Origin of the sequence: Rouxiella chamberiensis (assembly GCF_026967475.1) — a bacterium.
Classification (GTDB): domain Bacteria; phylum Pseudomonadota; class Gammaproteobacteria; order Enterobacterales; family Enterobacteriaceae; genus Rouxiella; species Rouxiella chamberiensis.
The window spans coordinates 2,476,441-2,534,111 of record NZ_CP114058.1 but is presented as its reverse complement, the minus strand read 5'-3'; the positions used below and the strand labels follow the sequence as shown (position 1 = coordinate 2,534,111).

General features: G+C 54.5%; 47 protein-coding genes and 8 pseudogenes (2 of these 55 only partly in view). 26 read left to right on the top strand and 29 right to left on the bottom strand.

Annotated elements, in window-relative coordinates:
* Nucleotides 1–707 carry the 3' portion of a D-alanine--D-alanine ligase gene (gene ddlA / locus O1V66_RS11755; RefSeq protein ID WP_269127514.1) on the top strand. The gene continues 244 nt to the left of window position 1, outside the view, so 707 of the gene's 951 nt are visible here — the last part of the coding sequence; its start codon lies off the left edge, out of view; the stop codon is at nt 705–707.
* 68 nt (nt 708–775) lie between these two features.
* Here ddlA and bhsA (O1V66_RS11750) read toward each other — a convergent pair whose 3' ends face one another.
* From bhsA (O1V66_RS11750) to O1V66_RS11725, 6 genes are all read right to left on the bottom strand, one after another.
* Entirely contained in the window at nt 776–1,036 is a 261-nt protein-coding gene (gene bhsA, locus O1V66_RS11750) for a multiple stress resistance protein BhsA (RefSeq protein ID WP_045046265.1), read from the bottom strand.
* 190 nt (nt 1,037–1,226) lie between these two features.
* On the bottom strand, nt 1,227–1,487 hold the full coding sequence (gene bhsA / locus O1V66_RS11745; protein WP_045046266.1) for a multiple stress resistance protein BhsA: 261 nt from the start codon (nt 1,485–1,487) through the stop codon (nt 1,227–1,229).
* A gap of 164 nt (nt 1,488–1,651) precedes the next feature.
* Nucleotides 1,652–1,912: a multiple stress resistance protein BhsA gene (bhsA, locus tag O1V66_RS11740; protein ID WP_045046267.1), complete on the bottom strand. Its 261-nt coding sequence runs from the start codon at nt 1,910–1,912 to the stop codon at nt 1,652–1,654.
* Nucleotides 1,913–2,186: 274 nt separating this feature from the next.
* Nucleotides 2,187–2,447: a multiple stress resistance protein BhsA gene (gene bhsA / locus O1V66_RS11735; protein ID WP_045046268.1), complete on the bottom strand. Its 261-nt coding sequence runs from the start codon at nt 2,445–2,447 to the stop codon at nt 2,187–2,189.
* A gap of 193 nt (nt 2,448–2,640) precedes the next feature.
* Entirely contained in the window at nt 2,641–2,898 is a 258-nt protein-coding gene (gene bhsA / locus O1V66_RS11730; RefSeq protein ID WP_045046269.1) for a multiple stress resistance protein BhsA, read from the bottom strand.
* Between the two features lie 462 nt (nt 2,899–3,360).
* Nucleotides 3,361–3,621 (bottom strand): hypothetical protein, encoded by a 261-nt coding sequence (locus tag O1V66_RS11725; RefSeq protein WP_045046270.1) that lies wholly within the window; start codon nt 3,619–3,621, stop codon nt 3,361–3,363.
* A gap of 186 nt (nt 3,622–3,807) precedes the next feature.
* Here O1V66_RS11725 and O1V66_RS11720 point away from each other — a divergent pair, with 186 nt between their 5' ends.
* Nucleotides 3,808–4,467 (top strand): TetR/AcrR family transcriptional regulator, encoded by a 660-nt coding sequence (locus tag O1V66_RS11720; protein ID WP_045046271.1) that lies wholly within the window; start codon nt 3,808–3,810, stop codon nt 4,465–4,467.
* A gap of 7 nt (nt 4,468–4,474) precedes the next feature.
* Nucleotides 4,475–5,356 (top strand): oxygenase MpaB family protein, encoded by an 882-nt coding sequence (locus O1V66_RS11715; protein WP_045046272.1) that lies wholly within the window; start codon nt 4,475–4,477, stop codon nt 5,354–5,356.
* Between the two features lie 53 nt (nt 5,357–5,409).
* Here O1V66_RS11715 and abgT read toward each other — a convergent pair whose 3' ends face one another.
* The 3 genes from abgT to O1V66_RS11700 all read right to left on the bottom strand — a co-directional run bounded on the left by abgT (nt 5,410) and on the right by O1V66_RS11700 (nt 9,912).
* Nucleotides 5,410–6,939, bottom strand: coding sequence for a p-aminobenzoyl-glutamate transporter (gene abgT / locus O1V66_RS11710; RefSeq protein ID WP_045046273.1), 1,530 nt, complete (start codon nt 6,937–6,939; stop codon nt 5,410–5,412).
* Nucleotides 6,940–7,109: 170 nt separating this feature from the next.
* A complete protein-coding gene (locus O1V66_RS11705; protein ID WP_045046274.1) occupies nt 7,110–8,573 on the bottom strand; it encodes a M20 family metallopeptidase in 1,464 nt (487 codons plus the stop codon).
* 4 nt (nt 8,574–8,577) lie between these two features.
* Nucleotides 8,578–9,912, bottom strand: a complete 1,335-nt coding sequence (locus tag O1V66_RS11700) for a M20 family metallo-hydrolase (protein WP_045046275.1) — start codon at nt 9,910–9,912, stop codon at nt 8,578–8,580.
* A gap of 143 nt (nt 9,913–10,055) precedes the next feature.
* Between O1V66_RS11700 and O1V66_RS11695 the strand changes: the two are divergent.
* Nucleotides 10,056–10,951: pseudogene (locus O1V66_RS11695) on the top strand (LysR family transcriptional regulator).
* A 133-nt stretch (nt 10,952–11,084) separates the two neighbouring features.
* The gene (locus O1V66_RS11690) at nt 11,085–12,191 is read left to right on the top strand and encodes a suppressor of fused domain protein (RefSeq protein ID WP_045046277.1); all 1,107 of its coding nucleotides are present in this window, start codon (nt 11,085–11,087) and stop codon (nt 12,189–12,191) included.
* A gap of 34 nt (nt 12,192–12,225) precedes the next feature.
* On the opposite strand, the gene O1V66_RS11685 is transcribed toward O1V66_RS11690, so the two are convergent.
* Complete coding sequence (locus O1V66_RS11685) at nt 12,226–13,722, bottom strand: MFS transporter (protein WP_045046278.1); 1,497 nt, start codon at nt 13,720–13,722, stop codon at nt 12,226–12,228.
* A gap of 78 nt (nt 13,723–13,800) precedes the next feature.
* A complete protein-coding gene (locus tag O1V66_RS11680; RefSeq protein WP_045046279.1) occupies nt 13,801–14,853 on the bottom strand; it encodes an NAD(P)-dependent alcohol dehydrogenase in 1,053 nt (350 codons plus the stop codon).
* Nucleotides 14,854–15,163: 310 nt separating this feature from the next.
* Between O1V66_RS11680 and osmF the strand changes: the two genes are divergently transcribed.
* From osmF to O1V66_RS11660, 4 genes are read left to right on the top strand one after another with little or no spacing between them, the layout of a single operon-like run.
* Nucleotides 15,164–16,054 carry a glycine betaine ABC transporter substrate-binding protein OsmF gene (gene osmF / locus O1V66_RS11675; protein ID WP_241481361.1) on the top strand — a complete coding sequence of 297 codons (891 nt, stop codon included), beginning with the start codon at nt 15,164–15,166 and terminating at the stop codon, nt 16,052–16,054.
* A gap of 37 nt (nt 16,055–16,091) precedes the next feature.
* Nucleotides 16,092–17,249 carry an ABC transporter permease gene (locus O1V66_RS11670; RefSeq protein WP_277619519.1) on the top strand — a complete coding sequence of 386 codons (1,158 nt, stop codon included), beginning with the start codon at nt 16,092–16,094 and terminating at the stop codon, nt 17,247–17,249.
* Complete coding sequence (locus tag O1V66_RS11665) at nt 17,246–18,223, top strand: ABC transporter ATP-binding protein (RefSeq protein ID WP_269127502.1); 978 nt, start codon at nt 17,246–17,248, stop codon at nt 18,221–18,223. Before O1V66_RS11670 ends, O1V66_RS11665 begins: the two co-directional genes overlap by 4 nt.
* A complete protein-coding gene (locus O1V66_RS11660) occupies nt 18,183–18,950 on the top strand; it encodes an ABC transporter permease (RefSeq protein WP_152623561.1) in 768 nt (255 codons plus the stop codon). Before O1V66_RS11665 ends, O1V66_RS11660 begins: the two co-directional genes overlap by 41 nt.
* Here the strand turns inward: O1V66_RS11660 and O1V66_RS11655 are convergent, their stop codons facing one another.
* Nucleotides 18,951–19,508: a hypothetical protein gene (locus O1V66_RS11655; RefSeq protein WP_152623562.1), complete on the bottom strand. Its 558-nt coding sequence runs from the start codon at nt 19,506–19,508 to the stop codon at nt 18,951–18,953.
* Nucleotides 19,509–19,759: 251 nt separating this feature from the next.
* Nucleotides 19,760–19,858, bottom strand: a pseudogene (locus O1V66_RS21775) (hypothetical protein); the annotation flags it as partial.
* Nucleotides 19,859–20,067: 209 nt separating this feature from the next.
* Between O1V66_RS21775 and yedA the strand changes: the two are divergent.
* Entirely contained in the window at nt 20,068–20,982 is a 915-nt protein-coding gene (gene yedA, locus O1V66_RS11645) for a drug/metabolite exporter YedA (RefSeq protein ID WP_045046283.1), read from the top strand.
* 52 nt (nt 20,983–21,034) lie between these two features.
* Here the strand turns inward: yedA and O1V66_RS11640 are convergent, their stop codons facing one another.
* Nucleotides 21,035–21,829 carry a MerR family transcriptional regulator gene (locus tag O1V66_RS11640; protein ID WP_045046284.1) on the bottom strand — a complete coding sequence of 265 codons (795 nt, stop codon included), beginning with the start codon at nt 21,827–21,829 and terminating at the stop codon, nt 21,035–21,037.
* 159 nt (nt 21,830–21,988) lie between these two features.
* Between O1V66_RS11640 and O1V66_RS11635 the strand changes: the two genes are divergently transcribed.
* Entirely contained in the window at nt 21,989–22,510 is a 522-nt protein-coding gene (locus O1V66_RS11635) for a GNAT family N-acetyltransferase (RefSeq protein ID WP_241481362.1), read from the top strand.
* Nucleotides 22,511–22,643: 133 nt separating this feature from the next.
* On the opposite strand, the gene O1V66_RS11630 is transcribed toward O1V66_RS11635, so the two are convergent.
* A complete protein-coding gene (locus O1V66_RS11630) occupies nt 22,644–23,456 on the bottom strand; it encodes a 5'-nucleotidase, lipoprotein e(P4) family (protein ID WP_045046856.1) in 813 nt (270 codons plus the stop codon).
* Between the two features lie 211 nt (nt 23,457–23,667).
* Nucleotides 23,668–24,771, bottom strand: a complete 1,104-nt coding sequence (locus O1V66_RS11625) for a porin (protein ID WP_045046286.1) — start codon at nt 24,769–24,771, stop codon at nt 23,668–23,670.
* Nucleotides 24,772–25,053: 282 nt separating this feature from the next.
* Here O1V66_RS11625 and dinG point away from each other — a divergent pair, with 282 nt between their 5' ends.
* From dinG to O1V66_RS11610, 3 genes are all read left to right on the top strand, one after another.
* Nucleotides 25,054–27,216: an ATP-dependent DNA helicase DinG gene (dinG, locus tag O1V66_RS11620; protein ID WP_045046857.1), complete on the top strand. Its 2,163-nt coding sequence runs from the start codon at nt 25,054–25,056 to the stop codon at nt 27,214–27,216.
* 79 nt (nt 27,217–27,295) lie between these two features.
* Complete coding sequence (ybiB, locus tag O1V66_RS11615) at nt 27,296–28,300, top strand: DNA-binding protein YbiB (RefSeq protein ID WP_269127495.1); 1,005 nt, start codon at nt 27,296–27,298, stop codon at nt 28,298–28,300.
* Between the two features lie 37 nt (nt 28,301–28,337).
* Nucleotides 28,338–30,200: a M3 family metallopeptidase gene (locus O1V66_RS11610; RefSeq protein ID WP_045046288.1), complete on the top strand. Its 1,863-nt coding sequence runs from the start codon at nt 28,338–28,340 to the stop codon at nt 30,198–30,200.
* Nucleotides 30,201–30,241: 41 nt separating this feature from the next.
* Here the strand turns inward: O1V66_RS11610 and O1V66_RS11605 are convergent, their stop codons facing one another.
* Nucleotides 30,242–30,874 carry a flavin reductase family protein gene (locus tag O1V66_RS11605; RefSeq protein ID WP_045046289.1) on the bottom strand — a complete coding sequence of 211 codons (633 nt, stop codon included), beginning with the start codon at nt 30,872–30,874 and terminating at the stop codon, nt 30,242–30,244.
* A 271-nt stretch (nt 30,875–31,145) separates the two neighbouring features.
* Between O1V66_RS11605 and rlmF the strand changes: the two are divergent.
* A pseudogene (gene rlmF / locus O1V66_RS11600) lies at nt 31,146–32,102 on the top strand (23S rRNA (adenine(1618)-N(6))-methyltransferase RlmF); the annotation flags it as partial.
* A gap of 57 nt (nt 32,103–32,159) precedes the next feature.
* Here rlmF and glnQ read toward each other — a convergent pair.
* The 8 genes and pseudogenes from glnQ to rhtA all read right to left on the bottom strand — a co-directional run bounded on the left by glnQ (nt 32,160) and on the right by rhtA (nt 38,888).
* Nucleotides 32,160–32,882: a glutamine ABC transporter ATP-binding protein GlnQ gene (gene glnQ / locus O1V66_RS11595; protein ID WP_045046291.1), complete on the bottom strand. Its 723-nt coding sequence runs from the start codon at nt 32,880–32,882 to the stop codon at nt 32,160–32,162.
* A complete protein-coding gene (gene glnP / locus O1V66_RS11590) occupies nt 32,879–33,538 on the bottom strand; it encodes a glutamine ABC transporter permease GlnP (RefSeq protein WP_045046292.1) in 660 nt (219 codons plus the stop codon). The genes glnQ and glnP overlap by 4 nt, the downstream gene beginning before the upstream one ends.
* 111 nt (nt 33,539–33,649) lie before the next feature.
* The gene (gene glnH, locus O1V66_RS11585) at nt 33,650–34,393 is read right to left on the bottom strand and encodes a glutamine ABC transporter substrate-binding protein GlnH (protein WP_045046293.1); all 744 of its coding nucleotides are present in this window, start codon (nt 34,391–34,393) and stop codon (nt 33,650–33,652) included.
* A gap of 495 nt (nt 34,394–34,888) precedes the next feature.
* Nucleotides 34,889–35,393, bottom strand: a pseudogene (gene dps, locus O1V66_RS11580) (DNA starvation/stationary phase protection protein Dps).
* 498 nt (nt 35,394–35,891) lie between these two features.
* Nucleotides 35,892–36,610, bottom strand: a pseudogene (locus O1V66_RS11575) (anti-sigma factor).
* Nucleotides 36,607–37,185 carry a sigma-70 family RNA polymerase sigma factor gene (locus O1V66_RS11570; RefSeq protein ID WP_045046295.1) on the bottom strand — a complete coding sequence of 193 codons (579 nt, stop codon included), beginning with the start codon at nt 37,183–37,185 and terminating at the stop codon, nt 36,607–36,609. The pseudogene O1V66_RS11575 and the gene O1V66_RS11570 overlap by 4 nt, the downstream one beginning before the upstream one ends.
* Before the next feature lie 97 nt (nt 37,186–37,282).
* Entirely contained in the window at nt 37,283–37,843 is a 561-nt protein-coding gene (locus O1V66_RS11565; protein WP_045046296.1) for a fasciclin domain-containing protein, read from the bottom strand.
* A gap of 148 nt (nt 37,844–37,991) precedes the next feature.
* Complete coding sequence (gene rhtA, locus O1V66_RS11560) at nt 37,992–38,888, bottom strand: threonine/homoserine exporter RhtA (protein ID WP_045046859.1); 897 nt, start codon at nt 38,886–38,888, stop codon at nt 37,992–37,994.
* A 428-nt stretch (nt 38,889–39,316) separates the two neighbouring features.
* Here rhtA and ompX point away from each other — a divergent pair, with 428 nt between their 5' ends.
* A complete protein-coding gene (gene ompX / locus O1V66_RS11555) occupies nt 39,317–39,844 on the top strand; it encodes an outer membrane protein OmpX (protein ID WP_045046860.1) in 528 nt (175 codons plus the stop codon).
* Between the two features lie 107 nt (nt 39,845–39,951).
* Here ompX and O1V66_RS11550 read toward each other — a convergent pair whose 3' ends face one another.
* The 3 genes from O1V66_RS11550 to O1V66_RS11540 all read right to left on the bottom strand — a co-directional run bounded on the left by O1V66_RS11550 (nt 39,952) and on the right by O1V66_RS11540 (nt 42,042).
* On the bottom strand, nt 39,952–40,689 hold the full coding sequence (locus O1V66_RS11550) for a molybdopterin-dependent oxidoreductase (protein WP_269128354.1): 738 nt from the start codon (nt 40,687–40,689) through the stop codon (nt 39,952–39,954).
* An 18-nt stretch (nt 40,690–40,707) separates the two neighbouring features.
* Nucleotides 40,708–41,334: a cytochrome b/b6 domain-containing protein gene (locus O1V66_RS11545; RefSeq protein ID WP_045046298.1), complete on the bottom strand. Its 627-nt coding sequence runs from the start codon at nt 41,332–41,334 to the stop codon at nt 40,708–40,710.
* 87 nt (nt 41,335–41,421) lie between these two features.
* On the bottom strand, nt 41,422–42,042 hold the full coding sequence (locus O1V66_RS11540; protein WP_045046299.1) for a hypothetical protein: 621 nt from the start codon (nt 42,040–42,042) through the stop codon (nt 41,422–41,424).
* Between the two features lie 243 nt (nt 42,043–42,285).
* On the opposite strand from O1V66_RS11540, the gene O1V66_RS11535 reads away from it, so the two are divergent.
* The 4 genes and pseudogenes from O1V66_RS11535 (at nt 42,286) to O1V66_RS11520 (ending at nt 47,429) form a co-directional block, all read left to right on the top strand.
* Nucleotides 42,286–42,963, top strand: a complete 678-nt coding sequence (locus O1V66_RS11535; protein ID WP_045046300.1) for a heavy metal response regulator transcription factor — start codon at nt 42,286–42,288, stop codon at nt 42,961–42,963.
* Entirely contained in the window at nt 42,935–44,371 is a 1,437-nt protein-coding gene (locus O1V66_RS11530) for a heavy metal sensor histidine kinase (protein ID WP_241481353.1), read from the top strand. Before O1V66_RS11535 ends, O1V66_RS11530 begins: the two co-directional genes overlap by 29 nt.
* Nucleotides 44,372–44,641: 270 nt before the next feature.
* Nucleotides 44,642–46,311, top strand: a pseudogene (eptB, locus tag O1V66_RS11525) (kdo(2)-lipid A phosphoethanolamine 7''-transferase).
* 9 nt (nt 46,312–46,320) lie between these two features.
* Nucleotides 46,321–47,429 (top strand): annotated as a pseudogene (locus O1V66_RS11520) (endonuclease/exonuclease/phosphatase family protein).
* A gap of 791 nt (nt 47,430–48,220) precedes the next feature.
* Here O1V66_RS11520 and O1V66_RS11515 read toward each other — a convergent pair.
* A pseudogene (locus O1V66_RS11515) lies at nt 48,221–50,258 on the bottom strand (choline transporter).
* Nucleotides 50,259–50,663: 405 nt separating this feature from the next.
* On the opposite strand from O1V66_RS11515, the gene betI reads away from it, so the two are divergent.
* The 6 genes from betI to O1V66_RS11485 all read left to right on the top strand — a co-directional run.
* Nucleotides 50,664–51,257 (top strand): transcriptional regulator BetI, encoded by a 594-nt coding sequence (gene betI, locus O1V66_RS11510; protein WP_045046305.1) that lies wholly within the window; start codon nt 50,664–50,666, stop codon nt 51,255–51,257.
* Nucleotides 51,258–51,303: 46 nt separating this feature from the next.
* Nucleotides 51,304–52,776, top strand: coding sequence for a betaine-aldehyde dehydrogenase (betB, locus tag O1V66_RS11505; RefSeq protein WP_045046306.1), 1,473 nt, complete (start codon nt 51,304–51,306; stop codon nt 52,774–52,776).
* 26 nt (nt 52,777–52,802) lie between these two features.
* Nucleotides 52,803–54,488, top strand: coding sequence for a choline dehydrogenase (gene betA, locus O1V66_RS11500; protein WP_045046307.1), 1,686 nt, complete (start codon nt 52,803–52,805; stop codon nt 54,486–54,488).
* A 355-nt stretch (nt 54,489–54,843) separates the two neighbouring features.
* Nucleotides 54,844–55,716 carry a nucleoside-specific channel-forming protein Tsx gene (locus O1V66_RS11495; protein WP_045046308.1) on the top strand — a complete coding sequence of 291 codons (873 nt, stop codon included), beginning with the start codon at nt 54,844–54,846 and terminating at the stop codon, nt 55,714–55,716.
* 203 nt (nt 55,717–55,919) lie between these two features.
* Nucleotides 55,920–56,780, top strand: a complete 861-nt coding sequence (locus O1V66_RS11490; RefSeq protein WP_045046309.1) for a glycosyltransferase family protein — start codon at nt 55,920–55,922, stop codon at nt 56,778–56,780.
* 266 nt (nt 56,781–57,046) lie between these two features.
* On the top strand, nt 57,047–57,671 hold the start of the coding sequence (locus tag O1V66_RS11485) for an ABC-F family ATPase (protein ID WP_072045037.1). The gene runs 971 nt beyond the window's last position; the window shows 625 of its 1,596 coding nt (coding positions 1–625); the start codon lies at nt 57,047–57,049; its stop codon lies off the right edge, out of view.

Genomic DNA, 57,671 nt, shown 5'->3' with positions numbered 1-57,671 from the left:
CCGGTGTGCTTGGCTCGGCGGTGTGCATGGACAAAGACGTCACCAAACGTCTGCTGCGCGATGCCGGACTCAGCGTCGCGCCGTTTGTCAGCCTGACTCGCCGCACGCGCGCCAGGATATCCTTTGACGAGGTAGTGGAGCAACTCGGCCTGCCGCTGTTTGTTAAACCGGCCAATCAGGGCTCGTCCGTAGGCGTCAGCAAGGTCAAAGATCGCGCCGCCTTTGAGCGGGCGCTGGACGACGCTTTCAGCTACGACCACAAAGTCTTGGTGGAGTCGGCCATTAAAGGTCGGGAAATCGAGTGTGCCGTTCTTGGCAACGATAATCCCGAGGCTAGCACGTGCGGAGAAGTGATTCTTCAGGACGAGTTCTACTCATACGATACCAAGTACATCAACGAGCAGGGCGCTTCCGTTGCCATACCTGCCGATCTCCCGTTTGAGGTAAACGCGCGGATTCAGGCGATCGCGATTCAGGCCTTCAAGGCACTGGAATGTCGCGGACTGGCACGGGTTGATGTCTTTCTGACGCCAGAAGGGGAGGTAGTGATTAACGAGGTAAATACGTTGCCCGGTTTTACCAATATCAGCATGTATCCAAAACTGTGGGCGGCAAGTGGGCTGGATTACACTTCGCTCATCACGCGCCTTGTGGAGTTGGCGCTTGAACAGCACGAACAGGACAGCCAGCTAAAAAGCGTGCACTGATTGATTCTGCAAAAGGCAGACACGAAAAAGGCGGCCAATGCCGCCTCTTCTGCCTGATGCTGTCTACCTTATTTGTAGATTTCAGCGGTACCGTAAAGATGGTTGTCACCACCGGCAGCCACGATGCGGTAAGAGCTTGCCCCTTCCTGCGCGGCTTTGGCAGCCAGTTTGCCTTGCAGCGTACCCAGGTCGTTACCGTTGGTTGATGCGCTTACGGTACCGATGCTCTGTGCGCCAGTTGGGGCCATACCCACTTCGGTCGCCGCAAAAGTGGCAAATGAAGCGGAAGTCAGTGCGATAACGGCGAATGCTTTAGTCAGGTTTTTCATAATATTTTCCTCGATTTTACGTTGCCAAATTTCGGTGACGACATTTTTTGTCGTTCGCTTGTGAAATTTGAGCCTCAATAAACTTCTGTCCGATTCACAATGTCCGCCTTATCGGGTCGGTTCATTGCGTTTACCCTTACAACATGTTTTACAACAAATGATGCCAACGCTCTAAAAGGACGGCGAAATCTTATTTATAGATTTCAGCGGTACCGTAAAGATGGTTGTCACCACCGGCTGAAACGATGCGGTAAGAACTTGCACCTTGCTCGGCAGCTTTAGCGGCCAGTTTGCCCTGCAGGGTGCTCAGGTCGTTACCGTTGGTTGCTGCGCTCACGGTACCGATGCTCTGTGCGCCAGTTGGGGCCATACCTACTTCGGATGCAGCAAAAGTGGCGAAAGAAGCGGAAGTCAGGGCGATAACGGCAAATGCTTTAGTTAATGTTTTCATGATTTTATTTCCTGTTCTCTTGAGCCGGGAGTATGTACCGGACTGATATTTAATTGGCGGCGATAAAGTTATCGTTCGTTAACTAAATACTAGGCTTTACTGAAGTCCGATGCAACGTGTTTATTTAATAATCGTTAACTTATTGTGCTAAACGTCTTTGATGCTTATTTGTAGATTTCAGCCGTACCGTACAGATGGTTATCACCACCCGCAGCGACGATGCGATAAGAACTTGCACCCTGCTCGGCGGCTTTGGCAGCCAGTTTGCCCTGCAATGTGCTCAGGTCATTACCGTTGGTGGCTGCGCTCACGGTACCGATGCTTTGTGCGCCGGTAGGTGCCATACCCACTTCGGTAGCTGCGAAGGAAGCGAATGAAGCGGTTGTCAGGGCGATGACGGCAAATGCTTTAGTGATGTTTTTCATGATGCGTTCCTCATTAATTTGTTAACTGAACCTGCGTTCTATCGAGTTCAGTGGTTGATTTCTGTTCGTCGTTATTAATTAACGTTCGATAAGTAAATGATAGGCGTTGATCAGAATCTGTGCAATACATTTCTTTATTAATCGTTAACTAATTGTGCGATCTTTTTAATCCTGTCTTTTCAACATCCGGGAATCAATAACGTGAAGTACAGCGGATTTGCAGACATGAAAAAGGCGGCCAGTGCCGCCTCTTCTTCAACTCGAACTGCCGGGCTTATTTATAGATTTCTGCGGTACCGTAAAGATGATTTTCACCACCCGCCGAGATGATACGGTAAGAACTGGCTCCTTCCTGTGCGGCTTTGGCCGCCAGTTTGCCTTGCAGCGTAGACAGGTCATCGGTATTGGTAGAAGCGCTGACAACCCCTGCACTATGCTGTCCGCCTGGTGCCATTGAAACTTCGGTGGCTGCCAGAGTGGCAAATGAAGCGGAGGTCAGGGCGATAACGGCAAAAGCTTTAGTCAGGGTTTTCATAATAGCTTCCTCAATTAATGGAATGAGCCGGGCACACGGTCTGCTGGGGCTCACGAGATGTATCTGGTCGTTGTGATGATTACTTAACAGTTGATAACTTAATGTTAGAGCCTGATCACATTCCGTGCAAGTCATTTAAATATTAATCGTTAACTTATTGTGCGGATCGTTGCAGAGCTTGTTGCCCACCCGCTTATTTATACAGCTCGGCAGTACCATGCAGATGATTGTCGCCCGACGCTGAAATGATACGGAATGAACTTGCTCCGGCTTCGTCGGCTTTGGCATTCAAATTACGTTCAAGGCTTGAGAGATCATTGCTGGACGTGGCCGAGATCACGCCAATTTTTTGCGCATGATCTGGCGCCTGGGTCACTTCGGTTGCAGCCAGTGAAGAGAAAGACGCCGTTGCCAAGGTCAACGCCGCAAAAATCAGGGTCAGGTTTTTCATGATGTGTCGCCTCTATAAAGTTTAAAGCTTGAATTCAGATGCGTAACGTTATTAGTTAACGTTCGATAAACAAATAATATGCCTGCACTTCACCCTTGGCAATTTATTTTATTATCAATCGTTAACTTAATGTGCTGCGGGAAGGTAACCTGATGAACCGTAAGGGAAATTTAAACCCTCATGATAAGAAGTTGGCTGGCAGGAAACGAGACAGGCAGGAAAGGCCTTAACAGTTGCGAGGTCAAAACATCATCAATGCGTTGTTGTTAACTTGTTAAAAGTGAGTGCTTTTTTCATTAAAGTGCAATGGTTATTCAATATAATCATTCGGATTTTGCGTTAATAAAGTTTATTTTAATAGCCGCTAATAAATTCTTGAGGTCGTGGAGGAGGGGTGTTAAAAAGAAGACGGCATCAATGTGCCGCCCTCGTTTTTTTCTGCTTCCAGCGTGTCATGCGCAATCAATAGTAGATAGCGGATGGCGCATTGTTACTGGCAGAAGGTGCCGGTGGAATGGTCGGTGAACGGGTGTTGCCCGGACGAACGGGTTTCCTGTTCAGGGTACCGCGCGGCGGTTGTACGACATTGCTGTCGCCCGTCACGTTAACCATCGCAACTTCCTGAGTCTGAATCGGCATCAAGAAGGTCTGCTGTGCGGCGACTTGGGTAACCGGTACAGCGGTAAGTGCCATGACTGCAAGAATCAATTTGATGTTTCTCATGATGTTACGTCCTGATTAACTCGTTTAAAACTGCTGCATATTCCGTTGGGAAAACCTGGGGAGAGATTTACTTATCGCTCGATAATTAAATATTAATCTCTACTGGACATCTGTGCAACTATTTTTAATAATGATCGTTAAGATATTTTGATAACCATAATCACAAGAGTGATGAAAGGAGGGTGTATGAGCACTGAACAGACGGCACTGGTCCGGAAAAGTCGCGGTCGCCCAAAACAGTTCGACCGTGGAACCGCGCTTAGCAAGGCGTTGAATCTGTTCTGGCGTCACGGCTATGAAGCCACGTCGCTGGCCGACCTCGTCGAGGCCACAGGGGCCAAGGCGCCGACGTTATATGCCGAGTTTGGTAATAAAGAAGGGATGTTTCGCGCCGCAGTAGAGCACTATCTGGCCACTTTTTACGAAAGAAGCCTGTGCCTGCTGAGCCGTTCCGATTTGTCGGTTGAACAGGCCGTAGAACAGTATCTGCGCACCACGGCAGAGATGTTTACCGACTGTGACACGCCGAGCGGTTGTTTCATTATCAATGCCGCGTCAGGTATGTCTGCCGCGTCTCAGGATATCTCCGAGATGCTGCGTTCGCGCCACCTGTCGCAGGAACGCACGCTGTTCGAGTTTTTCGAGAAGAAAAAGCTCACCGGCGAGTTCCCGAACGACACCGACAGTTCGCGTCTGGCGAAGTATGTCGCCACCACGGTACAGGGTATGTCCGTGCAGGCGCGTGATGGCGCAAGTACCGAACAGCTCGGCGCTATCATTGACATGCTGATGTATGTCTGGCCGCAGTTGCGCAGTATTCCCATGCCGAAAACGGTCGCACACTGAGAAACGTATGCCCGTTAGTGAAGTGTTGAGAAAGAAGATAGAGCGTCAGGTGTTGAGTATTTCCGGCCTGGCGCTGGGAGGAATCGATTTTGAACAGCCTCGTGGTGATGTCGGGTTATTTGGCCCCGACAGCGTAGTGTGGCGTGTTCACGGAGACTTCTCCAGCATGCTTTGTGGCGGCGTGAGCGCCTTGTTGCTGCAAATGCTGCATCCCCTGGCTCTGGCGGGTGTGTGGGACCATTCGAACTTCCGTCAGGACATGCTGGGCCGTTTACGACGTACCAGTCAGTTTATTTCAGGGACCACGTTCGGCCCGCTTGCCGATGCGCAACGGCTGATTGAACGTGTTAAAACCATTCATCTCAAGGTAACCGGCGTCGATGCGCAGGGCCAACCTTATGCCGCAAGCGACCCTGAACTCCTGGTTTGGGTACACGTCGCCGAATCCTACAGCTTTTTGCAATCCTATCTTCGTTATCGCAATCCCGATTTGAGCCTCGCCGAACAGGATCAGTACTATCGCGAAGTCGCGCGTGTGGTGGAAGCCCTTGGCGGAAAGAATGTTCCTGTCAGCGTGCAGCAAATCGATGACTATCTCGAACGCATGCGCCCCCAACTTCGCTGCGACGCGCGCACGCAGGAGGTCGTCAAACTTATCCTTAATGCGCCTGCGCCCAGCCGGGTCGCCGTGCCAATTGGAAAGTTGATGGTGTGGTCGGGAATCGAACTGTTGCCTGAATGGGCATTGAAAGAACTCGGGATTACGCTGTCGCCGCTTAAAAGAAAGGGCCTCGACTTTACCATGCGCCGCGTCGCCAGCGTTCTGCGCTGGGCGGTGCGAAACGGTTCGTGGAGTCGTGCGATGCGGCGCGTAGGACGGTTGCCCTAGCGCCGCGCGATTGAGTTATTTCTGCTCGATAGACAATTGCGGCAAGTTGCCGTTTATGAAGGCAGGTGCGGATAAACTCCCGGCCCAATCGGCAGGCCGAGCAGATACCACACCACCAGCATAATCAGCCAGACCACAAAGAACACCACCGGATACGGCAATACCAGCGAGTAATAGGTGCCCAGTTTGGCGTCTTTGCTATAACGCTGGAGGAAGCCTAAAAACAGCGGCAGAAACGGTGACATGGGAGCAAGCGGCAGTACGGACGAGTCGGCAATACGAAATACAATCTGCGCAAACGCCGGATGAAAGCCCAGCAGCATAAACATCGGCACAAAAATGGGCGCGAGAATAGACCAGATAGCCGAACCGCTGGCGATAAACATGCACAGAAACGCCGACAGAAAAATCAGCCCTACAAAGGCCGGGATCCCGGTCATTCCGAGCGTTTCCAGAATATCGGTCAGGCCAAGCGCCATAAACTTGCCCATATTGCTCCAGTTAAAGAACGCCACAAACTGGGACAACGGGAACACCATCACGATAAAACCGGCCATGCCTTTCATGGGATCGATAAGCAGATTGGGAATATCACTCTGCGAACGAATCTGTTTGGTCACCAGTCCGTAGGGAAGCGAAACCACGAAAAAGAACAGGATGATCAGTGGAACAATGCCCTGAATAAACGGTGAAGGCACAATGCCGTGCGTCTGCGGATTGCGCAGCGGCGCAGACTCGGGCACCACCAGCAGCGCCACCAGCGCGATAAAGACCACGGCGGCGATGCCGCTGGCAATCAGACCACGATTCTGGAGCGGCGTCAGGGTTTTCATCTGTTCATCGCGCGCGCCTTCATAGGCGGGCAGGCGCGGCTCGACAAATTTATCGGTCAGCAGACCGCCGACAAAAGTCAGCAACATGACCGAGGCGGCCATAAAGTACCAGTTATCGACCACGCTGACCTGTACCGACGGAGAGATAACTTTCGCGGCTTCGGAACTGAGGCCGGAAAGCAGCACGTCGGTGGTGACAATCAGCAGATTCGCGGTGAAGCCGCAGCCTACGCCCGCAATCGCCGCCAGCAACCCGGCAACGGGATGACGGCCGACGGCAAGAAAAATCAGCGCGCCAAGCGGAGGCATCACGACCAGTGCGGCATCGGAAGAGATGTGGCTAAAGAAGGCGATAAAAATCACCAGATAGCTGGCGTAGCGGGCATTTACGCCTGCCGCCATTTTGTACATCAGACTTTGCAGCAGGCCGACGCGCTCGGCCAGTCCTGCGCCCAGCACCAGCGCCAGAATGGACCCCAGCGGAGCAAAACCACTGAAGTTTTTTACCACATTCGGCAAAATCCACTGGATCCCTTCGGCGCTCAGCAGGTTCTTGACGTGAATAATTTCACCGTTGGCGGGGTTCACCGCCGTAATGCCAAGCCACGAAATCGCCGCGCTGCTCAGCATCAATACCACGATGAGATAGACAAACAGTAAAAACGGGTTCGGGATCTTGTTGCCGATGCGTTCAACCCAGCTGAAAAAGCCGCCGGGGCCGTGATGGTGTTCCTGTGCCTGTATGCTCATAAAATCCCTCGTCGAAAAATGATCAGTGTGATTTCCGCCGGTTTACCGTGCGGTTTGTTGTTATAGGGCGCTGTTTTGGCGCTATTTTTATCTGCGCCGCGCCGAAGGTGAACGATTATCGGCGCGGCGCAGTCAGTCTTTGTATCGTGACTTGACTGGAAAGTGAAGGTTTACACCTTTGCGTTCAACGGCGAAGGCTTGATACCCTCGGGAATGGGGCAGACATAGGGCCTGCGCGCGCGAACGGCCTCGTGTTCCGCCTTGCAGGCCGCGAGCCGGTCCGGGTCCTTGAACAGCGCAGCAGCGGTGGAAGCCATCACTTTGGCGGCCAGACACATCCCTTTGTGCGCCAGCGAGGTTCTGCCCTGCGACACGATTTGCCAGGTGTGCAGCGGAGATCCGACCACAAAGCACGGGCTGAAACACTGCGCGGTCGGCACCAGCCAGCTGACATCGCCCACGTCGGTCGAGCCATAGAGGATATTGTCGTTGGCACAGTAGGGCGCGACGGCATCGGTCAGTGGCGAATGGCGCAGCGTCTCGGCAAATTCGCGGCCTTCGGCACCGCCGGTTTTCGCCATGCTGTTCAGGCTGTTGTCGATATCCTGTTCCGACAGGGTGGCGTAAATCGCGTCTGCAAACTGTTTCTCTTCATCACTGTAGACCGGCGTGCCCAGAGCGCTGACGTACGTATACATCAACGATTCGAGCTGACGATTTGGCGCATAGTTGGAACAGGCCTTGTCGAAACGAACGGTCATCGTGGTGTCGGTCATCAGCGCCGCACCTTTGGCGATATTCACTACGCGGTCGAAAATGGCCTGCGCCTGATCCCTTTGCGGCGCGCGCACCAGATAGAGCACTTCGGCATCGGCCTGAACGACATTCGGCGAGATCCCGCCCGCATTGGTCACTGCATAATGCAGGCGCGCTTCCTGAATGATGTGCTCGCGCAGGAAATTGGCTCCGGTGTTCATCAGGGTCAGGGCGTCGAGCGCGCTACGGCCAAGGTGGGGCGCGGCCGCGGCGTGTGCGGCGGCCCCTTTGAAATGAAATGCCGCCTGAATATTGGCAAGCGTCGGATTGCTGAACATGCCGCTGAAGGTTTCAGGATGCCAGGTCAGGGCGGCATCGACGTCATCGAACAACCCTTCGCGCGCCATAAAGGTTTTGCCCGACCCGCCTTCTTCTCCCGGACAGCCATAGAATCGCACCGTGCCTTGAAGCCCTTCGTTTTCCAGCCAGGCCTTGAGCGCCAGTGCGCCGCCGAGCGCCGCCGTGCCAAGCAGATTATGCCCGCAGCCATGCCCATTGCCATTTTCAATGAGCGGTTGCGGCGATGCGCTGCCCGCCTGCTGGCTGAGTCCGGCCAGCGCATCGAACTCGCCAAGCAGGGCGATGACCGGTTTGCCTTCGCCGATACTGGCGATGAACGCGGTGTCCATGCCGCCCACGCCGCGCTCGACGTGAAAACCCGAATCCTCAAGCTTGTCGGCCAGCAGAGCCGAAGAGAACGACTCTTCAAAACGCGTTTCGGGGTGATCCCAGATTTTATCGCTGATGGCCGACAGCACGTCGCGCCGAGTGTCGATAAAATCGCTGACGAATTCGAGAATGTGCGGATTGGCGGTCATGCGGTTACTCCTTGAAGGTCGAGATATTGAGGGCCAGAGCGGCCAGCGTCTTGATGCCCTGCGTCATGACGTGCTCGTCGAAATCGAATTTTTCGTTGTGATGGCCCGCGCTGAGGTCAGTGCCGAAAATGACGTAGGAGGCCTGACCGCCCAGCGATTTCACGCGCTCCATCATGTAGGTCGCGTCTTCCGAGCCGGCAGCGCCTTCCTGACGGTCGATGATCTTCTCAAACACTCCCAGGTTTTCGGCCTGTCGATGAATGTAATGCACCCACGGTGCGGTCGGTTTGCTGCTCTGTGCCGCGCCCATCAAACGAGTTTCAACCTGCACCTGATACATTTCCGCCGCGCCGGAAATCACCTTCAGCGCCTGCTGATAGATAAACTCGTTGACCTCGTTGGTCGCGCCGCGTGTTTCGACTTTCATCATCGCGCTGGAAGGCACCACGTTACGGCCGGTGCCAGCCTGTAGCACCCCGACGTTGATGCGCGAACTGCCGCCGCTGTGGCGAGGCAGGGCATGGAGGCCCAGAGTGGCCTGCGCCGCCGCCAGCAGGGCATTGCGCCCCTGTTCGGGATTGCCGCCCGCGTGCGCCGCCACGCCGGTAAAGATGACATCCAGCTTGGTGGTTGCCATGAAGGTGTCGTTGCCGCAAACGATATGATGAGCCGGCACGCCCGTGCCGATGTGCACCGCCGTAAAGAAATCCACATCATCGACTACCCCCGCCGCGACCATTGATTTCGCGCCACGCGTGCCTTCCTCTGCTGGCTGAAAAATCAGCTTGAGAGTGCCGCACAGTTGCTCGCGCATCTCCATCAGCAGTTGCGCGAGGCCAAGTCCGATAGTGGTGTGGCCGTCATGACCGCAGGCATGCATCATTCCGCTGTTGAGCGACGCAAAACCTTCACGATAGGGACGATGCTCGTCGTTCAATACTTCATTGAGATCCAGCGCATCCATATCGACCCGATAGGCGATAACCGGCCCCGGATTGCCGGTTTCGAGCGTGGCCACAATGCCGGTGAAACCGCCGGAGAAATGCGGCATCCAGCGGGCAATGGCGCCTTGCTCGAGGGCGCGCTGCTCCTGCTGCTGCAACACGTCGGCGGTGGGCAGCCCCATACGCGACTCGGCATCGATGACTTCGCGGCCTAATTGCAGTCGATAGCCGAGTTCGTCGAGCCGCTCGGCCACCAGTGTCGAGGTGCGAAACTCCAGCCAGCCCGATTCTGCATATTTATGCAAATCACGACGCTGCTGCCGAAGCGCGGGGAAAAGCCGATCAACGCGCTCGTTTAGCGCCTGGAGTGAGGATTTATCGTTTGCTTCAATCATGTTGAACTCTCTTGGGGATCGCCAAAAATGTGATAGTTATTCTAAAATCGCTGTGGCTGCGTTAATTCAATGTACACAAAGCGACCACGGCGTATAAGATGCCAAAATCTTTTAGGTGATAATCAGGGGTTATCGGTAAAGTCATGGCATCTTCCATCAAAATGCATCAGCTCCGGGCGTTTGTCGCCGTCAGTCGGCAGGGAAGTATTCGGGCCGCCAGCCGCTTGCTGAACCTCTCGCAACCCGCCTTGACCAAGTCGGTGAAAGAGCTGGAAGACAGCCTTGGCGCGCAGCTGTTTATTCGCCGCCGACAGGGCGTGACCCTGACCGAATGCGGCGAGATTTTTTCAAGCGTGCCAGCCTGATTCTCGAGGAATTACGGGTCGCGCAGGAGGATATTGCCCAGCGTCTGGGCGCGACGAGCGGGCAGGTCAATATTGGTATCGGCGCGAGCATTGCGCGTACGATCATGCCCGAGGTCATCGACCGCTTTCACCGCGAGTTTCCGCAGGTCAGGGTGCGCATCGCCGAGGGGCAGTTGGTGTCGATGATCCCCGAGCTTCGGCAGGGGCAATTGGACTTCACCATCAACACTTATTATCCCAGTGCCTATGATAACGAACTGTTATACGAAAAACTTATGGATAAAGAGTATCGGGTGGTGTGCCGTCGCGGACATCCGCTGGAAAAGGCGCGATCGATTAACGAATTGCTGGACTGCGACTGGACGCTGCCGACGCCGCGAGGCAGCTATTACAAGCTGCTGCACGAAATGTTCAGTGAAATGGACGTGGAGCCGAAGGTCAGTGTAGTCTGTGAAACCTTTATGTCCTGCACCAGTCTGCTTGCCAAGACCGACTTTCTCTCCGTGTTGTCGTCCGACATCATCAATGATCCTGTTATCGGCCCCAGTCTGGCGGCGCTGGACCTTGATCTGCCACTGCCCAGGGCGACTTTTCATTTAATTCAGCGAAAGGACTCGACGCTGTCGCCGATGGCGGCCCATCTGGCCCACCTTTTTCGTCTTTATTGCCGCTAATCATCACTTTGTGCCGTTTGTCGCGCGTTTTGAGAGTTATGCCAGTTATGCCCTGGGCAGAGAGGTTCTACACTCTATCTAAATGACATCTCTTGAATGAGAACAAGAAGCGGCTTAATCCTGTTGAGGTGATATGCGCCAGTCTGAAATACTCGCTGAAGTCAGTAACGATAAAAAGACCCTGACCGCCATCGTCGAGCAGGACGAGAGGGTGGTGTACCTCTATATCTATGCCCGTGAAGACCTGCGCGACCGCTTTCCGCGTATGCGCGGTTGCTGGGTACGCAATCTTTCACCCGCTCCGGCGCAGGATGACGAGCTGGCGCTGGAACACGGTCTGCCGCCGATGCTGGCGGCCCCGTTCTGCCGCAGCCTTGAAGCCGAAGCGCCGCTGGATCCCGCCGGGATTCAAATTCTGTGGAATGAAAGCGACGACGGGGCGGCTCTCTGGTATCAGGGGTTATTGCTGGCGGTTATTCCCGGCTGGAGTCTGTATATCGAGCATTCCGTAAGTTATTCTGCGGGCTGTATTCAGCAGAATCCGCTGACCTTCCCGCTCGGTTCCGCTTCCACCAATACCCAGTACGCGCTGGCGGAAAAAACACGGCAGTTCTGGCGAGATTGGCAAAACGAAGACCATAATCCCTGGCCGAAACTGCAACGCAATTTCATCGGGGCCTACGAGCAGCGGTTTGGTCCGGCGGTAAAATACTACTCCATTGATCAGGGCACCTGGCCGCCGATGGCGATTTCGCAGCATGAAGATGACGAGAACTACTACTTCTTTACGCTGGGAATGAGCATTCGGCCGATGCCGCAGATTGAGCTTATCTATAACGATGAGGCCGAAGCGCATCGGCGGATTGAACTGGCGTTTGCCGTGGGCAAAGAGTATGTCGATGAAGCCAATGCGGTGCAGATGGCCAGTGCGATGTCGGCTTACGCCCAGTTGCCGTGGGACACGCTGAGCTGGCTGGGGGAGGCGCACACCTTGCTGTCGCCGGTTGCGCCTTTGGGTTATGAGGGGCATATCGTTTCCGCCACGCTCGGCGCGCCGCTCGGCAAAATCGAGATGCCGCGCTGTTATGGCGATCCGGTCAATCTGTTCTGGATAAGCCCGATTTTTGCCAGTGAAATCGAGTTTGCGCAGAGTCAGCCCAATGGCGGTCACGAATTGGTGGCGCTGCTTGTCGAATCTGGTTTACATCCCGTCTTCGCACCGCGATCGCCGGTGGTATAAATCCCGCCCCCACAATATTGTGGGGGCGTTGTGCTTAGCCTTTCACCGTTTTCACGTCAAAATCTTCGGCATCCACGTCATATCCCGACGGTTCCCAGCGAATCGCCATCAGCACAATCAGACCTATCAGCGGCGCGAAGGCAATCACCCAGAACACGCCGGTGCCGAGGGCGGCCGACAGCACCGGGAACAGAAACAGCGAGGCGGTCGAGCTTGCACGCACCAGAATCTGGTTGAAACCGACGCCCACACCGCGCAGCGAAGTCGGGTAGCTCAGCGAGGCGAAAGTCATGGTATGCGAACCCGGACCAATCCCCTGACCAAACAGGAACAGCGCCAGCATCGAGATGGAAATCGCCGCCTGCGTACCGTTGTCCGGATGGCCGACTACCGCCAGACCAATCATCGCAATCAGTTGCAGTGCATATCCTGCCACCGTCATATTCCAGGCCCCCAGCACCGGCACAAAACGCACCGCCAGCAAGCCGCCAACAAACGCAAAGCACAGATTGAGGCCGAGCGAGAACAGAATGGTGCTCATCATCGACTGCGCAAGGAAGGTCGAGAGGATAACCGGCAAGCCAAAGGCCACGGCATTGTAGGCAAACGGTGACACCAGCGAGGTCACGGTCGCCAGAATGGTGCGCTTCAGATAGACACCCTTCAGCAGCTCGCCATAGTTGCTCCATGCGGCTTTACGGACTTCCGGCTGTGGTTGCAGAGTGGCCTCTTTCGCCACTTCGACATTGATATTGTAGGAGCGACGCAAAATGGCCGCCGCGCCTTCAAGATCGCCCTGATTGGCGGTCCAGACCGGCGATTCATTCATGTAGCGGTGGCGAATCGCGATGATGAGCAGTGCAGGCACCGCCCCGAATCCGAGGATGATGCGCCACAGAATACCGGTCTGATCGGCAGGCAGCACCGCATAAAGCAGCAACACCAGCAGATAGGAAATACTGATAGCCGCGTACCAGGTCGGGCACCACATCGCCACCCGGGACGCCTTGTTGCCCCGCCCCGAAAGCTTGGAGAACTCGGCCAGAAACGCCATCGCGACCGGCAGATCGATACCGACACCGACGCCCATCACGAAGCGCGACCCGCCCAGCACCCACTCGTTGGGCGCAAAGGCGCAGGCCAATGCCGCCACCACGAAGAAGAACATGTCGGCCATGAAGACACGATAACGGCCAATCTTGTCGGTAAGATAGCCGCCGAACAGCGCGCCAACGATTGCGCCAAGGGTAATGGCCGAGGCAACCATACCTGCGCCCGACGGCGTCAGCCCGAACTGGCGGGTGATATCTTTCATGCCGAAGGCCAGACCGCCGAGGTCATAGGCGTCGAGGAAAACGCCTCCGAGCGCAATGGCAATCACGACGCGGGCATCGCTAAGCTTGGTGGCGCCCTGATTAACCAGACGGGTGATGTCGGCCGCAGAACGGATAAGCGTCGGCTCGGAGCCGACGCCTGAGGTGTGGGAATACCCTGTCGAGGCGGCGGAAGAGGCCGCAATAGTGTCAGACATTTTTTTAACTACGCTTTTATTAAAAAAGGCAGTATAGACGTCCAGACACCCGCATCACAAGCGTAAATTAAATCTTATTCACTCCCAGACCAAAACCGCCTTGATGACATTACCCCGATGGGCGTCTTTCACCGCGCGATTGATATCGTCAAAATCATAATAAGTAATCAGTTGTTCCAGCGGGAATTGTCCCTGTTTCCAGTATTCGATGAGTTTGGGCAGAAACTCCTGCGCGACGGAATTCCCCTGAATCACACTGATAGCCTTACGACCTTGCGTGAGCGGCTCGCCCGCCGATCCGGTAAGACGAACCAGCGTGCCACCCTGTTTCAGCACGTCTTGCCCCAGTTCGTCGAGATGCGCGATACCGGTGGTGTCGATGACATAATCAAGATGCGGACACAGCGTCGCCAGATAGTTTTCCTGATCCGAGTTGATGGTTTCGGTCGCGCCCAGTTTACTCGCCAGCGCCAGACGGGCGGGGGAGCGATCGACGGCAATAATGGTCTTCGCACCGGCGATTTTCGCCGCCATTACGGCAGACAGACCAACCGCCCCGGTGCCCATCACCATCAGACTCTCGCCGGGCTGTACGTTTAAGGTATTGAATACCGTACCTGCGCCCGTTTGCACGCCACAGCCCAGCGGAGCCAATACCTCGAGCGGCAGATCGTCTGGAATTTTCACCAGATTCTGTTCGGTCACCAGCGTGTAATCGGCGAAGGCCGACTGGCCGAAGAAGTGTCCCTGTACGTTTTCAGGATATGCACTGCTGCCGTCAAGGCGTTGAAAGCCGAAATTCAGTTTGTTGAAATGTTGGCATTCATAAGGCTGGCGGTCTTTACAAGGCGGGCATTGGCCGCAGGACTGATAGGAGAGCAGCACGTGGTCGCCGGGTTTAACGGACTTAACCGCGCTGCCCACGCGCTCGACGATGCCGGCACCTTCATGGCCCAGAATCGCGCCTTCAGTCATGAAACCGAGATCGGTGTGGCAAATTCCGCAGGCCACTATCTTTATGCCAACTTCGTTTTCCTGCGGTTCGGCGAGTTCCAGTTCGCGGAAAACCAGGTGTTGATGGTTGTCGACAACGGCGGCGTGAATGGTTCTAAAGGGGGTCTCATTGCTCATAATTGCCTCATTATTCGATTAAATGCCGCGTGGTCGCGGGCTGTATTCATTCGGATGTTTTCAGCGAAATTTTGATAAAGCTAAGCACGTAAAGTCAGTTTACTCCTCTTCCCGCACCTGTTTTTATGACTGGCCGTTTTGTGCTCTCGTCATAATTTGAACTATCCTTTTAACACTTCATTTTATGTACGGATTTTCAACTTTTTACTTTGATCCCGGCCGCTCTTTTACCCGTCAAGAGGAAAATAACATGGCGCGCGCAACAGGAAATATTCGTTTGAGAAGTATAGCTGCCGCAGCGGCACTGGCGATGCTCGGTAGCCTGAGTCTTTCTGCGCAGGCAGCGGAAAACGTCAAGGTTGGCTCGAAAATCGATACCGAAGGCTCGCTGCTGGGGAATCTGATTATTCAGGTACTCGATGCCAACGGCATCAAAACCACCAATAAACTGCAACTGGGCAACACTAAAGTGCTGCGCGGCGCGATCACGGCCGGCGAAATCGATATCTATCCGGAATACACCGGAAACGGCGCATTTTTCTTCTCCGATGAAAAAGATGCGGCCTGGAAAAACGCCCGTCAGGGCTATGACAAGGTGAAAAAGCTCGATTACGATCAGAACAAGATTGTCTGGCTCGACCCGTCTCCGGCCAATAATACCTGGACGATTGCAGTACGTCAGGACATCGCCACGGCGAATCATCTGCAAACGCTGTCAGACCTTGGTAAATGGATTAACGGCGGCGGCGACTTCAAGCTGGCGGCCTCGGCGGAATTCATCGAGCGTCCCGATGCGCTGCCCGCCTTTGAAAATGCCTATGATTTCAAACTGAAACAGAACCAGCTGCTGTCGCTGGCCGGTGGCGATACCGCCGTGACCCTCAAGGCAGCGGCCGAGAAAACGTCTGGCGTGAATGCCGCAATGGCTTATGGCACGGACGGTCCGGTTGCTGCGCTGGGTCTGCAAACCTTGCAGGATCCTAAAGGCGTACAGCCTATCTATGCGCCTACGCCGATTATTCGTGAAGCCGTTTTGAAAGAATATCCGCAAATTCCCGAGTTGCTGAAACCGGTCTTCGCCTCGCTGGATGGCCCAACGCTGCAAAAACTCAACGCGCAGATTGCTGTAGGTGGCGCAGACGCCAGGAAAGTGGCGGCAAAATATCTGCAGCAGAAAGGATTCGTCAAGGCGAAGTCGTAATCTGAAACCGGCGTAGGCAGGGAGACAGAGTTTGAATATTGGGGTTAAAAATCGCGTACTGCTTACGCTTTTGCTGCTGCTGATGGCTGCCGGAACCGGTTTGGCCTTTGTCACACATGCGCCGAATCGATTGATGTCGGGGCAGGGGATCCCGCTGCCCGGCCTGCTCTCGGGAATCAACGCGCTGCTTCTGCTGCCCGTGATTCTGCTGCTGGTTCTGGTGTTCATCACGCCGTCGAAGGGGAGTTATCTCGCCAGTCTGATGCTGGCCGAGGTGTTGTTCACGGCGCTGGTGGCGCTGGCAGGGCATCAGGCCGAAGTGCTGACGGGCGGTGATGAAGACAGCCTGGCGCGAATCTCGTTTGGCGGCGGTTTCTGGGCGACCACTGCGCTGTGTCTGCTTATCGCGTCCGATGCCATCAGCCGTTTCACCGCCAATCACAGTTGGCGGGTGGTGTTGAACGTTCAGCTCGCGCTGCCCGTCATTTTTCTGCTGGCCAGCGGCGCGCTGTCCCAGCTTTCGCTTCTCAAAGAGTATGACAATCGGGCCGACGTCTTTGATGCCGCTCTCTGGCAGCATCTGGGAATTCTTGTCGGCACGCTGGTACCGTCGCTGGCTATCGGCTTGCCGCTCGGTATTTTCTGTAGCCGTTCGCCACGCTGGCGGCCACCGATTCTCTCCGTGTTAAATATTATTCAAACCTTGCCGTCGATTGCGCTTTTTGGCCTGCTGCTGGCACCGCTTGCCGGACTGGCACGCGCAATCCCGTGGCTGGGCGCACATGGCATCAGCGGCATTGGCGCAGCCCCGGCCATAATCGCGCTGGTGCTGTATTCGTTGCTGCCGCTGGTGCGCAGCGTGATTGCGGGGATGCATTCCGTCGCGCCTGCGGTTATCGAATCCGCGACCGGCATGGGGCTGAACCGTGCCCAGGTTTTTCTCAAGGTCCAGTTTCCGATTGCGCTGCCGGTCATTCTTTCCGGCGTGCGGATTGTGGCCGTGCAGACCGTTGGCATGGCGATGGTGGCCGCGCTGATTGGCGCAGGCGGATTGGGCGCCATCATGTTTCAGGGCCTGTTGAGCAGCGCGCTGGATCTGGTGCTGCTCGGCGTGATCCCGTTGGTGCTGATGGCCGCGATCGTCGACGGTATCTTTAAATTTCTTGTCTCAATGCTGGAGACCGCACGCAGATGATCACTTTTTCCGGCGTCAGTAAACACTTTGCGGGCAAGGCGGTGGTGCAGGATATCGACCTGCACATTGCCAGGGGCGAATTTACGGTGCTGATTGGCACCTCGGGGTCGGGCAAATCGACCACTCTGAAAATGATCAATCGACTGATTGAACACGACAGAGGGCAAATCACCTTCGCCGACGAGCCCATCGAAAAATTTCGCGCGCAGGATCTGCGCCGCCGCATGGGATACGCCATTCAATCGATTGGCCTGTTTCCGCACTGGACGGTGGAGGAGAACATCGCCACGGTACCGCAGTTGCTGAAATGGCCGAAAGCCAGAATCCGCGATCGCGTGACGGAGTTGATGACGTTGCTGCATCTGGACCCGCAGCAGTTTCGCCAGCGCTATCCGCATCAGCTTTCCGGCGGTCAGCAGCAACGGGTGGGCGTGGCGCGCGCGTTGGCGTCCGATCCGGAAGTGTTGCTGATGGATGAACCTTTTGGCGCGCTGGACCCCGTCACCCGCGCCACGCTGCAACACGAGATTGCCCGTATTCATCAGATGTCGGGCCGCACCATTGTGCTGGTGACGCATGATATCGACGAGGCGCTGGCGCTGGCCGACCGCATCGTGCTGCTCGGAGAAGGCAAAATCGTGCAGCAGGGCACGCCGCTCGACATGCTGACGCGCCCGGCTACGCCGTTTGTGCGCGACTTCTTTGGCCGCAGTGACATGGGCATCAAGCTTTTGTCGCTGGCGCAGGTTGGCGACAGAACGCGGCGGGGTGAACAGGCGGCAGGCGAGCCGATAGCCGCCTCCATGACCTTGCGTGAAGCGCTGTCGGTATTTGTCGCCCGTCATACCGAGCGATTGCCGGTGGTGGATGAAAGCGGACAGTCTCTGGGCGTGCTGCATTTCTCCGACCTGATTGCCGAGACCAGGAGGGTGCATGAAGGCCGGTGCGTCGCGGGTGAGGCGCGTGGTGTGTGATCCGCTTGGCTGGGTCATCGTAGCTTTTCTCGCGCTGGTGTTTGGCATGAGTTCGCTCGGCTGGCTGTTCCATGCGCTGTTTCCGGCGCTGGATCGTCCGGTGTATCTTCAGGACAGCTTTGCCAGTCTGGTTATCGCGCATCTGCTGCTGGTCGGCATCTCCAGTCTTATTGCCGTTGTTATCGGCATGCTGGCGGGTATTGGCGTAACGCGGCGGGCTGGCAGGGAGTTTCGCGCGCTGGTCGAGACGCTGGTCGCGATGGGGCAGACCTTTCCGCCGGTGGCCGTGCTGGCCGTTGCGGTGCCGGTGATGGGTTTCAGTGAAAAACCGGCGATTATTGCGTTGGTGCTCTACGGTTTGCTGCCGATTTTGCAAGGCACGATCGCGGGCATCGAGTCGGTGCCGTCTTCTGCCCGCGAGATTGCCGAAGGGGTTGGCATGAGCCGTTGGCAAATTCTGAGCCGCGTCGAATTGCCCCTTGCCTCGCCCGTGATTTTAGCGGGTGTTCGCACCTCGGTGATTATCAATATCGGGACGGCGGCCATTGCCGCAACCGTCGGCACGCAGAGTCTAGGCTCGCCGATTATTATCGGCCTCAGCGGCTTCAATACGGCCTACGTTTTGCAGGGAGCATTGGTCATTGCGCTGCTGGCGATTATTGTCGACATGGCCTTTGAACGCTGGAGCCGACGTTTACAATATGGGCAATCCCGCGCGCAGCGATAATTACGATGACACCACGGATTTCAAATAATGCGCCGTGCCGTTGTCTTCGGAAAACTGGGACAAGATATTCACCGCTTTCAACAAGCTTTGATGAATTTTCTCCGCAGAGGCGATAAATTCATCGTAAGGCGTGGCAATGTCTTCGGGCGTTATCGTGACGAATGACGGCGCGGCGGGCGTTGGCGTTGAACAGGAAGGCGGTTTGGGCCTGGCGGTTGATAGGGAGATAACATTCGGGTTACCGCGAGAGGGAGTGGGCGTTTCATCATGACGACGCAGCACGCGGCGCGAGGTTTCACGCGATGTTCCACGCAACATGTCGGAGAGCGCATCGGAGTAGGCCAGCGCATTTTTACCCGTCTGCTGCTGGCGAAACTCGGCGGTGAAAAATATTTTCCCGCGTGCGGGTCTGGGCGGAGTCGGCGTGAAATCGATATTGCGATTATTTATGGTTTTTAATCTTTCAACCATTTCTCGGGGCGTCGGGACTTTGTTCCACACGGCAATATGTTGATTTAGGGGCGAACTTCTAAGGATATTTCTTGAGATAGCCAGCATGATTCATTCCTTTTTAATATTATTCAGGAAACATCAGCCGCCATTATAAATAAATGCCTGCAAGGAAAATAATGCTCATATTCAATGAGAATTCTGTTAACTATTCAGCAGGTGAATACGTTGCAGCGCGATGCGGGATCGCGCCGGCAAATGAGCAGACCTGGCCGCGGCAGGTCTCAGGAGGCTGTCGAAGAGGAGGCTGGCGCAGCAGAGGGCGTCGGTACACTGGCGGGCATCTTAACAGGCTCTTCGATAACAATGGCATAGCCTGCGACCATCACGCCGCCGATAGCGCCGATGGCCATAAGACCAAACAGGGCGATAAACAGTTTTTTACCTAGATTATTCATTTTTGCCGAGCTTCGTTAAAAACAGAGGCTGTGATTATAAGACGTTTAGGCGGGGTGACACAGTCATAATTTGTGCGAATGCTTTTCTACATCCCCCTTTTGCGTGCGCCGCTCGTGAAATTTTGGGTCAATAGCACGCGTTAACTTGCTCATCAGTGCCTTGATGGCGTTAACTATCCGCCTCTCTTTTTCATTGATAAGTTCATACCATGTCACTTCCGGCCCTGCGTTCGCTCCTGCCGCTGATTGCTGCGCTCTTTGCTCTCTATTTCATTTGGGGGTCGACCTATCTGGTCATTCGCGTCGGGGTCGAAAGCTGGCCGCCGCTCATGATGGCCGGTCTGCGTTTCCTGACGGCAGGCATCGTGATGTTTATTTTTCTGCTGCTGCGCGGCCACAGCGTGCCTGCGCTGCGCGAGTGGCTGGCGGCCGGTATGATTGGCATTCTCCTGCTCGCCGTGGGCAACGGGCTGGTGACCGTCGCCGAACACCTTGATGTGCCCTCGGGCATTGCGGCCGTCATGGTTGCCACGGTCCCGCTGTTTACCCTGTGTTTTAGCCGCATGTGGGGCATGCCAAACAGTCGTCTCGAGTGGGCGGGTGTCGCAATCGGCCTGTTCGGCATTGTGTTGCTGAACACCGGCAGTAATCTCAACGGCAATCCCTGGGGAGCTTTGCTGATTCTGATGGCGTCGTTGAGCTGGGCGTTTGGCTCCGTTTTGAGCGCACGGGTGACACTGCCGAAAGGGCTGATGGCCGGGGCGGCAGAGATGCTGATTGCCGGTGTCGCGCTGCTGATTGCAAGCTCTCTTGCCGGAGAACGTCTGCACGAGGTGCCGTCACCCGCCGGTTTTGCGGCGCTGGCGTATCTGGTGGTCTTTGGCTCGATGATTGCCGTCAGCGCCTACATGTTTCTGCTAAAGACGGTCAGACCTGCGATAGCGACAAGCTATGCCTATGTGAATCCTGTCGTTGCCGTGTTGCTCGGGATTGGCTTTGCCGGAGAGTCATTGTCGCCGGTGGAATGGCTGGCGCTGGGCGTGATTCTGGGAGCGGTATTGCTGGTGACGCTCGGGCGTTTTGTATTCAAACCCGCGCTGAAAGACCCTGACGCCGCCGAATAATCCCGGGAAGTCGGTTTTTTCGGGATAAGGTCGTCAAACAGAGGGCCGCCGCCTAAACGCCGTGCGGCTCGCCTTCGTTTTCGGCGGCTTCTTCATCTGTGGATTGCATCAATACGGCCGCGCTGCCCAGCAGCGTAATCGGTACGCCGGACTCCAGCCAATGCTGATATTTTGCCCGCTGGATGCGGTTAAGGCGGCCTTCGGCCCACAGCAAAATCTGCTCGGCCTTGACACTCTCCACCTGCGGGTCGACGAACGGGTCGGGCAGCAGATCGATTTGGTATCCGGCACTGCTGCGCACGATGGCCTCGAGCCACAGCTCGATGCGGTCGATATCTCCCCATCCCATCAATAGCGCTTTATTGCCCGTTTTCTTATGTTGCGTGCTCATGCAGCCCACGGCGTGTTCAATCAGAATACCGTCCAGCAGACCGCGCAGATAATGGGTTGAGGGATTTGAAGAAAGACGTGAGCGCAGAGGGCGGAGCACATTGTTGACCAGATTTTCAGCCGGATATTCGCGACTTAATTCGGTAATCAACTGACGAATTCTGGGGGTTTTTTCTTCCTGCACCACGCTCATCAACTGCTGTTCAAGCTGACTCCAGCCACTGGTCTGCGGTGCCGGTGTCTCTTCCAGCAGGCCTTTTACCTGACTAACGGGGACGCCGCGGTTGATCCAGCCGACAATGGTGCGGATGGTTTCGAGATCGTTTTCATCAAATAAACGGTGTCCACCTTCAGTGCGTTGAGGTTTGAGAAGACCGTAACGTCGCTGCCAGGCGCGCAGTGTGACAGGATTGATGCCGCAAATGCGTGCGACCTCGCCGATGCTGTACAAAGACATATAGATATTCCGTTAAATGACTCAGCTTGTTCTTACTCTAATCCTACGCTGGCAACTTGTACACGTTTAATGTGCTTGTACAAGTTGCCAACCGCGAGGGATTGTTGTTTATTATGAATTTATCACCCTCGATCTCAAGGATTAAAACACGTGTTAGTCATCAGTGAATTAAAAAAAGAGCCGTATTCGCAGGATTTTTCGCGCGCCGATCTGCTGAGTTTGAGCGAAACACTTGAAGGTTGCGTGGCGCTGGGGGCAAGCGTCGGCTTTGTACCGCCTTTCGGGCAGGCCGAAGCGCTGGCCTTCTGGCATCAGCTGTTGCCTGCCTTTGCCGCAGGCGATCGCCGCATTCTGGTCGCGCGGCTGGAAGGCAGAATAGTCGGCACGGTTCAGCTGGTCACCGACATGCCCGGTAACGGTGAACATCGCGCCGACGTGGTGAAGTTGCTGGTGCATCCAGAGGCAAGAAGGCAGGGAATTGCCAGAAAGCTGATGCAGATGATTGAAAAGGTAGCCAAAAGCGAAAACAAATCCCTTCTGGTGCTCGATACCGTGACCAATAGCGAGGCGCAGGCGCTCTACCATTCGCTCGGCTATGAGCTTTCCGGCATTATTCCGGACTACGCCATGTCCACGAAAGGCGTTCTGGAATCGACCAGTGTGATGTACAAGAAAATCTGACGACGCGTTGGCAAGAAGAACGGGCGCAAACAGGCAAGAGGTCGCACCTTCCACCTCCTGCCTTCGTGCGATAACGCCTTGTCTCAATGCCCTGTGGCTACGGATTTCGCAGACGGAAACCTGATGCCCCTATCTAGGCTTTTCCACTCCAGGATTTCAGCGCATCGTCGCGTACTTTCAGTTTCTGTTCGGGCGTCAACTTGTTGTAACCCGGTGCCAGACCGCTTTCCCAATCGCCGTACAGCGGGTTGGGCAGCACGATAAACTGGGTGCCAAACTTGTTGTGGTTGCTGTTGACGAAGTTGCGGCGTTCGGCGTTGCTCTTGTGATAGGTCAGCGCGCCGAAATCGTTCAGGTTGTCACCCACATACAGCACGATGCTGTAGCCTTCGGCCTTGATGGCGTCAAAGCGGGCCTGCTTGTTGGAGGTCGTGGTGCTCAGCCGGACCGTCTGCTCATTGACGTTCGGGAAGCCGAGGCGTTGCAGATTGGCAACCGTCGCGGCGTAGTCCTTGTGGTCACGGTTGGAGACGTAGAACATTATTCCGCCGTGGCTGTCGACATATTGGGCAAAACTCACCGCGCCCGGTACGGCGGTGGCCTCTTTAGCCTGCGTCCATTGCGACCAGGTCTTGTCGTCGAACGGCTTGTTGGCTTTAACCTGCCACGCACTGTAGGCGCTGTTGTCTATCATGGTTTCGTCGAGGTCGACCACTACCGCTTTCGGTTTGCCGGTTAACGACTGGGATTTGTCAAACGCGTAGGTCGCGGTGGTAAAGGCCTGATAGGCCAGCGCCTGATATTCACCCGACTGCTGGAACCAGTTCAGCGCCATGACCGATTGATCGTTTAACTGCGCGGCGGCCTCGGATTTGGACTGCTGGGCACATCCTGTCAGCGCCAGAAATACCAGCGCACCCGTGCCGTAAAGCGAAGCTTTTTTCATCATTATGGTTTTCTTCCTGTGTGAGTGTAGAGCGGTCTTTGCCTAAACGAAGAGGTTAAAATGTAGCAGATTCAGCGGGCTGGAACAGGTTGAAAATACCATTATTTTTCAGAAATAATCATTTCCTATGACGTAAAAAAGCCGGGTGATGAGCCCGGCAAGAGATTCAGAAAATAAAGGTAAAGCGAGGGCATTTCGAGTTATAAGGCGGTTAAAACTGGTAGGTCAGACCCAATGCCACGACGTCGTCATTATTCAGACCTAATTTATTATCATCGCTAAGGCGGTTTATTTTATAATCAACGAATGTCGACATATTTTTATTGAAATAATAGGTTGCAGCGACGTCAATATATTTAATCAGGTCGGCATCACCCACGCCTTCAATATCTTTGGCTTTGGTTTGTACATAACCCAATGACGGACGAAGACCCCAGTCGAACTGATATTGCGCGACGGCTTCAAATGTCTGGGCCTTATCGGCGTAACCGCTGACTGCGGCAGGCGTCTGACTTGAAGAACCGGCCGGAACGTTAATGGCAATCATGCGACGGGTTTCGGCATAGATAGCGGCGAGATAAACGCCGTTATTATCGTATTTCAGGCCGGCGTTCCAGGCGGTGGCTTTATCGCCGTCGCCCAATGCGGAATTGGCCTGGGTATTGGTGCGGTCGGAAGACGTGTAACCGGCACCCGCGCTGATGCCCGCGCCGATATCATAGGTCAGGGCCGCTGCATAGCCGTCACCGTTCGAGGTGCTGGCGGTGCGGGTTGAGCTGTCGTCATTTTTACCCTGGTATTGCAGGGCGATATTCAGGCCGTCGACCAACCCGAAGAAGCCGCGGTTGCGGTAGGTCGCCATGCCGTTGCCGCGACCGGTCATGAAGCGGTCGGCCTTGGTGTAGCCATCGCCGCCAAACTCCGGGAACATATCGGTCCAGCCCGCGATGTCATACAGCGCACCGTAGTTGCGGCCGTAGTCAAAAGATCCCCACTGGTTGAATTTAAGCCCTGCAAACCCGAGACGGGTTTTTGAACCGGAGGTACCCTGCGCTTCGGAGACGTTGTCGGCAACCTGATATTCCCACTGGCCATAACCGGTCAGGGCATCGCTGATTTTTGTCTGACCTTTAAAGCCAAAACGGACATAACTCTGGTCACCATCACTGCTGCTTGCATCAGAGAAATAATGTTCGGCTTTGACACGACCATAAAGATCGAGTTTATTTCCGTCCTTGTTATAAATTTCCGCTGCATGTGCGCCTGTGGCAATCAGTAATGATGGAATTAATATTGCCAGAAGATTACGTTTCATTTTAAACCCTGTATTTATGTTTAAACGTGAGTGTCACGTTTTATTTAAAAGACGCTGTCATCGTATGTGCTGTTATTTCCATCTCGTGTGGGAATTTTTGCAGCGAGAGATTTTTACCTTATATTTGTGATCAATTTATGACAGCGAAAAAAGGCGATAAATAAAATAAGTGAATGATTTTAATAAGCTTGCTAATTAAATGGCGATGTCATCAATTTGCGGCTGACGTGGGCAGGCGAGTGTGGGACAATGACGGCAACCTATGAAAACGATAAGAGATGCATGGCGCTGTCCTCCGCAGTAAAAGATCAGATTAGTCAGTGGTACAAAGCCCTACAGCAGCAAATTCCGGATTTTATCTCCCGAGCCCCGCAGCGTCAGATGATAGCTGAGGTCGCGAAGGCATTGACCAGCGATTCTGCCCGCCACCTTGCCATCGAGGCTCCAACCGGCGTCGGCAAAACCCTGTCGTACCTGATCCCTGGAATTGCCGTGAGCCGCGCCGAAGAAAAACCGTTGGTGATAAGCACCGCCAACGTCGCGCTGCAGGATCAAATTTTCAGTAAAGATCTGCCACTGCTCAAAAAGATCATTCCCGACCTGAAATTCACCGGGGCCTTTGGCCGTGGGCGCTACGTGTGCCCGCGAAACCTGTCGATGATGAGCAATGAAAATGCGCAGGGCGATCTCGGGCTGTTTCTGGACGATGAACTGGCGCCGTCAACCGGGGAAGAGCAGCAATTTTGTGCAACGCTCGAAAAAGCGCTGGCCCGCTATGAGTGGGACGGTCTACGCGATCACTACAAAAAAACCATCGACGATCCGCTGTGGCTGAAACTCAGTACCGACAAGGCCAACTGTCTGGGACGTAACTGCCACTATTACCGCGAATGCCCGTATTTTGTGGCGCGAAAAGAGATTGAGAGTGCCGATGTGGTGGTCACCAATCACGCGCTGGTGATGGCCGCGCTGGAATCGGAATCGGTGCTGCCCAATGCCAAGGATCTGCTGCTGGTGCTCGACGAAGGCCATCATCTGCCTGAAGTGGCGCGCGATGCGCTGGAGGTCGATGCCGAAATCACCGCCGTGTGGAATCATCTGCAACTCGATAACTTCATGCGCCAGATTGAGCAGTGCATTGCGCTGTTTACTCCCAAAAATCCGCCGCCGCTCGCCAACGCCGAACGTCTGCACAATCACGTTGCCGAAATGCGCGAGCTGTTGCTGCTGATTGAACAGCAAATAACGGTTTATGTGCCGGCCGACGTGCCCGAGGCGGAATATCGCTTCGAGATGGGCGCGCTGCCACCCGAGCTGACCGAACTTTGCGCGCGCCTGTTCAAGCTGACCGATGCACTGCGCAGCCTGGCCGAATACATGCTCAACGATTTGGCGGAGAAGACCGGCAAACACGATATTGCCCGCCTGCACCGCGCTATCTTGCAGATGAGCCGCATGCTCGGCTATCTCGAAACCATGACCAAACTCTGGCGATTGGCAGCGCTCGATAAAGCCTCCAACGCGCCCATCGGCAAATGGGTGACGCGCGCCTTTTTCGATAACCAGACACATCTGGTGTTTCACTGCGTCGGCATTCGCGTGAGCGATCAGCTGGAAAAAATGCTCTGGCGCAAAGTGCCGCACGTGGTCGTGACCTCGGCCACGCTGCGATCGCTGAACAGTTTCTCGCGTCTGCAGGAGATGAGCGGCCTGAATGAAAAGGCGGGCGACCAGTTTATCAGTCTGGATTCGCCGTTTAATCATGTCGAGCAGGGCAAAATCGTCATCCCGCAGATGCGCACCGAACCGCTGATGGCCAACGAAGCGCAGCATATTCAGGAGATGAGCGATTTCTTCCGTGCCGAACTGGCGAGCGAAAAACATCGCGGCATGCTGGTGCTGTTTGCCAGCAATCGCGCGTTGCAGCAGTTTGTCGAGCTGTTGCCTGACCTGCGACTGATGTTACTGGTGCAGGGCGACCAGCCTCGCTATCGGCTGGTGGAAGCGCATCGCGAGCGCGTCGAGGCGGGGCAGGTCAGCGTGCTGGTCGGGCTGCAATCTTTCGCCGAAGGGCTGGACTTGAAAGGCGACTTGCTGACGCAGGTGCATATCCACAAGATTGCCTTCCCGCCTATCGACAGCCCGGTCATCCTCACGGAAGGCGAATGGCTGAAAACCCTGAAACGTTATCCGTTTGAAGTGCAGAGTCTGCCGAGCGCCTCGTTTAATCTGATTCAGCAAGTGGGGCGGCTTATCCGCAGCCACGAGTGTCGCGGTGAAATCGTCATCTATGACAGGCGTTTGCTGACCAAAAACTACGGCCCGCGACTGCTGGCCGCGCTGCCGGTTTTCCCTATCGAGCAACGCGAAATGCCGGAACCCGGCTTCAACAAATATGTTCCGCTCAAGAAAACCAGAGTGATCAAGGCCCGTCGACGCCGCTAGTGCGGGTTTGGCCCTTTCCGAATGACGTCAAGGCGCAGGCTGGGTTATGCTGGAGTCATTCGCAGGTGAGGGTAGAGCAATGGATTTTACTAAAATTATCAAAGAAGTCGGGCGCGGAAAAAATCATGCCCGCGATCTCGACAAAGAACAGGCGCTGGCCTTGTATCGACTGATGCTGGCGGGCGACGTGCCCGACCTGCAACTCGGCGGCTTGCTGATTGCCTTTCGAATCAAGGGAGAAGCCGAGCAGGAGATGCTCGGCTTTTATCAGGCGATGGAAGAGCAGACCCTCGAGCTAACCGCGCCTGCCCATCGCCCCATGCCGGTGGTTATCCCGAGTTATAACGGCGCGCGCAAGCAGGCCAACCTGACGCCGCTACTGGCGATATTGCTGCATCGGCTGGGTCTGCCGGTCGTGGTGCACGGCGTGACGGAAGATCCGAGCCGTGTCACCAGCCATGAAATTTTCGCGGCGCTGGGCATGGCGCCCGCTACCTCCGCGCAAGCTGCACAAACGTGGCTGGATGAAGGACGCGGCCCCGTATTTATTCCGGTTTCAATCCTGTGTCCGGCCATCGACAAACAGCTTCAACTGCGCTGGCAGATGGGCGTGCGCAACAGCAGCCATACGCTAGCCAAGCTGGCAACGCCGTTTCGCCAGCAATCCGCACTGCGGCTCGCGAGCGTGTCGCACCCGGAATACATCCAGCGCGTCTCCTCTTTCTTCCATGATATTTCGGGCCGGGCGCTGTTGTCGCAAGGGACGGAAGGCGAAGTCTATGCCAATCCGCTGCGCAGCGCGCCGGTGCATCTGATTACCGATGGCGGGCAGCGCATCCTGCACGAGCGTCAGGCGTTTGCCGCGCAGGATCTCCCTGCATCCCGCGACGCACACACCACGGCGGCGTGGATAACCCGCTGTCTTGAAGGCGAGGTCGCCGTGCCCGAGGCGATTCTCAATCAGCTCGCGTGCTGCCTGGTGGCAACCGACATGGCCGCCGACCTGCCCGCCGCACGGCTAAAGGTCGAGGCGCTTTTTAGCCTGAGTGACGTCGACAGACCTTCGGCGTCACCTTACACTTGATGGATAATCTCTTTAACTTTCAGCCACGAGGGACGCTATGAAATCTTCACAGGACTATTTCGCGACACTGAATCGCGACTATCTCAAGGTTCATAAAACCAAAGAAGAGTTGTTCTGGCAAAACTATATGGGCACCGGAGACGAGACGATTTCCGCCCGCTTTTCCGCCGCTGAAAGCGCCTTTAAACGCTTTGTTGCCAATCCGGGTCGATTGGCCGAATTGCGCGAGCATCTGGCCGCCGTCGAAGCCGAGCCAAAGAGTGAGGCGCGCGATGCGCTGTTGGCCGGTCTGCAAGGCTGGTACCGCTTCTTTGACTGCAATGCGATTGAAGATCCACAGGCACAGGCGCTGCTCGACGAGATTATCGAGGCCGAATCCGCGCTCTATAACAAACGCAAACAGCATCGCTTGCTGCACCTGAACAGCCGGGGCGAGCAGGTGGCCGCCTCGCTGGGCGAGCTGCTGACCAATCAGGCCACCAACGAAAACGAAGAGTATCGCCGCAGTTCTCAGGTTGCGCTGCGCGAACTGGAGCAGTGGCTGCTGCAAAATGGTTTCCCTGAGCTTATCGCGCTGCGTAACCGTTTTGCCCGTCAGCTGGGATATCGCAACTATTTCGATTACAAAATCAATAAAACCGAGCAGATGACGCCCGAGCAACTGTTCGCCATTCTCGACCGCTTTGAAGAACAGACGCGCGAAGGCAATGTGCGCAGCCTGAACGAGCTGGTGGCCCGCAAGGGAGATGGCGCGTTGATGCCGTGGAACATCCGCTATGCCAGCGCGGGCGACGTGACGCGTCAGCTGGATCCCTATTTCCCGTTCGCCGATTCGCTGGGCCGCTGGATAAACAGCTTCAAACGGCTCAACATCGGTTTCAACGGCGCGGAGATGCAGCTCGACCTGCTGGTGCGCGAAGGTAAATATGAAAACGGTTTTATGCATGGACCGGTGCCGCCTTTCGTTGATGGCGACACCTGGGTGCCCGCCGTCATCAACTTTACCAGTCTGGCGAAGCCCGATCAGGTCGGCAGCGGCGCGAGCGGTTTGAATACCCTGTTCCATGAAGGCGGCCATGCCGCGCATTTCGCCAATATTCGCCAAAATGCGCCGTGTTTCTCGCAGGAGTTTCCGCCGACGTCAATGGCCTACGCCGAAACCCAGTCGATGTTCTGCGACAGCCTGCTGGACGATGCCGACTGGTTAAAACGCTATGCGAAAAATGAACGCGGCGAACCCGTACCGGATGCCCTGATTGAGCAGAGTATTGCCGCGCGTCAGCCGATGCGTGCCTTCAACGAGCGCCATATTCTGCTCATGCCGTATTTTGAGTGGCAACTCTATCAGTGGCCGGAAGAAAAATGTACGCCAGAGGCGATAACGGCGCTGGCGCGCGACGTTGAAACGCATATTCTCGGCGTGGCCGGAAGCCCAAGGCCGACGCTGGCGGTGCCGCACCTGTTGTCACTCGAGTCTGCATGCTCTTATCAGGGCTATCTTCTCGCGTTGATGGCGGTTGAACAAACGCGGGCCTTCTTCCTCAAACGCGACGGCTATTTAACCGATAACCCCGCGATCGGCCCCGATCTGGCAAAACATTACTGGACGCCGGGCAACAGTGTGACGCACGACGAGACGCTGCGTAGCCTGACGGGTGAGGGTTTTAATCCCGATTATCTGGCGCAGGCCTGCAATCAAACGGTGGAATCCGCATGGCAAGAAGCCCGGCAGGTGATGGCCAGCGCCGCTGCGCGTGAACAGCCTGCCGCCGATTTTGACCTCAACGTGCATATTCGCGTGGTTGATGGTCATCGTGTGCTGGCCGATAACGCCGAAGGCGATGAAGCCATGTGTCAGGACTTTGCCGATTTCGTCGAGCAGACCTATTTGGGCAAATAAAGCAAGCGTCCCCCTCTCTTCGACGAGAAGGGGACGTTTTTTTAGCGGGCGTCGGGGCGAGTCAGGTCGAAACGCAGTGCCTCAGAAATGCCGTAATAGGCTGAAGGACCGCCCGCACGAAGCACTGGTTCGGCAAGAGCCGTCTGGTAGACGCCTTCCTCATTGAGGAGATGACGCGCAATATGCACCGCCACGACTTCGCCGAGCACCAGCCAGGTATCGATTTTCTCGCCCGCCGCGCCTTGCAGCTGAATACATTGCGAGAGTTTGCATTCAAAATTCACCGGACTTTCCAGTACCCGATCGGCCTTGACGATGCTGCCCTGCACGGGGGTCAGACCGGCAAACTCGAATTCATCGCGCCCATGCTCGAGCGAGGCCGAACTTTCATTCATTTTCACGGCCAGACTGCGTGTCGTCAGGTTCCAGACAAATTCGCCGGTTTCGACGATATTTTTCACACTGTCTTTCCAGCCGCTGCTGGCGAATCCGATAATCGGTGGACGGTAGTTGAAACAGTTGAAGAAACTGTAAGGCGCGAGGTTGCGCTGGCCCTGCGCGCTGCGTGACGCTATCCAGCCGATGGGGCGAGGCCCGACGATGGCGTTCAGCGGGTCGTGCGGCAGGCCGTGTCCTTTGGCAGGTTCATAGAAATAGCGGTCGTCGGAGCTCATGATTCACCTTTTCCTGGTTAAATTATTTCGGCAAAAAACTTTCATTGATCAACAATAGTACAGTTTCTCAATACCCTAACCGATTCCGAACCTACACACAGTGGCCGGGTGTGTGATGCCCACAGCCACGGGCTGCCGTTTGTGTTATCTTACGCGGCAGAATTTTACCCGCCGTTGCGGCCCGACATCATCGGTCGGCATGCGGGCGAGCTTAACATTGATATTGGAGAGTCATTCAGGTGGAAAGAAAGAAAGCGATTCCGCAGGATAAAAAGATTGTTTTCCCGCAGGAAAAAGCGGGCTTCACGCGCGAAATCGCCATCGCAGCCGCTATGATTTTCCGGCACTGATCGCCAGCAGCCCGGAGCTTGAACCTTTTGTGGCCGAAAACAAATGGGGCGATCTGTCGATCGACTTTGCCGATCCGCAGGCCGTTAAAGCCCTGAACCGCGCGCTGCTGCGTCATTTCTATCAGATTGAAAACTGGGATATTCCGGCCGATTACCTGTGTCCGCCCATCCCGGGCCGCGCCGATTACATTCACCATCTGGCGGACCTGCTGGCCGGTAACAATAACGGCGTTATCCCGCAGGGCAAAAACATTGCGATTCTGGATATCGGCGTAGGCGCCAACTGTATTTATCCCATCATTGGCCTGCGTGAATACGGCTGGCGTTTCACGGCGAGCGAAATCGACGCTGTGTCGATGGCGGCTGCGAAAAAGATTGTGGCGACCAACCCGTTGCTGACCAATCAGGTGCGTTTCCGTTTGCAGGCCAAGCCGCCACGGATTTTCGATACCATCATTCGTCACGACGAGCGTTACGACGCGGTCCTGTGTAATCCGCCGTTCCACGCCTCGGCCGAAGAGGCCGCCGCCGGCAGTCAGCGCAAGCGCCAAAACCTCGGCACCGATCGTCGTGGCGACAAGTCGGAATTAAACTTCGGCGGCCAGCACAATGAGTTGTGGTGTGAAGGTGGCGAAGAAGCTTTCGTCGAGCGCATGGTGGAAGAGAGCGCGACCAAAGGCAACAACTGCCTGTGGTTCACTGTGCTGATTTCCAAGAAGACTACGCTGCCACTGATTTATGACGCGCTGGAAGAAGCCGGAGCCACCAACGTCAAGACCGTAGAGATGGCGCAGGGGCAGAAAGTCAGCCGTTTCGTCGCCTGGACCTTCCTGACGACGTCACAGCAGAAAGCCTGGGTCGGTAAACGCTGGGGCTGAGTGCCTGCAGCGTCTCACGGATAGCATTAAAAAAGGCCTCGAAAGAGGCCTTTTTCATTAAGAAACGTGTTGCAGGAATTCGCGCAGACGTTCGCTTGGCGGGTTGCCGATAAGCTCGGCCGGAGGGCCATCCTGGGCAATACGGCCTTTATCGATAAAGATAAGGCGCGATGCCACTTTCTCGGCAAAGCCGACTTCGTGGGTCACGATAACCATCGTCATGCCTTCTTCCGCCAGATCTTTCATGACGGTCAGCACTTCGTGGCGAAGTTCCGGGTCAAGCGCGGAAGTAGGCTCATCAAACAGCATCAGCTTCGGCTTGACTGCCAGCGCACGGGCAATCGCCACGCGCTGCTGCTGACCACCGGAAAGCTCGGACGGATAGTGGTTCGCCCTTTCTGAAAGGCCCACTTTCGCCAGCAACTCTTTTGCCAGCTTCTGTGCCTCATCCTTGCTCGCACCACGCACGCGGACAGGGCCGAAGGCCACGTTTTCCAGTGCCGTCATGTGCGGGAACAGGTGGAACTGCTGGAACACCATGCCGGCTTCCTGACGAATCAGGCGATCGTCGACCTTGGGGTCATTGACCTTAAGCCCGTCGACGATCAGTTCGCCGGAGGTAATTTCTTCCAGCTTGTTGATGCAGCGCAGCAGCGTAGACTTACCGGAACCTGATGGTCCGATGATAACCACAACTTCGCCCTGATTGATTTTCAGGTCGATATCGTGAAGCACCTGGGTTTTCCCGAAGTGTTTGGAGACGTTTTTAAATTCAATCATAAAATTTTCAGTTTGCGTTCCAGGCGGCGCATAGCAAAGCTCAGTGCCAGCGTGATAATCAGATAGATAACGGCAACCGCACTCCAGATCTCCATTGCACGGAAGTTACCGGCAATGATTTCCTGACCTGAACGTGTCAATTCCGCTACGCCGATAACGATAAACAGCGAAGTATCTTTGATACTGACAATCCATTGGTTACCCAACGGCGGCAACATGCGGCGCAAAGCCAGCGGCATGATGATATAGCGCAGGGTAGCACGACGTGAAAGCCCCAGCGCCAGACCCGCTTCGTTAAAGCCACGGTTAATGGATTGTACTGCACCACGGGTGATTTCGGCGATATACGCCCCCGAGTTGATCACAATGGTAACGACGGCGGCGGTAAAGGGATCGATTCGAATACCGCTAATCATCATTGGCAAGGCAAAATAGATAAACATAACCTGGACAACGATTGGAGTACCGCGAATAAGCTCAATGAAAACCAGAGCAATATTTCGGCTGACAACGCCGCCAAATGCACGCGCAAAGCCCGCAATGACGCCGATAATCAGACCTCCAACTAAACCCAGGATAGAAATCCACAGGGTCATCTTGGCGCCTTCGGCAAGGATAGGAAGAGCGGCCCAAACAACGCTCCAGTCAAACTGCATGGATTAATCTCCTGATAAACAAAAACAAAGCCGACCCTGGTGACAATCACTCAGGGCCGGTGATATAGCCGGACGCGTTACACGTCGGGAAGCTATACCTCATTACTGCATTTATTTAGGTTCGGTATCGAACCATTTTTTGTAGATAGCGGCATAAGTCCCGTTTGCACGCAGGGTTTTCAGTGCGGCATTCACTTTCTCGCGCAGTGCGCTGCCTTTCGGGAACGCCACGCCGTAATCCTGACCTTCAACGGTCGGACCTACCGTCTTGAAGTTGCCGTGACCGGCAGTCTTGATGTAGTACTGAATGTTTGGAGCATCAAACAGAACGGCATCGGCACGGCCGGTACCCAGTTCCATGTAGGCGCTGTCGATGTTCGGGAACTGACGCACGTCTTTTGGTTTCAGATTGGCGGCAATGTAGTTGACGGAGCTGGTGCCGCTTTTCACTGCAACCACTTTACCGCTCAGATCAGGAACGCCCTTGATGTCGGTGTTGTTGGCTTTAACCATGGTAATCAGGCCGCTGGTGTAGTAACCGTCGGAGAAATCAACCGCCTGCGCGCGTTGTGGGGTAATGGTCATACCGGCCAGCGCGACGTCGATGTTCTTGGTCTGCAGGGCAGGAATGATACCGTCGAAATCCATTGGTTTCAGGGTATAGGAGACTTTCATCTCTTTCGCCAGCGCGTCCCACAGGTCGATATCAAAACCAACGTACTTGTCACCCTGTTTGAATTCGAAAGGAACGAATGCGGTATCCGTTGCAACGATCAGTTTTTCTTCTGCTGCGTGTGTGCTTACTGCAAAGGCCAGCGTCAGGGCGGCCAGGGAAACCTTCAACATCGACTTCATAAGTACAATTTCCTATGTCTATTTATGGGAGAACCTACCCTTTAATCGTTACGCGCTGTGATAAGCAAAAGTTATGCCAATTTTCACATTCGTTTTATTTCAAAGGGTTAGTTGCCACTCATTGGCATGATTTGCTAAAACATACCCCTTAATGCACCAAAATAGTGCCTGATGATTTCATTGCGTGCCATTTTGGTGCGAAGTCTCAGGCTAAACTATTTTTTGTTCCAAAACTGCGCATTTATTAACATTAAAATACATAAAGCACGTAAATATGCTAACAATTTGTCTTGATTAAATGAATGTCTGCCATTTTTTGGCGCGCAGGAAAGGGTGCGGAAAGGGGAAGAGGACGTGGAGGGACAGGTGTGCCCAGTTTTGGTGCGATAGAGATTGAGCGAGATGTGAAGACAAAAAAGGAGAGCCGAAGCTCTCCTTTTTAATATCAGGCAATTGTGTTGCCCGTGCCGACATGCGCGCGGGCGGCCTGACTCGTTATTCGATGTTGGCTTCGATGAACCACAGGAATTTATCCAGATCACGAGACGCGGCAGTGAAGATATCTGCGGTGTCTTCGTCCTGAACTTCCGTAATGGCTTTACGCGTATCGTTTGCCACGATGCCGTAACGTTCAGCCAGCGCTTTCAGGTGCTCCTGAACGGAATGAATGTTGGTTGGATAGCTTTTCAGAGGCGTCTTGTCGTTCACTACCTGCACAGTACCCAGCGCTACGCCGCCCAGCTGGATGGCACGTTTCTGCAATGGTATCCAGGTGGTCGGTGATCGCCGTGCGGAAACCATCAAGCATTTCATGCACGCCGATAAAGTTTGCGCCACGCATGTTCCAGTGTGCCTGCTTGGTTATCAGGGACAGGTCGATGAACTCCACAACCAGTTTGTTCAGTACCTTGACGGTTTCGATTTTGGTGGTTTCATCAACATCATTGCGTGTGAAAATAAGTTCAGAAGATTTTGTTTTAACCAGTTTAGCGGTACTCATCATTAATATCCTCTTTAGTGAGTCGTTATCTTGTATCGATATCATTAACTTTCTGGAAATAAGTATAGCAACGATTTCGCATCATGTTGGAAAATATTGCCTATCGTTTGTATCGTCAGAAACGAAGACGAATAAAGCCATCATTTGATGCATTTATTGCTGAAATATTACACGTTACGTCATTGAGATATATTTTACTGCGTTACCTTCTACCCTATGGGTCAACAGGATTAATATCAACCCATTGCGATTTATTTTTAATTATAACTTTGATTTTTAGTGTTATTTTTTCGTGTTATTTAAATGCATATGTAATTGTTAAATCTAAATGGGATTTATTTTCATTGTCATTCCATTAATAACGTTGACCCTTTATTAAGAATTATCTGCAATTTTTGCTTGTTAGCCTTTTACATTCGAAAAAATAACCCCGTGATATCTATGTAGGGTTATTTTCTGTGTGTTGATGGCACCATTTGCAAATATAGGAGGGTGTTTTTAGAGTGTCAGATTGCCGCTAAACAGAATGCTGCCCAACGGTTGTCCCGTAGGCGAACCGCCTTTCTGTTCCAGCGTGATGGCAAGCGTCGCCTGCCCTTTGGCCAGAGAGTCGGTCATCGCAAACTGCGTTGCGTGTTGCGCATCGACCAGGCCAAGAGAAACGGGTTTCCCTCCTGCGGGAATAACCCATAGCTCGAGGCTACGATCGCTTGCGACCGGCGCAGCGTGTAGCGGCGTCAGCCTGAGCGACTGTCTCTGGGAAGAGGCCGTATTCTCGGCAGTGACCACCCACTGCCCGGCAATCCGGCTGTCGGCGGCAGTGGCCAGAACGGCAATCGGCGTGGCCCGCTGCGGTGCGGTTTCCCAGATTTTTGGCACCAGCAGCAGCGCCGCCAGTCCGGCCGCCACCGCCCATCCGAGATAGGCACGGGCAAAGCCTTTACGTTGAACAGCCGGGGATGCTTCGTCTGACGTCTCTTGCGGCACGGGTTTCGGCGGCAACTGGAGTTGAATTTTTTCCAGACCGAGTCGGGCGGCGTCACGGGCGTCAGGTGATTATCGAGCTGTGAGAAGGCTTCCTGCCAGCGCGCCACGTCGGCGGCGAGGACGGGGTCCTGCTGCATTTGCTGCTCGAACTTGAGGCGCGCAGGGCCTCTCAGCGTGCCGAGCGCATACTCTGCCGCCAATGCGGCGTGATATTCGCGTCTAGTTTTCATAGGCCTACACAGCTCTTCAGGTGGTCGAGCGCGCGACGGATCCAGCTTTTTATCGTGCCCAAAGGTTGTTGTAAATGGTCGGACACTTCACTGTGCGAGAGTCCCTGATAATAGGCCAGCACCAGACTTTGCCTCTGTTCCGGTGGGAGATGCCCCAGACATTCCGCCAGTTTTTTTGCCTCACCGTCTTGTTCGAGATGAAGTAGCGGTTGAGAGTATTCTTCGACAAGCGCGTCCTGCATCTCTTCCTCCAGCGCGAGATGCTGATTGTCGGCCCCGCGCAACCAGTCGATAGCACGGTTTCGCACAATATGCGTCAGCCAGGTCATGGGTGAACTTAGCGCGGCATTGTAGCTTGCGGCGCGGTTCCAGACGGTGAGATAGCAGTCGTGCAGCACTTCTTCAGCCCAGGCGTGGCGACGCAGCATGCGCAGCGCAACGGCGAACAGTCGGGGAGAGGTCAAACGGTAAAGTTGCTCAAAAGCCTGGCGATCGCCGGCGGCAACGGCCTGCATCAGCGTTTTGTGCAGCACGCTGTCGCTTGGCGGAATAGGGTTTTCGGCATGCTCTTTCATTCGCTCTTCCTGAAGACCAAAGGATGCAGTACACCGGTGTGGTACTGCATCCCCCGGCTCAGTCCCTGCGGGACAGAGCTTAGTATAGACGCTGATTTTATTTAGGCATCAACACGGTATCTATCACATCGATGACACCGTTTTTCTGCTGGACGTCATAGGTGCTGATGTTGGCCATGTTGCCCTTGCCATCTTTCAGCTGAATATTGTGCGGACCGTTGGCCATAATCCACAGCGGTTGACCATTTACGGTTTTCAGCTCTGCATGACCGTTGCCTTTCTTGATCAATTTTTCGAGATCTTTCATCTCGTATTTCCCGGCCACGACGTGATAGGTCAGGATGCTGGTCAGCATGGCCTTGTTTTCAGGCTTGACCAGATTGTCGACGGTGCCCGCCGGCAGTTTGGAGAAGGCGGCATTAGTGGGCGCGAAGACGGTGAAAGGGCCTTTCCCCTGCAAGGTATCGACCAGACCTGCGGCTTTGACGGCGGCGACCAGCGTCGTGTGATCCTTGGAGTTCAACGCGTTTTCGACGATATTTTTCGATGGATACATTTCAGCGCCACCGACCATGGTGGTATTGGACATCATTGCTGCCATTGACGCGGTGCTAAACAGCAGAGAAGCGCACAGAGCGGTACGGATAATCGTTTTCATGATGTAATCCTTCAGGTTGAGTCGACAAGTTGTTTGCCTTACCTCTGTACATACGAGGCATCGCGCCTGCTGGATGCAAAAAAAGAGCGAAATAAATAATATATTTCGCTCTTTTTTAAATTCATTTGTTTTACAAAGCGTTATTCGGCTAATGAGGCTCGGCTTTTAGGGCGTCCAATTTGGAACGCTTGCGCGCCGTCAGCGTAGAACCGGCCGATGCGGCGATGATGGCGGCCAGCGCCGTCCACTGTAGCGGTGTGAGGTGCTCGCCAAGAAACAGAATGCCCGACAACGCTGCAACGGCAGGCTCGAGACTCATCAGGGTTCCAAAGGTTTTGGCGGGCAGGCGGGTGAGCGCCATCATCTCGAGCGAGTAGGGCAGCGCCGAACTGAGAAGGGCTATGCCCAGGCCGATAGGCAGAATATCCAGCGTAAACACGCCGCTCTGCGCCTGTGCGATTCCGATGGGGCAGAAAATCAGCGCGCCTATCGTCGAACCCAGCGCCGCAGTGCCGGGGCCATAACTGCTGCCGGCGCGTTGGCCCGCCAGAATATAGACTGCCCAGCAAGCGCCCGCTATCAGCGCGTAGCAGGCACCTACGAGATCAATGCTTGATACGCTATGACCCAGGGGCAAAAGGAACCACAGGCCCGTGACGGCGAGCAGAATCCAGATAAAGTCGATGGCGCGACGTGAAGAGAACATGGCTACGGCGAGCGGGCCGGTAAATTCAAGCGCAACGGCCACGCCGAGCGGCACCGTGCGAATTGCCAAATAGAAGGTATAATTCATGCAGCCTAGCGCGACGCCATAAATCAGCAGCGATCGCAGATTGCCGCCGCGCATGGTTAAACGCCACGGTCGAAAGTAACAGAGCAGAATGATTGAGCCCATGCTGAGTCTCAGCGCCGTAACGCCCTGAGAGCCGACAAGGGGGAAAATCGATTTTGCCAGCGCCGCGCCGCCTTGCAGAGAAAGCATGGCGATAAGCAGCATGGCAACCGCGACCAGAGGATTATGAATTTTGGCAGGCGCAGCTGTCACTCCCTCGGCTTCATGACCGGAGTGGTGCGCATTGGGCGAATTGTTTTTCAAAGACTCGGTATCCCTTCGAGTGAAGCAGGCTAAATGACCCCGCCATTGTACCGAGATGTGAAAATCTTGGGAGAAAAAGGGGAAATAAAGCGTAATATTTTTTGCTTCAACAGGATGTTTGAGAATTTTCCGCCCTAAAAATGCTGCATTTTTACCCAAAGGTTTAGGAATTTTCTGCTAATATGAAAAAGTTCAATAAGTTTGTCTTATATTATTTCGGCTAAAAAGCTGTTATAAAATAAAGAGATATATCATTATGGACACTTCCTGTTACACCATATGTTGCTTTGGACATCGTAATAGAGGCAGAGTTTCACACTGCTTTTTGTTATATTTTTGTGGTGAAGGTTGTTTTGATTCCCTTTTTTGAGGTGGTTATGAAAAAAATTGCATGTCTTTCCGCATTAGCTTGCGTAGTAGCTTTAGGTACTTCAAGTGCATTCGCTGGCACCAGCACCGTTACTGGTGGTTATGCTCAGGGTGATGCGCAAGGCGTTCTGAACAAAGTTTCGGGCTTCAACTTAAAATACCGTTACGAGCAGGATGACAACCCATGGGGCGTAATCGGCTCCCTGACTTACCTTGAGAAATCTGATTCTTACGGTAGCACCTACAAGAAAGGCACCTACTACGGTGTGACTGCAGGTCCAGCTTACCGTATCAACGACTGGGCAAGCATCTATGGCGTGGTCGGTGTAAGCGTAGCTGAGTGGGACACAATCAACAACGCACAGTCCACTACCGAGCGTACTCGTAACGAACCAACCGACGCTGGCTTCACCTACGGCGCGGGTCTGCAGTTCAACCCAATCGAAAATGTTGCACTGGACTTCTCTTACGAGCAGAGCCGTATCCGCAACACCGACGTTGGCACCTGGATCGCAGGCGTGGGTTACCGCTTCTAATTATCGAACCCTGGCGGCCTGAAATTCAGGCGACCACGATTCGAAAAAAACCGCCTCCCGGGGCGGTTTTTCTTTTTCTTGATTCCCTCTTCCCACACGTATTCTGCCTAAATTCCGCTATACCAGTTATACCCCTGATCTTCCCAATATCCGCCGGGATAGGTATCGGTCACAAAAATGCCGCCGATGTGCTTGGCGTTTTTGAATCCCAGCTTGGTCGGCATTCTCAGTCGTAAAGGATAACCAAAGTCGGGAGGCAGAGGCTTGCCGCCGAAATCCAGCGCCAGAATGGTTTGCGGATGCAGCGCGGTTGCCATGTCGATACTGGAATAGTAGCGATCGTCGCATTTGAAGCCGACATATTTACAGGTCAGATCCGCCCCGACGTGCTCGAGGAAAGTCTTGAGCGGCACACCGCTCCATTGGCCGATGGCGCTCCAGCCCTCAATGCAGATAAGCCGGGTAATCTGACTGCTTTGCGGCAAACGTTGCAACTGCTCCAGTGTCCACGATGCTTTCTTCTCGACCTTGCCGGAGACTTCCAGCCGGTAATTGGGAATATCTATTTCCGGCACATTGTATTCGGGATAATAGGCGTTAAAGCGGAAAGGGTGCGTTATCTGGTCGGGTCGATAGGTTTGCGCCAGTTTCTGACCGCCAAATAGCCAGCCCTGCACGCGGTCATTCCAGCGCGACATTGCCCACAGCACTTTATCGACCTCGTCGCCATCCTGCATGTTACAGCCCGTCAACATCGATACCGCGCCCAGCGTCAGGCCCGATTTAATCATCAACCGGCGTTCGATATTGACCAGTTTTTTGCGCTGGTCCGGCTCGAGAATGATTTTTGGCCGCTTTTTTCATCACTCATCGGCGGGATCTCCTGAATTATTCGCCACCACTTTTCCGCCGGTAATCATGCCCGGCAGCGTTTTGGGTACCAGCAGCACCATCGCCACATGCACCACGACAAACAGCATCACGCCGCTCATGGCAAAGAAATGTACGTAACGCGCTATAGTAAAGCCGCCCATCAGCGCCACCAGTCCGCTGAACTGCACCGGCTTCCAGATGGACAGTCCCGACAGCACCAGCAACACACCAAGCAGCAAGACGCCGACATACATCAGCTTTTGTACTGCGTTGTATTGACTGGATTTATGCGACAGGCGAAAGCGCAGGGCATCGACAAGATCATGCCAGACGGAGGTCGGGGTAAACGGCAGAAAGCGGCGTTTGAAATGACCGCTGAATAGGCCCCACAGCACATAAAAAAGGCCGTTGGCCGCCAATACCCACATCACGGCAAGGTGCCAGCCAATGTTGCCGCCGAGCCAGCCGCCGAGCGTGGTTATCTGGGGAAAGGTAAAATCGAAAATCGGGTCAGCGTTGTAAATCCCCCAACCGCTCATCACCATGCCAATCATCACCAGCAGATTGACCCAATGACAGATCCTTACCGGCCAGGGGTGGATTCTTTTTTTACGCATCAGAGTTTCCTTGGAAGGGGCAGCTCCGGCCCGCCCTGAAACGCAGACACGTGAGGGAGGCGGGCCGAAGCTGTTATTCGTACATCATTACATCGGCGGGGTAACGCCGTCTTTACCTGCCGCGATACCGCGAGCGGCCAGTGCGCCCTGCGCATCTTTAATCGGGAACAGGACGATATGCGCGCCAGGCTTCAGCAGGCTGCGATCGCCCGGTGCCAGCAGCACCACAGGTACGTTGTCAGGAACGACCACGGTTTTCTCGCCGTTCTGATATTTCACGGTCAGCGTGCGGCCATTGCTGTTGACCAGCTTGCCTACGGTGCCGTTGGTCATGGTATTGATTTTGCCGTCGGCCGATTCAAACGGGTTGAAACCTTCACCGCTGCCGCGCAGGCTTGGCGCGAATACGTGTACTTCCAGCGCCTTCAGCGTGCCGTTGGCCTGGGGAACCGCTGCGGTGCCGATGAAGCTGTCTGCCTGAATGTCGGACATCTTGCCTTCGGTAACCTGCGTGATTTTGGTCTGGTCGGTCAGTTTGACGTCCAGTTTTTCGCCCTGACGGGTGGTCAGCGTCACGGAGGTCGGGGTTACGGCATCGATGGTGCCGCGTGTCGGTTTAATGGTGTTACTGGCGTCGGCGGCAAAGGCACCGCTGGTCATCAGCAGGGAAGACAGCAATAAACCGGCAAGGCGTGAGGACTTAATCATAATACTCTCCAACTTTGTGAGGTGAGAAATAACAGTAAAGTCTAGCCTGCTCCACAGGAAGCAGGCGGGTAAGGCAACAAGCTTGAAAACAGAGACTTGATGGATAACCTGTTCACTAATGATAGTAAGAGTGAACGATTAACCGGGACCTGTTGATGACAAGTTGATGACAATATTGTCATCAAAGGTTTCCGGCAGAACTGATAGACTTTGTGCAGAACCGCGGGAGCGACAGAGGCACGAATGCGAATACTGGTTATTGAAGATGACGTCAGCACCGGCGACTACCTGAAAAAGGGGCTGGGCGAGGCGGGTTATCGCGTCGATCTGGCGCGTAATGGCGCAGACGGGCTGTTTCTTGCGCTCGAAGACAGCTTTGACGCCATCATTCTCGACGTCATGCTGCCGGGGCTGAACGGCTGGCAGGTGATGGAAGTCCTGCGCAAGAAGAGCGACGTGCCCGTGCTGTTTCTGACCGCCAGAGACGAGGTGCAGGACCGCATTCGCGGGTTGGAACTGGGGGCCGATGATTATCTGATTAAACCGTTTTCCTTCACCGAACTCATGCTGCGGGTGCGCACCTTGCTGCGTCGCGGTACGGTGCGCGAGTCTGATACCTATTCGCTGGCCGACCTGCATCTCGACGTGCTGCGCCGCAAGGTCACGCGGCAGGAGACCGTTATCCCGCTGACCAATAAGGAGTTTATGCTGCTGCACCTGCTGATGCGCCGCGAAAGCGAAGTGCTGTCGCGCACCATGATTGCCTCCCAGGTGTGGGACATGAATTTTGACAGCGATACCAACGTGGTCGATGTGGCGGTCAAGCGCCTGCGCAGTAAAATCGACCGCCCTTATGATGTCAAACTTATCCATACCGTGCGTGGTATCGGCTATGTCTGTGAAGTACGCGATTATGAATAATGCCGCCTCGTCCCGCCGATCCTTTTCGCTGACTCTGCGTTCCACGCTGTTATTTGCGCTGATTGCCGCGCTTGTGGTCAGCGCCGTGGGTTTCTATCTCTATTTTTCCATGGAGAAAGAGATGGTGCGCCGCGCCGACTATCAGGTAACCGGCCGCGTGCAGTATTTCAGGCAGCTTCTGGGCAACGATTTTCCGCTTTCGCAGTTGAGCCATAATCCCGGCTTGTTCGAGAATATGCTGGGTAACGAGCGCGATATCCTGCGTTTTCGACTCACGGGTGAAGCGCCGATTATCAACGTCAATCCCGGCCATATTGCGCTTCCTGCGGTGACACCCGTACCCGTTGGGCAGCCGTTGTCACTTGAAAGCGTTCATCATTTGCGCGCCGACGACGACACGCCGGTGCGTTTTGCCGTCGCCGATGTGCGGATGAAAAACGGGCAGACGGTCGAAATTCTGGCGGCCCATTTCATGGCGCCCGAAACTCGCATGTTGAAGGCGTTTCGTCTTGAGATTGTAGGTGCCGTGCTGCTGGCTTATGCGTTGATTGCCGGGCTCGGGTATATCGTCATTCGGCGCGGTTTGCGTCCGCTGCAAAAAATGGCGCTGGAAGCGGCGAGCATCCATCCGACCAGTCTTTCGACGCGGTTGAGCGAAGAGGGCGCGCCGCAGGAGTTGCAGCAGCTGATTCATTCATTTAACGACATGCTCGACAGGCTGGCAGAGGGCTATCAACGGCTGAACCAGTTTTCGGCCGATCTGGCCCACGAGATCCGCACCCCGATAGGCGCGCTGATGGGGCATTGTCAGGTCGCGCTCTATCAGACGCGCAGCACGGAAGAGTATGAAACGCTGCTGGCCAACAATATGGGCGAGCTGGAGCGCATTTCGCGAATGGTCGAAAATATTCTGTTTCTGGCGCGGGCCTCGCATGCGCGTTCGGTACTTACTATCGCGCCGTTATCGCTCGAAACCGAAACGCTGCGGGTGGTGGATTATTTCGAAGGGCTGGCCGAAGAACGCGGAATCAGCCTGCGCTGTCACGGCGAAGGCGTGGTCTTTGCCGATGCGTTGCTGTTCCAGCGCGCACTCAGCAATCTGGTCGCCAACGCCATTAACTATGGCGACGAGAACAGCGAAGTCGAGGTGTCCGTCGAACACCAGACAAGCCTCAGCACCGTCAATGTCGACAACGTCGGACCGCGCATTCCCGCCGAGAAGATAGATAAGCTGTTTGACCGTTTTTATCGTGCCGACCCTTCGCGCAGTGAAGGCGGGAGTTCCAACGGATTGGGGCTGTCTATCGTGCAGGCCATCATGGCGCTTCACCGTGGCGACGTGAGCGTTCGCCAGCTTCCTTGCGGCAAAATACGTTTCACGCTGGCGTTTCCAAAACAGCCCGTTTAGACGGCACTAGACCAATAAAGTAAATAAAATTTAAATAAGCCGCAAAAAAGGTCTTTTTTTCATATTGATAACTCAATGAAAGATAAGGATATTGTAAAGATTGTTACACTATCTTATGTTCTGTAATGATTGAAATGCAACGATCTTGACAGTTTCAGGGTCTGATAGGGTTATCGGCAGTCATTTAAATGCGCTCTTTTGAGACGTTGGCTCCGGCATGAGCGTGCAGTCGTCGCAAACAGACCTTTTAAAAAGAGCCTTTAGCCACCGATGTATAAATTTAGAGAATTGTCACAGCAAAAAATTTCACTGTTTATTGCCTTATATTTAGGGATTCTGTTAAACCTTCCCATTTTTTATCGCCGTTTTCACCAGTTGCACTATAACAACACGCTGTCGCTGGCCGTGGAAATGGTCGCTGCCTTCGCGCTGGTCTATTTTCTTGCCGTACTGGTATCGTTTACCGGGAAAACCGTTTTTCGCCTGGTGCTGAGTGTGGTGACGGTGGCGTCAGTGGCGGCCGGTTACTACATGATTGTGTTCAATGTGGATATCGGCTACGGCATTCTCGCCTCCGCGCTCGCGTTTGACTCGGTGGATCTCTCCAAGGAGTCGGTCGGTAATCATTTCATCATCTGGACCGTGCTTGTCAGTCTGCCGCCGTTGTTCCTGCTGTGGTTCAGCAAGATGCCCGGTGCTGCGCTTTTAGAATCGACCTGGCGCAAACTGGCGCTGTCGTTTGTTCTGCTTGTCGTGAGCGGTCTGGCGTGCTGGTTGCCGCTGAAGTTGATGGGCGATGCTCAGGAAGCTCATGACCGCGTCAGCAATCGCATGATGGCGAGCTATGGCGGCGTTGTAGCGGGCACTTACTCGCCTTCCAACTGGCTGTCGGCGCTGGGTCTGTTTATCTACAGCTCCTACAGTCAGGCTGAAGACAACAAGAATCTGTTCGACCCTGCCAAGCATTTCACCTATGTGCCGCCCAAAGATATCAACGATCTCTATGTGGTGATGGTCATTGGCGAGAGTGCGCGACGCGATCACATGGGCATTTACGGCTATGCCCGCGATAACACGCCGAATCTCGACAACGAGAAAAATCTGGCGGCGTTGCAGGGATACTCGTGTGACACCTCGACCAAGCTTTCGCTGCGCTGCATGTTTGTGCGCATGGGGGTGCAGCCGATAATCCCGAGCGTACGCTGAAAGAAGCCAATATCTTCTCCGTTCTGAAAAGTCAGGGATTCACCTCCGATCTGTTTTCGATGCAAAGCGAAGCCTGGTTCTACAACAAGACCAAGGCCGACGAATATTCTCTGCGCGAGAGTATCGCTTCCGAAAAGCGCAACGCGGGCAAACCCGTTGACGATATGCTGCTAATTGATGAAATGAAAGATTCGATGGCGCGCCATCCGCAGGGCAAGCATCTGATTATTCTGCATACCAAAGGCTCGCATTACCTCTATTCGGAACGTTATCCGCGCAGCTTTGCTCGTTATCAGCCCGAATGCATGGGTATCGATGATGCCTGTTCAACGGAAGAGATGGTCAATGCCTACGACAACTCGCTGCTGTATACCGACTATTTCCTCGAGCAGGTTTACAACCAGATGCGCGATAAAAACGCCATCGTGATTTACGCCTCCGACCATGGCGAGTCTATTTCCAAAAACATGCATTTCCACGGAACTCCGCGCGACCATGCGCCTATCGAGCAGCGTTCTGTTCCGATCATGGTGTGGGCGTCCGACAAGTTCCTCTCGGATGAACAAAATCGTCAGGGATTCCAGCAGTTACAGTTGATGGCTAAGAATAAAACACCGGCCTATCATGAAAAACTTTTCGACAGTATATTAGGCTGCTTGGGCTATACCTCGCCAAACGGCGGCATTGTGGAGCAACATAATTGGTGCCACGTGCAGGCAGCGGGATCACATTGAGAATAAAAAATGCAAAATGCACGTCTTGTGGTGGCGATCCTCACCCTGATTATGACGTTGTTGACCTTACTTCCCCTTTCCCGCAATCAGCGCTGGTGGGTTAGGGTTTGGGATTTCCCCGCCTGCAAATGGCGGTGTTGTCCGTCACTTTTCTGGTTATCGAACTGTGCCTCCTGCCAGACGGGGGGCCGTTGGCCGGTTTTATCGTTATTCTGGCGCTGGGCTGCACGGTTTATCAGAGCTGGTGGATTTTCCCGTACACCGGTCTGGCAAAAGTTCAGGTCAGGAAAACGCCTGCCACCCAACATTCACGCATTAAAATCATCAACTGTAACGTATTGATGACCAACAAAAAGACGGCGAAGCTGCTTGAGATTATCAAGCAGCACGAGCCGGACGTAGTGGTGCTGCTCGAAACCAATCACTGGTGGGAAACGCAGATGTCACCGCTCGAATCGACGTACCCGCATACCTTGAAGTGTCCGCTGGAAAATCTTTACGGCATGCACGTTTACTCGCGCTTTCCGATGATTAAGCCGAAAATTCAGTATCTGGTGGCCGAAGGTATTCCTTCGATGCATTTTCGCCTCGAACTGGCCGGTGGCGAGCAGGTGGTTATGCACTGTCTGCATCCCATGCCGCCGAGTCCTACGGAAGATGACGAATCGACCAACCGCGACGGCGAGCTGATTGCCGTGGGTCATACGGCGGCAAAGGCGAAGTATCCGACCATCGTGACCGGCGACCTCAACGATGTGGCCTGGTCGCGTACCACACGGCTGTTCATGAAAATCAGCGGCTTGCTGGACCCTCGTCGCGGACGCGGCATGTTCAACACCTTTCACGCCAGCTATCCTTTCCTGCGCTGGCCGCTGGACCATGTCTTTCACAGCAAAGAGTTTACGCTGGTCAATTTGGAACGCCTCGACGCCATGGGTTCCGATCATTTCCCGATCATGGTGGAGTTGGCGATTAATCCGCAGGAGGGCAGCACTCAGGAGCGCCTGGAGATTGAAGAGGGTGACCTCGAAGAAGCCAGCGAGAAGATGGAAAATGCGGGCATAAAAAGTCAGGACGTTCATCAGGCGGAGTTTGCCAGACCGGGCAATGGGCGGTGATAGATTTGGAAATCTATCGGCAAACCTGCTGTTTTCCGAGGAGTTTTTAGATTGGGAATCTAGGGCAATTTTTTAAGGTCTAGGTTAAGGTCTAGGTCAAAAGCATGCGCTGCGCTTACTGGGCGGCGGCCCAGACCGCCCAAAGGGTGTGCCTGGGCCCACACCCTTTGGAATCCCGCGCCCTTTGCCCTCGCGACGCGATAAGTGCAAAATAACGACATCGTTTCAGTTACCCCGCCGTGTGGCGTGGGTCGCGGCGCTCCGCGCTCCCGTCACTCCGCTCGCGAGCCAAATACGTCTCGCTCACGCCGCCCTGATACCGCCAATCACAGCCTCTACCCCAAAACCGGCAACCCGCCCGCGGTCAAGACCCGTTCCCTCAAAGGGAAAAGCTTTTATGTTTCTCGTGTACTGCATGAACCCCTCTGTTAAATCATTCTGGAAATGGGGGTAAGTAAGGTCTTTCATTTTTTCTTCCAGAAATAAGCCGTTTTTGGGCGGGGAGGCGGAAGGATGAACACGATTTTGGGTAGAAGCTGTGATTGGCGGATTCGGGGTGGCGCGACCTACGTCACGCGCGGGAGTGTCTGGAAAAATCTACAAATTTTAAAATGGCACTGCCCGGTTCCGGTGCTGTGGGTTAAATGCCCATTGAAGTGTTGAAACCGGAAAAATTCCTCGGAACCTGTTGAACTTGAAAATGTTGGCAGGGATTCCAAATCCAGCATCCAACTTTTGCCTTGAGGTTTCAGATTTCAAATCTAAAACCTCAAGGCTGGGTCAAGCGAACTTTATTCCGGGAAGGTGAGGGTATTGCCCGGCGCTTCGCGGTTGATGTGCAGGAAGTTCAGGTGTCGCTCGTACTGGTCCAGAATGTCGTTGATAACCTGGTGTTTGGTAAAGTCCATCAGGTCATTACCCTGTGTCCCCTCAAGCAGGAAGGTTTCCAGACGGTAGTAGTGCGACTTCCCGGAGCGTGCGCGGTAGGTAAAGCCCGGCACGGCATAACGCTGCGGCCAGATCTGATAGATAAAGTTCTGCTCTTCACCCAACTTCACCAGCAACTCCAGATGATTGAGTTTTTCATCTTCCAGCGCTTCGCCTTCACTGTATTCCACCTTCGCACCGCGCAGTTTCCAGCTCGTTGGCCACGTCCTGCATTGCAGGACGACACACCGTATCCAGCATTTTTTGCGTGTGCGTCGTGCCCGGGAAGTTCATGACCCGCGACAGACGCTGCTTCCAGTTCAGTGCCGCGTCGCCGGTTGATGGCGTGGCAGGCGCAAAGTTCTGCAAGGTACTGGCACGTCGGTAATCTTCAAGACGCAGCGATTTATACAAACCTGCCATGATGAAGAAAATCACGAAACTGAACGGCAAGCCCATGATAACGGTAGTGTTCTGCAAGGCAGATACGCCATCGGTCATCAGCATTCCGAGCGTCAGCACACCAATGGTGACCGACCAGAAAATGCGCAACCAGTTCGGCGCATCGTTATTGATGTCGGCAAGCTTCGAGGTGAAGTTACCCAGCACCAGAGAACCCGAATCCGCCGAGGTGACGTAAAACAGCAGGCCGGTAATGGTGGCGACAGACGCACTCAGGGTAAAGCCCGGATACTGCGCCAGCAGACTGTAAACGCCGCGTTCGGGATGGGCTATCACTTCGTTGGCGAAGTTGATGTTGCCATGCAGAATCTGGTACAGCGCGCTGTTGCCAAAGATTGACAGCCAGAACAGGGTAAACACGAACGGAATGATAAGTGTGCCCAGCACGAACTGGCGAATGGTGCGTCCACGCGAAATACGCGCCAGGAACAGGCCGACAAACGGCGACCAGGCAACCCACCAGGCCCAGAAGAACAGGGTCCAGCTGTTCATCCACTCCGTAGGACGGTCAAAGGCAAAGGTGTTCAGTGTCATGCCCATAAAGCGATTGATGTAGTCGCCAATGTTCAGCACCAGCGCGTTGAGCAGGAACTCGGTATTGCCGAAGAACAGCAGGAACAGAATCAGTCCCAGTGCCAGCAGCACATTCAGCTCGGAGAGCATACGAATGCCTTTGTTCACGCCCGATGTCACCGACACGGTCGCCATAATCACCGACAGCAGAATAAGCGCCGCCTGCACGCCCAGATTTTCAGGGATGTGGAACAGCACTTTCAGCCCGTAGTTGAGCTGTACAACGCCGATGCCAAGCGTGGTCGCGATACCGAAAATCGTGCCGACGACCGCCGCGATATCCACGCTGTGGCCGATAGGCCCGTTGATACGCTTGCCGAAAATCGGGTACAGCGCCGAGCGAATGGTCAACGGCAGATTATAGCGATAGCTGAAATAGCCCAGCGCAATGCCCATCAGCGCATACATCGACCAGCCGGTCAGCCCGTAGTGGAACAGCGTCCAGACCATCGCCTGACGTGCGGCTTCCATGGTCTGACCCTGACCTTCCGGCGGCATCATGTATTGCGTTACCGGTTCGGCGACCGAGAAGAACATCAGGTCGATGCCGATACCGGCGGCAAACAGCATCGCAGCCCAGCTCATCATGCTGAATTCGGGTTTCGACTGCTCCGGTCCAAGCTTGATGGAGCCGAAACGTGACGCGGCGATAAACACCACGAAGACTATATACAGCGTGGCGGCCAGCATGTAATACCAGCCAAAGGTGGCGGAAACCCACTCCAGCGCCGCGCTGATTGCTTTTCCTGAGATATCGGTAAAGAAAATGGTCATCAGCGTAAAGGCCAGAATCAGCCCTGCCGAGGTAAAAAACACCACCTTGTTCAACGAGTCTTTTGGTTTATCCGAAAGTTCGATAGAAGCCATCGTTTTCCCATTCTTCAAAAGAAAAAAACATCAAAAAGAGAAGGTCAATCATGAAGTCCAAAAGCAGCGCGCCTTAGCGCATATCAAGAACACCGGGGACACCCATTCTTTACAAAAAACTGTCCTGACAGGAGATCCGCTGAGTGCACTGACTCTTAAATTCAATTTTTGACCGAAGGGTCAATCCACAGCCTTGCGGCTATTTATTCACCTTTTATCAACCATTTGGCAAATTAACTGCCTTGTTTTTATCACAAGGCCGTTGCCAGCCGGTAATAAAATATATTCATTTTTTATTGAACGTTCAATCAAAAAAAGTTTAATAGGGGCAGTTACGGCGTTAACGAACCATGAAACGAGCATCGAATCGGCCGTTTCACAACGCCATTTTCAGGAGTGGAGTTCATGCCCAAAGTTGGAATGCAGCCGATCCGTCGGCAGCAGTTAATAGAGGCGACGCTTGCCGCCGTGAACGAGGTCGGCATGCATGAGGCCTCTATTGCCCAGATTGCCCGGCGAGCCGGTGTCTCTAACGGCATCATCAGTCACTACTTTCGTGACAAGAACGGTCTGCTCGAGGCGACGATGCGTTATCTGCTGAGTCATCTGGGCGAGAGCGTCCGGAAAAGACTGGAAACGCTAAACGATGATGCCCCGACGGCGCGTCTGCGAGCGATTGCGCAGGCCAACTTTGATGAAGGGCAGACCAACGACCCGGCGATGAAAACCTGGTTGGCATTTTGGGCCAGCAGCATGCATCACCCCGAGCTGTATCGGTTACAGCAGGTGAACAGCAGAAGGCTCTACTCGAATCTATGCGTCGAGTTTCGACGTTTTTTACCTCATCACGAGGCACTTCTGGCGGCGAAAGGTCTGGCTGGACTGATAGACGGTCTGTGGCTGCGCAGTGCGCTGAGCCATCAGGAGTTTGACCGTCAGGAAGCGCTGCTGATTACGCACCGTTATATCGAATCACTGGCGCAGTCCGCTCCCCGCTGAGGGAGTGATGACGGATTTCGTTGCCCGCTTTGAAACAGGAGAATTTATGTCGCGCTTTGGCATGCAAAAACTTTATATCGACGGTCGCTTTCAGGAAAGCACCGGCACCGAGACTTTCCCGGCCATCAACCCGGCCAACGGCGAAACCCTCGCAGACGTTGTTTCGGCAACCCGCGACGATCTCGACCGCGCAGTCACCGCTGCGCAGAAAGGACAGAAAGTCTGGGCTGCCATGACCGCGATGGAGCGCTCCCGTATTCTGCGCAAGGCGGTCGACATTCTGCGCGATCGTAACGACGAGCTGGCGGCCATCGAAACTCTGGACACCGGCAAGCCGCTGTCGGAAACCACGGCCGTAGATATCGTCACCGGTGCCGACGTGCTGGAGTATTACGCGGGGTTGATCCCGGCGATTGAAGGCCAGCAGATCCCGCTGCGTGACAGCGCCTTCGTCTATACCCGCCGTGAGCCGCTCGGCGTCGTCGCCGGTATCGGCGCCTGGAACTACCCGATTCAGATTGCGCTGTGGAAATCCGCACCTGCACTGGCTGCGGGCAACGCGATGATCTTCAAGCCGAGCGAAGTAACCTCGCTGACTGCGCTCAAACTGGCTGAAATCTATACCGAAGCCGGCGTGCCGGACGGCGTATTCAGCGTACTGACCGGCAAGGGCGCGGAGATAGGTCAATATCTGACCGAGCATCCCGGCATCGCCAAAATCTCCTTCACCGGCGGTGTCGTCACCGGCAAAAAAGTGATGGCGAGTGCGTCGGCCTCGACGCTCAAAGAAGTCACCATGGAACTGGGCGGTAAATCACCGCTGATTATTTTCCCGGATGCCGACCTGGATAAAGCCGCCGACATCGCGATGATGGCGAACTTCTACAGCTCGGGTCAGGTTTGCACCAACGGCACCCGCGTTTTCGTGCCGAAAGCGTTGCAGGCCGAGTTCGAAAGCAAAATCGTCGAGCGCGTCAATCGTATCAAGCTGGGCCAGCCGACGGATGAAGCCGTCAACTTTGGTCCGCTGGTGAGCTTCCCGCACATGGAAAACGTGCTGCGCTTCATCGAAAGCGGTAAACGTGAAGGTGCGCGCCTGTTAATTGGCGGCAACCGCGTGACCGACGGCGAGTACGCGAAAGGCGCTTTCGTTGCCCCGACCGTGTTTACCGACTGCAACGACGACATGGAAATCGTGCGCGAAGAGATTTTCGGACCGGTGATGAGCATTCTGAGCTATGAAAGCGAAGACGAAGTGATTCGCCGCGCCAACGCGACCGAATTCGGTCTGGCGGCAGGTCTGGTGACCCGTGATCTCAACACGGCGCACCGCGTGATTCACCAGCTTGAAGCCGGCATCTGCTGGATCAACACCTGGGGCGAATCGGCGGCAGAAATGCCGGTAGGCGGGTACAAGCATTCAGGCGTTGGCCGCGAAAACGGCGTCAGCACGCTCGAACATTACACACAAATCAAATCCGTGCAGGTTGAGCTGGGCGAATTTAGTTCGGTGTTTTAAACCGCCGACCGCAAGAGGAGATTTTTATGGATTACGATTACATCATTATTGGTGCCGGTTCTGCCGGTAACGTGTTGGCCACGCGCCTGACCGAAGACAGCAGCGTCAGCGTTCTGCTGCTGGAAGCGGGCGGTCCCGACTATCGCGCCGATTTCCGCACCCAGATGCCTGCGGCGCTGGCGTTCCCGTTGCAGGGGCGTCGCTACAACTGGGCCTATGAAACCGATCCTGAGCCACACATGAACAACCGCCGCATGGAATGCGGACGCGGAAAAGGGCTGGGCGGTTCGTCGCTTATCAACGGAATGTGCTACATCCGCGGCAACGCGATGGACTTCGACAACTGGGCGACCGATCCGGCGCTTGGCAACTGGAGCTACCTCGACTGCCTGCCGTATTTCCGCAAGGCAGAAACCCGCGACATCGGCGAGAATGATTTTCACGGCGGTGACGGCCCGGTCAGCGTAGCCACGCCGAAAGCCGGCAATAATCCGCTGTTCCACGCGATGATAGAAGCCGGTGTGCAGGCGGGTTATCCGCGTACTGACGACCTGAACGGTTATCAGCAGGAAGGCTTTGGCCCGATGGACCGCACCGTAACGCCGAAAGGCCGTCGTGCGAGCACCGCGCGAGGCTATCTGGATCAGGCCAAGCCGCGCGCCAACCTGACCATTGTGACCCATGCGACCACTGACCGTATCCTGTTCGACGGTAAAACGGCGGTAGGCGTCAGTTATCTGAAAGGCGACAGCGTCGAGCACGTCGAAGCACGGGCAAAACGCGAAGTGTTGCTGTGCAGCGGAGCCATCGCTTCGCCGCAGATTCTGCAACGTTCCGGCGTCGGTCCGGCAGCATTGCTGCAATCGCTGGATATCCCCGTGGTTCACGACCTGCCGGGTGTCGGCGAGAACTTGCAGGATCACCTGGAAATGTACCTGCAGTACAGCTGCAAGGAGCCTGTGTCGCTTTATCCGGCGCTGCAGTGGCACAATCAGCCGAAAATCGGTGCCGAATGGCTGTTCAACGGCACGGGCGTCGGTGCGAGTAACCAGTTTGAAGCCGGTGGCTTTATCCGCAGTCGCGAAGAATTTACCTGGCCGAACATTCAGTATCACTTCCTGCCGGTCGCGATTAACTATAACGGCAGCAACGCCGTGAAAGAGCACGGGTTCCAGGCTCACGTAGGTTCCATGCGCTCGCCGAGCCGTGGTCGCGTGCAGGTGAAAACCAAGGATCCGCGCCAGCATCCGAGCATTCTGTTCAACTATATGTCGAGCGAACAGGACTGGCACGAATTCCGCGATGCGATTCGCATTACCCGCGAGATAATGGCGCAGCCTGCGCTCGACCGTTATCGTGGCCGCGAAATCAGTCCGGGCATCGAGGTGCAGACCGATGAAGAGCTGGACGCGTTTATCCGCGAACACGCCGAAACGGCCTTCCACCCGTGTGGTACCTGTAAGATGGGCAGCGACGAGATGTCTGTTGTTGACGGACAGGGCCGCGTTCACGGCATGCAGAACCTGCGTGTTGTCGATGCCTCTATCATGCCGCAGATAATCACCGGTAACCTGAACGCCACCACAATCATGATCGGCGAGAAAATGGCCGACGCGATTCGGGGTCGTCAGCCACTGCCGAGAAGTACCACAGAATATTATCAGGCCAACGGCGCACCGGTTCGTACAGAACCTGCCAAAAAATTCTCCTGATAGTCAGCGTTGCACCGCATCAAAGAGACGACCTTAGGGTCGTCTTTTTTTCATCTCGTTGAATTGCGGCGTTATACCCAAAACAAATAAACGCAAGGCGATAAAGCATAACAGCGCGATAAATATGTGATCATGATCACATAAAAAGTGTATTGGAATGAAACAGAAATTGACAAAGGTTGACCAAGTCGATAATTAAGGGGGCGACAAGTGAGCTGTTTGCAGAATTTTCCGATGTGCCGTTTTTTTGAACGTGTTTGTTTACCGGAATGCATTAGCCATTTAGCCGTGTCGTTAAAACTTCTACTCGTCTCCTTTTGCAGGGAGTTGCTTTCCTTTTCGCTTCTGGTAATTCATGAAAAATACAATCTTACTGGCAGGTGCACTCGTTGTTTCGACTTTCAGCACGCAAACGCTTGCGGAAGACCTTAAAGATCAATACGTTTCCGATTGGTGGCATCAAAGCATCAACGTGGTAGGCAGCTATCACACCCGCTTTGGACCGCAACTGAACAACGATGTGTATCTCGAATACGAAGCCTTTGCGCATAAAGACTGGTTCGACTTCTACGGCTATGTCGATGTGCCTAAATTCTTCGGCGTAGGCAATGGCAACGATAACGGCATCTGGGACAAGAAAGCCGGTTCTCCGCTGTTTATGGAGATTGAACCGCGTTTCTCCATCGATAAACTGACCGGCACCGACCTGAGCGTGGGCCCGTTCAAAGAGTGGTATTTCGCCAACAACTATATCTATGACATGGGTCCCAATAACGCCAATCGCCAGAACACCTGGTACATGGGTCTGGGCACCGACGTCAATACCTACACTCCGCTGAATCTGTCCCTTAACGTTTATGCCAAATATCAATGGCAGAACTATGGCGCAGCCAACGAAAACCAGTGGGACGGTTACCGTTTCAAGGTCAAATACTTCCTGCCGCTGGGCGATATGTGGGGCGGAAAAATCAGCTATATCGGCTTTACCAACTTTGACTGGGGCTCAGACCTTGCCGACAACGGCAATACGTCTCGCAGCAACAACTCCATTGCTTCCAGCCATATTCTGGCGTTGAACTACGCGCATTGGCACTATTCGTTTGTGGCGCGTTACTTCCACAACGGCGGGCAGTGGGAAGACGGTACCGGCCTGAACTTCGGCAAAGGGGATTTCAACGTCAAATCCACCGGCTGGGGTTACTACGCGGTTATCGGATACAGCTTCTAATACGCTGTTAGGTAAAGAGTTTTACAGCCGCCCTGCGAGTAATTCCGCAGGGCGGTTTTTTATTTGTTTACGTTATGTTTAAACGCAATGCAGTAGTTTGGGGAGAAATAATTAGACATCATTACGAACAGATCGGCGAACTTTCAGGTTTGAACTAAATTTAATTCTGACGGCAAAGCGATCTATTGAAAAAAGGTTTTGTTATGTTTTCCTCCTCTGAGAGTGCGCGTATTTTTGTGGGGTGCGATCCCAACGATTGTGACCTGGAACAAATGATGGTGCTGGAATACAGCCTGCGCAAGCACGCCTCCATTCCGCTGGAAATTGTCTGGATGAGACTGTCGCGGGATCCCCAAAGTTTCTGGTTCTCCGATGGCAAGGGCGCAGGCTGGACCACCGACCGCTGGGCCACGCCTTTTTCCGCCTTTCGCTGGGGTATTCCGGCTTACTGCAATTTCACGGGCCGCGCCCTGTACCTCGACGCCGACATCATGTTTATGAGCGATGTCGCCGAAATGTGGCATCACCCGATAGACCGGTGCCGTGCGATGCTCGCCTCCGGGAGCGGCAAAGAACTTCGTCTCGGCGAAATCCTCTGGGACTGCGCCGCCGCAAAAGCCGTGCTGCCGGATATCCGCGACCTGCACCGCGAGCCGGAGGGCCACAAAAAGCTTCAGCACTTTTTCGAAGACAATCCGCAAAAAGTTCAGCCATTGGGCGCGCAATACAGCAATATCGACGGCGACGACATCCCGCTCGAGGAGCTAAAAGCGGTGCATTATTCCAAGATGGGCACGCAGTTTTCGCATCAGTTTGCGCTGCCGCGACTACAGGCCGAGCAGAAGGGGCACTGGTTTGACGGAAAAATCGAGCCGCATCCGCGCGACGAACTGCGTCAGCGGTTTGAAGAGTATTACCATGAAGCCCTTGCCGCCGGTTATTCCCTTGATAATTATCGTAATCAGGAAGTCTTTGGCGCGTTCAACAAACAGTCGCAAAACGCGGGCGGCCATAAAAAACGTCGGCCTTTATTCAAGCGCCTGTTTGGCAGCCTTGCGGGCTAATCCACCTTGTCTTGTTCGCGCTATCTCACCGGTAGCGCAATAATTCACCAAAACTTCGCACGATCTCTGGCGCCGTTTATGGCATAATGCGCGCCAAATCACACTTGATACTCAAAATCCTTCAAGTTGCAGAGGCGCTGGCAGCTTTCACTGTACCTGATGACTTACTCAAGTAAGCGTTGCGGGTTACTTGCCATTGCCACTTTTCACTGCGTCCTGAAATCGACTGAGTATGTTTAACCCTATTAAACTTAAGAGCGAGCTCTGTGCTAAGTACTTACAACATCACCATGCAATTCGGCAGCAAGCCGCTATTTGAAAACATCAATGTCAAATTCGGTGGCGGTAACCGCTACGGTTTGATAGGCGCGAACGGCTGCGGCAAATCGACCTTCATGAAAATCCTCGGCGACGATCTTGTGCCGTCGGGCGGCAACGTCGTGCTCGACCCGAACGAACGTCTGGGTAAGCTGCGTCAGGATCAGTTCGCGTTTGAACAATATAGCGTGCTGGATACCGTCATCATGGGCCACACCGAACTGTGGGCCGTGAAGGAAGAGCGTGACAAAATTTACGCCATGGCAGAGATGAGCGAAGAAGACGGCTATAAAGTCGCCGATCTCGAAGTGGCCTACGGCGAAATGGACGGCTACAGCGCCGAATCCCGCGCCGGTGAACTTCTGCTGGGTGTAGGTATTCCGGTTGAACAGCATTACGGCCCGATGAGCGAAATCGCGCCGGGCTTCAAGCTCCGCGTATTGCTGGCTCAGGCATTGTTCTCCGACCCTGAAATTCTGCTGCTCGACGAACCGACGAACAACCTCGACATCGATACCATTCGCTGGCTTGAGCAGGTGCTGAACGAACGTAACAGCACCATGATCATCATTT

What these genes read in the sequence shown, in the direction of transcription:
- O1V66_RS11570 (WP_045046295.1), bottom strand. Translation starts at nt 37,185, where the DNA reads ATGAAAGAGCATGCCGAAAACCCTATTCCGCCAAGCGACAGCGTGCTG.
- betB (WP_045046306.1), top strand. Translation starts at nt 51,304, where the DNA reads ATGTCGCGCTTTGGCATGCAAAAACTTTATATCGACGGTCGCTTTCAG.
- yedA (WP_045046283.1), top strand. Translation starts at nt 20,068, where the DNA reads ATGTCACTTCCGGCCCTGCGTTCGCTCCTGCCGCTGATTGCTGCGCTC.
- O1V66_RS11495 (WP_045046308.1), top strand. Translation starts at nt 54,844, where the DNA reads ATGAAAAATACAATCTTACTGGCAGGTGCACTCGTTGTTTCGACTTTC.
- O1V66_RS11605 (WP_045046289.1), bottom strand. Translation starts at nt 30,874, where the DNA reads ATGAGCTCCGACGACCGCTATTTCTATGAACCTGCCAAAGGACACGGC.
- O1V66_RS11700 (WP_045046275.1), bottom strand. Translation starts at nt 9,912, where the DNA reads ATGATTGAAGCAAACGATAAATCCTCACTCCAGGCGCTAAACGAGCGC.
- O1V66_RS11685 (WP_045046278.1), bottom strand. Translation starts at nt 13,722, where the DNA reads ATGTCTGACACTATTGCGGCCTCTTCCGCCGCCTCGACAGGGTATTCC.
- O1V66_RS11660 (WP_152623561.1), top strand. Translation starts at nt 18,183, where the DNA reads ATGAAGGCCGGTGCGTCGCGGGTGAGGCGCGTGGTGTGTGATCCGCTT.
- O1V66_RS11535 (WP_045046300.1), top strand. Translation starts at nt 42,286, where the DNA reads ATGCGAATACTGGTTATTGAAGATGACGTCAGCACCGGCGACTACCTG.
- O1V66_RS11640 (WP_045046284.1), bottom strand. Translation starts at nt 21,829, where the DNA reads ATGTCTTTGTACAGCATCGGCGAGGTCGCACGCATTTGCGGCATCAAT.
- glnQ (WP_045046291.1), bottom strand. Translation starts at nt 32,882, where the DNA reads ATGATTGAATTTAAAAACGTCTCCAAACACTTCGGGAAAACCCAGGTG.
- O1V66_RS11545 (WP_045046298.1), bottom strand. Translation starts at nt 41,334, where the DNA reads ATGCGTAAAAAAAGAATCCACCCCTGGCCGGTAAGGATCTGTCATTGG.
- O1V66_RS11690 (WP_045046277.1), top strand. Translation starts at nt 11,085, where the DNA reads ATGCGCCAGTCTGAAATACTCGCTGAAGTCAGTAACGATAAAAAGACC.
- bhsA (WP_045046268.1), bottom strand. Translation starts at nt 2,447, where the DNA reads ATGAAAACCCTGACTAAAGCTTTTGCCGTTATCGCCCTGACCTCCGCT.
- bhsA (WP_045046266.1), bottom strand. Translation starts at nt 1,487, where the DNA reads ATGAAAACATTAACTAAAGCATTTGCCGTTATCGCCCTGACTTCCGCT.
- glnH (WP_045046293.1), bottom strand. Translation starts at nt 34,393, where the DNA reads ATGAAGTCGATGTTGAAGGTTTCCCTGGCCGCCCTGACGCTGGCCTTT.
- osmF (WP_241481361.1), top strand. Translation starts at nt 15,164, where the DNA reads ATGCTCGGTAGCCTGAGTCTTTCTGCGCAGGCAGCGGAAAACGTCAAG.
- ompX (WP_045046860.1), top strand. Translation starts at nt 39,317, where the DNA reads ATGAAAAAAATTGCATGTCTTTCCGCATTAGCTTGCGTAGTAGCTTTA.
- O1V66_RS11665 (WP_269127502.1), top strand. Translation starts at nt 17,246, where the DNA reads ATGATCACTTTTTCCGGCGTCAGTAAACACTTTGCGGGCAAGGCGGTG.
- O1V66_RS11705 (WP_045046274.1), bottom strand. Translation starts at nt 8,573, where the DNA reads ATGACCGCCAATCCGCACATTCTCGAATTCGTCAGCGATTTTATCGAC.
- betI (WP_045046305.1), top strand. Translation starts at nt 50,664, where the DNA reads ATGCCCAAAGTTGGAATGCAGCCGATCCGTCGGCAGCAGTTAATAGAG.
- bhsA (WP_045046269.1), bottom strand. Translation starts at nt 2,898, where the DNA reads ATGAAAAACCTGACCCTGATTTTTGCGGCGTTGACCTTGGCAACGGCG.
- O1V66_RS11490 (WP_045046309.1), top strand. Translation starts at nt 55,920, where the DNA reads ATGTTTTCCTCCTCTGAGAGTGCGCGTATTTTTGTGGGGTGCGATCCC.
- O1V66_RS11655 (WP_152623562.1), bottom strand. Translation starts at nt 19,508, where the DNA reads ATGCTGGCTATCTCAAGAAATATCCTTAGAAGTTCGCCCCTAAATCAA.
- O1V66_RS11720 (WP_045046271.1), top strand. Translation starts at nt 3,808, where the DNA reads ATGAGCACTGAACAGACGGCACTGGTCCGGAAAAGTCGCGGTCGCCCA.
- bhsA (WP_045046267.1), bottom strand. Translation starts at nt 1,912, where the DNA reads ATGAAAAACATCACTAAAGCATTTGCCGTCATCGCCCTGACAACCGCT.
- O1V66_RS11610 (WP_045046288.1), top strand. Translation starts at nt 28,338, where the DNA reads ATGAAATCTTCACAGGACTATTTCGCGACACTGAATCGCGACTATCTC.
- O1V66_RS11530 (WP_241481353.1), top strand. Translation starts at nt 42,935, where the DNA reads ATGTCTGTGAAGTACGCGATTATGAATAATGCCGCCTCGTCCCGCCGA.
- O1V66_RS11625 (WP_045046286.1), bottom strand. Translation starts at nt 24,771, where the DNA reads ATGAAACGTAATCTTCTGGCAATATTAATTCCATCATTACTGATTGCC.
- ybiB (WP_269127495.1), top strand. Translation starts at nt 27,296, where the DNA reads ATGGATTTTACTAAAATTATCAAAGAAGTCGGGCGCGGAAAAAATCAT.
- O1V66_RS11680 (WP_045046279.1), bottom strand. Translation starts at nt 14,853, where the DNA reads ATGAGCAATGAGACCCCCTTTAGAACCATTCACGCCGCCGTTGTCGAC.
- O1V66_RS11540 (WP_045046299.1), bottom strand. Translation starts at nt 42,042, where the DNA reads ATGATTAAGTCCTCACGCCTTGCCGGTTTATTGCTGTCTTCCCTGCTG.
- abgT (WP_045046273.1), bottom strand. Translation starts at nt 6,939, where the DNA reads ATGAGCATACAGGCACAGGAACACCATCACGGCCCCGGCGGCTTTTTC.
- O1V66_RS11630 (WP_045046856.1), bottom strand. Translation starts at nt 23,456, where the DNA reads ATGAAAAAAGCTTCGCTTTACGGCACGGGTGCGCTGGTATTTCTGGCG.
- O1V66_RS11725 (WP_045046270.1), bottom strand. Translation starts at nt 3,621, where the DNA reads ATGAGAAACATCAAATTGATTCTTGCAGTCATGGCACTTACCGCTGTA.
- betA (WP_045046307.1), top strand. Translation starts at nt 52,803, where the DNA reads ATGGATTACGATTACATCATTATTGGTGCCGGTTCTGCCGGTAACGTG.
- O1V66_RS11565 (WP_045046296.1), bottom strand. Translation starts at nt 37,843, where the DNA reads ATGAAAACGATTATCCGTACCGCTCTGTGCGCTTCTCTGCTGTTTAGC.
- bhsA (WP_045046265.1), bottom strand. Translation starts at nt 1,036, where the DNA reads ATGAAAAACCTGACTAAAGCATTCGCCGTTATCGCACTGACTTCCGCT.
- O1V66_RS11715 (WP_045046272.1), top strand. Translation starts at nt 4,475, where the DNA reads ATGCCCGTTAGTGAAGTGTTGAGAAAGAAGATAGAGCGTCAGGTGTTG.
- dinG (WP_045046857.1), top strand. Translation starts at nt 25,054, where the DNA reads ATGGCGCTGTCCTCCGCAGTAAAAGATCAGATTAGTCAGTGGTACAAA.
- glnP (WP_045046292.1), bottom strand. Translation starts at nt 33,538, where the DNA reads ATGCAGTTTGACTGGAGCGTTGTTTGGGCCGCTCTTCCTATCCTTGCC.